Origin of the sequence: Embleya hyalina, assembly GCF_003967355.1 — a bacterium.
GTDB lineage: Bacteria > Actinomycetota > Actinomycetes > Streptomycetales > Streptomycetaceae > Embleya > Embleya hyalina.
Window position 1 is genome coordinate 949529 of the sequence record NZ_BIFH01000013.1, and the last position, 57671, is coordinate 1007199.

50 protein-coding genes and 1 pseudogene (2 of these 51 running past the window's edge) are annotated in these 57671 nt (G+C 71.9%); 31 read left to right on the plus strand and 20 right to left on the minus strand.

Annotated elements, in window-relative coordinates:
• From EMA17_RS04100 to EMA17_RS04110, 3 genes are all read right to left on the minus strand, one after another.
• Window positions 1-64 carry the start of an NAD(P)/FAD-dependent oxidoreductase gene (locus EMA17_RS04100; RefSeq protein ID WP_126635449.1) on the minus strand. 1124 nt of this gene lie to the left of the window's left edge, so only the first 64 of its 1188 coding nucleotides appear in the window; the start codon lies at window positions 62-64; its stop codon lies off the left edge, out of view.
• Window positions 61-258 (minus strand): ferredoxin, encoded by a 198-nt coding sequence (locus EMA17_RS04105; RefSeq protein ID WP_126635450.1) that lies wholly within the window; start codon window positions 256-258, stop codon window positions 61-63. Before EMA17_RS04105 ends, EMA17_RS04100 begins: the two co-directional genes overlap by 4 nt.
• 78 nt (window positions 259-336) lie before the next feature.
• Window positions 337-1314 carry a zinc-binding dehydrogenase gene (locus tag EMA17_RS04110; RefSeq protein WP_126635451.1) on the minus strand — a complete coding sequence of 326 codons (978 nt, stop codon included), beginning with the start codon at window positions 1312-1314 and terminating at the stop codon, window positions 337-339.
• Window positions 1315-1693: 379 nt separating this feature from the next.
• Between EMA17_RS04110 and EMA17_RS04115 the strand changes: the two genes are divergently transcribed.
• Window positions 1694-2788, plus strand: coding sequence for an AraC family transcriptional regulator ligand-binding domain-containing protein (locus tag EMA17_RS04115; RefSeq protein WP_160161309.1), 1095 nt, complete (start codon window positions 1694-1696; stop codon window positions 2786-2788).
• Between the two features lie 299 nt (window positions 2789-3087).
• On the opposite strand, the gene EMA17_RS04120 is transcribed toward EMA17_RS04115, so the two are convergent.
• On the minus strand, window positions 3088-3630 hold the full coding sequence (locus EMA17_RS04120) for a pentapeptide repeat-containing protein (protein WP_126635453.1): 543 nt from the start codon (window positions 3628-3630) through the stop codon (window positions 3088-3090).
• 283 nt (window positions 3631-3913) lie between these two features.
• Window positions 3914-5356, minus strand: coding sequence for an MATE family efflux transporter (locus EMA17_RS04125; RefSeq protein ID WP_126635573.1), 1443 nt, complete (start codon window positions 5354-5356; stop codon window positions 3914-3916).
• Between the two features lie 185 nt (window positions 5357-5541).
• On the opposite strand from EMA17_RS04125, the gene EMA17_RS04130 reads away from it, so the two are divergent.
• Genes EMA17_RS04130 through EMA17_RS04145 form a run of 4 tightly spaced genes read left to right on the plus strand, consistent with a single transcriptional unit; the run spans window position 5542 to window position 10622 of the window.
• Window positions 5542-7086: an ABC transporter substrate-binding protein gene (locus EMA17_RS04130; RefSeq protein ID WP_126635454.1), complete on the plus strand. Its 1545-nt coding sequence runs from the start codon at window positions 5542-5544 to the stop codon at window positions 7084-7086.
• Window positions 7074-8117, plus strand: coding sequence for an ABC transporter permease (locus EMA17_RS04135; protein WP_126635455.1), 1044 nt, complete (start codon window positions 7074-7076; stop codon window positions 8115-8117). The genes EMA17_RS04130 and EMA17_RS04135 overlap by 13 nt, the downstream gene beginning before the upstream one ends.
• Window positions 8114-8947 (plus strand): ABC transporter permease, encoded by an 834-nt coding sequence (locus tag EMA17_RS04140; RefSeq protein WP_126635456.1) that lies wholly within the window; start codon window positions 8114-8116, stop codon window positions 8945-8947. Before EMA17_RS04135 ends, EMA17_RS04140 begins: the two co-directional genes overlap by 4 nt.
• Window positions 8948-8954: 7 nt before the next feature.
• Window positions 8955-10622: an ABC transporter ATP-binding protein gene (locus tag EMA17_RS04145; protein ID WP_174861297.1), complete on the plus strand. Its 1668-nt coding sequence runs from the start codon at window positions 8955-8957 to the stop codon at window positions 10620-10622.
• A 100-nt stretch (window positions 10623-10722) separates the two neighbouring features.
• On the opposite strand, the gene EMA17_RS04150 is transcribed toward EMA17_RS04145, so the two are convergent.
• A complete protein-coding gene (locus tag EMA17_RS04150; RefSeq protein ID WP_126635457.1) occupies window positions 10723-11442 on the minus strand; it encodes a response regulator transcription factor in 720 nt (239 codons plus the stop codon).
• A 406-nt stretch (window positions 11443-11848) separates the two neighbouring features.
• Here EMA17_RS04150 and EMA17_RS04155 point away from each other — a divergent pair, with 406 nt between their 5' ends.
• Both EMA17_RS04155 and EMA17_RS04160 read left to right on the plus strand, forming a co-directional pair.
• Complete coding sequence (locus tag EMA17_RS04155; RefSeq protein ID WP_126635458.1) at window positions 11849-12457, plus strand: phosphatase PAP2 family protein; 609 nt, start codon at window positions 11849-11851, stop codon at window positions 12455-12457.
• 125 nt (window positions 12458-12582) lie between these two features.
• A complete protein-coding gene (locus EMA17_RS04160; protein WP_126635459.1) occupies window positions 12583-14016 on the plus strand; it encodes a sensor histidine kinase in 1434 nt (477 codons plus the stop codon).
• 245 nt (window positions 14017-14261) lie between these two features.
• On the opposite strand, the gene EMA17_RS04165 is transcribed toward EMA17_RS04160, so the two are convergent.
• Entirely contained in the window at window positions 14262-14822 is a 561-nt protein-coding gene (locus EMA17_RS04165) for a TetR/AcrR family transcriptional regulator (RefSeq protein WP_126635460.1), read from the minus strand.
• Window positions 14823-14936: 114 nt separating this feature from the next.
• Here EMA17_RS04165 and EMA17_RS04170 point away from each other — a divergent pair, with 114 nt between their 5' ends.
• The 5 genes from EMA17_RS04170 to EMA17_RS04190 all read left to right on the plus strand — a co-directional run bounded on the left by EMA17_RS04170 (window position 14937) and on the right by EMA17_RS04190 (window position 19922).
• The gene (locus EMA17_RS04170; protein WP_126635461.1) at window positions 14937-15845 is read left to right on the plus strand and encodes an NmrA family NAD(P)-binding protein; all 909 of its coding nucleotides are present in this window, start codon (window positions 14937-14939) and stop codon (window positions 15843-15845) included.
• Window positions 15846-16113: 268 nt separating this feature from the next.
• On the plus strand, window positions 16114-16530 hold the full coding sequence (locus EMA17_RS04175; protein ID WP_126635462.1) for a hypothetical protein: 417 nt from the start codon (window positions 16114-16116) through the stop codon (window positions 16528-16530).
• On the plus strand, window positions 16527-17804 hold the full coding sequence (locus tag EMA17_RS04180; RefSeq protein WP_126635463.1) for an outer membrane protein assembly factor BamB family protein: 1278 nt from the start codon (window positions 16527-16529) through the stop codon (window positions 17802-17804). Before EMA17_RS04175 ends, EMA17_RS04180 begins: the two co-directional genes overlap by 4 nt.
• A gap of 1004 nt (window positions 17805-18808) precedes the next feature.
• Complete coding sequence (locus tag EMA17_RS04185; protein ID WP_126635464.1) at window positions 18809-19345, plus strand: hypothetical protein; 537 nt, start codon at window positions 18809-18811, stop codon at window positions 19343-19345.
• Window positions 19346-19442: 97 nt separating this feature from the next.
• Entirely contained in the window at window positions 19443-19922 is a 480-nt protein-coding gene (locus EMA17_RS04190; RefSeq protein ID WP_126635465.1) for a molybdopterin-dependent oxidoreductase, read from the plus strand.
• 138 nt (window positions 19923-20060) lie between these two features.
• Here the strand turns inward: EMA17_RS04190 and EMA17_RS04195 are convergent, their stop codons facing one another.
• On the minus strand, window positions 20061-21494 hold the full coding sequence (locus EMA17_RS04195; RefSeq protein ID WP_126635466.1) for a PucR family transcriptional regulator: 1434 nt from the start codon (window positions 21492-21494) through the stop codon (window positions 20061-20063).
• A gap of 88 nt (window positions 21495-21582) precedes the next feature.
• On the opposite strand from EMA17_RS04195, the gene EMA17_RS04200 reads away from it, so the two are divergent.
• The 6 genes from EMA17_RS04200 (at window position 21583) to EMA17_RS04225 (ending at window position 29370) form a co-directional block, all read left to right on the plus strand.
• Window positions 21583-22620, plus strand: a complete 1038-nt coding sequence (locus tag EMA17_RS04200) for a DUF917 domain-containing protein (RefSeq protein WP_126635467.1) — start codon at window positions 21583-21585, stop codon at window positions 22618-22620.
• On the plus strand, window positions 22617-23972 hold the full coding sequence (locus EMA17_RS04205) for a hydantoinase/oxoprolinase N-terminal domain-containing protein (protein WP_126635468.1): 1356 nt from the start codon (window positions 22617-22619) through the stop codon (window positions 23970-23972). Before EMA17_RS04200 ends, EMA17_RS04205 begins: the two co-directional genes overlap by 4 nt.
• 150 nt (window positions 23973-24122) lie before the next feature.
• Complete coding sequence (locus tag EMA17_RS04210) at window positions 24123-25493, plus strand: purine-cytosine permease family protein (RefSeq protein WP_126635469.1); 1371 nt, start codon at window positions 24123-24125, stop codon at window positions 25491-25493.
• Window positions 25494-25597: 104 nt separating this feature from the next.
• Complete coding sequence (locus EMA17_RS04215; RefSeq protein WP_126635470.1) at window positions 25598-27211, plus strand: hydantoinase/oxoprolinase N-terminal domain-containing protein; 1614 nt, start codon at window positions 25598-25600, stop codon at window positions 27209-27211.
• Window positions 27204-28262, plus strand: coding sequence for an S-methyl thiohydantoin desulfurase family protein (locus tag EMA17_RS04220; protein WP_126635471.1), 1059 nt, complete (start codon window positions 27204-27206; stop codon window positions 28260-28262). The genes EMA17_RS04215 and EMA17_RS04220 overlap by 8 nt, the downstream gene beginning before the upstream one ends.
• Window positions 28263-28431: 169 nt before the next feature.
• Entirely contained in the window at window positions 28432-29370 is a 939-nt protein-coding gene (locus tag EMA17_RS04225; protein WP_126635472.1) for a MerR family transcriptional regulator, read from the plus strand.
• Between the two features lie 149 nt (window positions 29371-29519).
• Here the strand turns inward: EMA17_RS04225 and EMA17_RS04230 are convergent, their stop codons facing one another.
• Window positions 29520-32204: a non-ribosomal peptide synthetase gene (locus tag EMA17_RS04230; protein ID WP_246126429.1), complete on the minus strand. Its 2685-nt coding sequence runs from the start codon at window positions 32202-32204 to the stop codon at window positions 29520-29522.
• Between the two features lie 40 nt (window positions 32205-32244).
• Complete coding sequence (locus EMA17_RS04235) at window positions 32245-33078, minus strand: SAM-dependent methyltransferase (protein WP_160161310.1); 834 nt, start codon at window positions 33076-33078, stop codon at window positions 32245-32247.
• Between the two features lie 334 nt (window positions 33079-33412).
• Here EMA17_RS04235 and EMA17_RS04240 point away from each other — a divergent pair, with 334 nt between their 5' ends.
• The 3 genes and pseudogenes from EMA17_RS04240 to EMA17_RS04250 all read left to right on the plus strand — a co-directional run.
• Entirely contained in the window at window positions 33413-34396 is a 984-nt protein-coding gene (locus tag EMA17_RS04240; protein WP_281290431.1) for an NAD-dependent epimerase/dehydratase family protein, read from the plus strand.
• A 188-nt stretch (window positions 34397-34584) separates the two neighbouring features.
• Window positions 34585-36318 carry a bifunctional metallophosphatase/5'-nucleotidase gene (locus EMA17_RS04245; RefSeq protein WP_126635475.1) on the plus strand — a complete coding sequence of 578 codons (1734 nt, stop codon included), beginning with the start codon at window positions 34585-34587 and terminating at the stop codon, window positions 36316-36318.
• A 114-nt stretch (window positions 36319-36432) separates the two neighbouring features.
• Window positions 36433-36693, plus strand: a pseudogene (locus EMA17_RS04250) (hydroxymethylbilane synthase); the annotation flags it as partial.
• 180 nt (window positions 36694-36873) lie between these two features.
• On the opposite strand, the gene EMA17_RS04255 reads toward EMA17_RS04250, so the two are convergent.
• Complete coding sequence (locus EMA17_RS04255) at window positions 36874-37656, minus strand: D-alanine--D-alanine ligase family protein (RefSeq protein ID WP_246126430.1); 783 nt, start codon at window positions 37654-37656, stop codon at window positions 36874-36876.
• A gap of 2246 nt (window positions 37657-39902) precedes the next feature.
• On the opposite strand from EMA17_RS04255, the gene EMA17_RS04260 reads away from it, so the two are divergent.
• Together EMA17_RS04260 and EMA17_RS04265 are read left to right on the plus strand one after the other, a co-directional pair.
• Entirely contained in the window at window positions 39903-40376 is a 474-nt protein-coding gene (locus EMA17_RS04260; protein ID WP_126635478.1) for a sigma factor-like helix-turn-helix DNA-binding protein, read from the plus strand.
• Window positions 40377-40618: 242 nt separating this feature from the next.
• Window positions 40619-41434, plus strand: a complete 816-nt coding sequence (locus EMA17_RS04265) for an SAM-dependent methyltransferase (protein WP_126635479.1) — start codon at window positions 40619-40621, stop codon at window positions 41432-41434.
• A gap of 469 nt (window positions 41435-41903) precedes the next feature.
• Here the strand turns inward: EMA17_RS04265 and EMA17_RS04270 are convergent, their stop codons facing one another.
• The 3 genes from EMA17_RS04270 to EMA17_RS04280 form a co-directional block, all read right to left on the minus strand.
• Entirely contained in the window at window positions 41904-42314 is a 411-nt protein-coding gene (locus tag EMA17_RS04270; RefSeq protein WP_126635480.1) for a hypothetical protein, read from the minus strand.
• Window positions 42315-42572: 258 nt separating this feature from the next.
• A complete protein-coding gene (locus EMA17_RS04275) occupies window positions 42573-43499 on the minus strand; it encodes a helix-turn-helix domain-containing protein (protein ID WP_126635481.1) in 927 nt (308 codons plus the stop codon).
• Between the two features lie 109 nt (window positions 43500-43608).
• The gene (locus EMA17_RS04280; RefSeq protein ID WP_126635482.1) at window positions 43609-43860 is read right to left on the minus strand and encodes a DUF397 domain-containing protein; all 252 of its coding nucleotides are present in this window, start codon (window positions 43858-43860) and stop codon (window positions 43609-43611) included.
• Window positions 43861-44340: 480 nt separating this feature from the next.
• Here EMA17_RS04280 and EMA17_RS04285 point away from each other — a divergent pair, with 480 nt between their 5' ends.
• Window positions 44341-44679 (plus strand): cyclic-phosphate processing receiver domain-containing protein, encoded by a 339-nt coding sequence (locus EMA17_RS04285; RefSeq protein ID WP_126635483.1) that lies wholly within the window; start codon window positions 44341-44343, stop codon window positions 44677-44679.
• Window positions 44680-44933: 254 nt separating this feature from the next.
• Here EMA17_RS04285 and EMA17_RS04290 read toward each other — a convergent pair whose 3' ends face one another.
• On the minus strand, window positions 44934-45539 hold the full coding sequence (locus EMA17_RS04290; protein ID WP_126635484.1) for a dihydrofolate reductase family protein: 606 nt from the start codon (window positions 45537-45539) through the stop codon (window positions 44934-44936).
• 572 nt (window positions 45540-46111) lie between these two features.
• On the opposite strand from EMA17_RS04290, the gene EMA17_RS04295 reads away from it, so the two are divergent.
• On the plus strand, window positions 46112-47257 hold the full coding sequence (locus EMA17_RS04295) for a serine hydrolase domain-containing protein (protein ID WP_246126432.1): 1146 nt from the start codon (window positions 46112-46114) through the stop codon (window positions 47255-47257).
• A 4-nt stretch (window positions 47258-47261) separates the two neighbouring features.
• A complete protein-coding gene (locus tag EMA17_RS04300) occupies window positions 47262-48497 on the plus strand; it encodes a serine hydrolase domain-containing protein (RefSeq protein WP_126635485.1) in 1236 nt (411 codons plus the stop codon).
• 102 nt (window positions 48498-48599) lie between these two features.
• Here the strand turns inward: EMA17_RS04300 and EMA17_RS04305 are convergent, their stop codons facing one another.
• The 4 genes from EMA17_RS04305 to EMA17_RS04320 all read right to left on the minus strand — a co-directional run bounded on the left by EMA17_RS04305 (window position 48600) and on the right by EMA17_RS04320 (window position 51758).
• The gene (locus EMA17_RS04305) at window positions 48600-48851 is read right to left on the minus strand and encodes a hypothetical protein (protein ID WP_126635486.1); all 252 of its coding nucleotides are present in this window, start codon (window positions 48849-48851) and stop codon (window positions 48600-48602) included.
• Between the two features lie 3 nt (window positions 48852-48854).
• Window positions 48855-49133 (minus strand): hypothetical protein, encoded by a 279-nt coding sequence (locus tag EMA17_RS04310; protein WP_126635577.1) that lies wholly within the window; start codon window positions 49131-49133, stop codon window positions 48855-48857.
• A 236-nt stretch (window positions 49134-49369) separates the two neighbouring features.
• Complete coding sequence (locus EMA17_RS04315; protein ID WP_246126433.1) at window positions 49370-50758, minus strand: serine/threonine-protein kinase; 1389 nt, start codon at window positions 50756-50758, stop codon at window positions 49370-49372.
• A 241-nt stretch (window positions 50759-50999) separates the two neighbouring features.
• Entirely contained in the window at window positions 51000-51758 is a 759-nt protein-coding gene (locus EMA17_RS04320; RefSeq protein WP_126635487.1) for a TetR/AcrR family transcriptional regulator, read from the minus strand.
• Between the two features lie 76 nt (window positions 51759-51834).
• Here EMA17_RS04320 and EMA17_RS04325 point away from each other — a divergent pair, with 76 nt between their 5' ends.
• The 4 genes from EMA17_RS04325 to EMA17_RS04340 all read left to right on the plus strand — a co-directional run bounded on the left by EMA17_RS04325 (window position 51835) and on the right by EMA17_RS04340 (window position 55009).
• Entirely contained in the window at window positions 51835-52785 is a 951-nt protein-coding gene (locus EMA17_RS04325; protein WP_126635488.1) for an MBL fold metallo-hydrolase, read from the plus strand.
• Between the two features lie 124 nt (window positions 52786-52909).
• On the plus strand, window positions 52910-53356 hold the full coding sequence (locus EMA17_RS04330; RefSeq protein WP_126635489.1) for a carboxymuconolactone decarboxylase family protein: 447 nt from the start codon (window positions 52910-52912) through the stop codon (window positions 53354-53356).
• Between the two features lie 81 nt (window positions 53357-53437).
• Entirely contained in the window at window positions 53438-54229 is a 792-nt protein-coding gene (locus EMA17_RS04335; RefSeq protein ID WP_126635490.1) for a maleylpyruvate isomerase family mycothiol-dependent enzyme, read from the plus strand.
• Window positions 54230-54658: 429 nt separating this feature from the next.
• A complete protein-coding gene (locus EMA17_RS04340) occupies window positions 54659-55009 on the plus strand; it encodes a hypothetical protein (protein ID WP_126635491.1) in 351 nt (116 codons plus the stop codon).
• A 314-nt stretch (window positions 55010-55323) separates the two neighbouring features.
• On the opposite strand, the gene EMA17_RS04345 is transcribed toward EMA17_RS04340, so the two are convergent.
• Window positions 55324-55974 carry a hypothetical protein gene (locus EMA17_RS04345; protein ID WP_126635492.1) on the minus strand — a complete coding sequence of 217 codons (651 nt, stop codon included), beginning with the start codon at window positions 55972-55974 and terminating at the stop codon, window positions 55324-55326.
• A 511-nt stretch (window positions 55975-56485) separates the two neighbouring features.
• Between EMA17_RS04345 and EMA17_RS04350 the strand changes: the two genes are divergently transcribed.
• Window positions 56486-57671: the start of an amino acid adenylation domain-containing protein gene (locus tag EMA17_RS04350; RefSeq protein ID WP_160161312.1), read on the plus strand. The gene runs 1946 nt beyond the window's last position; only the first 1186 of its 3132 coding nucleotides appear in the window; it begins with the start codon at window positions 56486-56488; its stop codon lies beyond the right edge, outside the window.

Below are 57671 nucleotides of genomic sequence, written 5' to 3' on the forward strand. Positions count from 1 at the left end.
CACGCAGCGCCTGTGCGGTCCGCAGACCCGCCAGGGAGGCGCCCACGATCACGACGCGCCTCATGCGCCGTCCTCGGCGATGGTGACGGCGCGGGCCGGGCACATCAAGGCGCCCGTGCGTACGTGCCGGGCCAGGGCGGCGGGAGGTGCCGGCTCGTAGATGAGACGGTCTTCGTCGTCGAAGGCGAACACGTCCGGGGCGGCGAAGACGCATTGACCGTGGCTCTCGCACACCGTCATGTCCACGGTGACGCGCATGGGCGAACTCCCTTGCAGGGTCGGACGAAAGGGGGATTGAAACGCGCGTACCGGCGGGGGCTCCGGCATGGTGACGGCCTACGGTGTGACGACCACGCGGCCGCGGGTCGCGGGCTGTTCGGCGGCTTCGTGAGCCTCGACGATGTCGTCGAGAGCGAAGCTCCGGACCTTCGGGAAGCACAGGTCGCCGGCGCACAGCGCGGCGGTGAGGTCCACCGCGGCAGCGTGGTTGGCGTCGTCCGGGAAGTCGTCGTTGCCCAGGAAATGCACGGTGACGTTCTTGACCGCGAGCGACCGGAACGGCACCGGGGCCCGGCTGCGGCCGTTCGCGTAGGTCGCGATGGTCCCGCCGTACGCGAGAGTCTCCAGCCAGGTCGCGAGGTTGTCGGCGAACGCGCAATCGGCGACGCGGTGCACGCCGCCGGGCGCCAACTCCAGGATCCGCCGGGCGACCCGGCCGGAGGCCAGATCGACGGCGTGATGCGCGCCCGCCGCCAGGGCCCGGGCGACCTGGGCATCCTGCCGCACCGCCGCGATCACCGTGGCCCCCGCACGCCGACCCACGGCCAGGGAACTGCGGCCGACCGAGCCCAGCGCGCCGGTGACCACGACGGTCTGCCCGACCACCGTCCCGTCGCCGAGGATCGCCCGATGCCCCGTGATACCCGGCCTGCCCAGGCCCGCGACCTGGTCGAACGGGACCCCCGCCGGCAGCGCGACGGCCTGCGGGTCGGGAACGACGGTGTACTCGGCGGCGGTGCCGAACGGCCGGTAGGACTGCGCGAGGTAGACCCAGACGCGCTGCCCGAGCCGACGGGCGTCGACACCCCGTCCCACCGCGTCGATCACTCCCGCGCCGTCGTCATGGGGGATGATCCGCGGAAACCGCATGACCGAACCCGACGTCCCCCGCCGCTTGCGGGTATCGCACCGATGGACGGCGGAGACGGCCACCCTGACGCGGACCTCGCCCGGCGCGGGCGACGGCGTCGGCAACTCGCCGACGGTCAGCACGTCGCGGGCCGGACCGTTGCGCTCGTACCAGGCCGCTCGCACGACCGCTCACCGCGCGCCGGTCGCGCGGATCGGGCCGCCGAGCCGGGCCGACGGTGGCGCCGGGTCGGGTGACGCACCGCGCGGACTTCGAGAGGCCGCGGGGGCCTTCGCGATGCGCGTGATGGGGTCGTTGGGGTCGTTGGCGTCGTTGGGGTCGTTCACAACGGGTTCCGTTTCGCTCGGGAAAGTACGCCGCGTGACGTGCCGGGCGACTCGGTTCGAGTCGTCCGCGGTTCGTGGCACTCGTTCCGTGACTCTTCGACCGTATGGACGCCACCGGGACCGGACGAGGGACCCGGCCCGCCGGCGAAGGGACGGCACATGCCAACGAGACGGCCGGCATCGACGCGGCGCCGATCGTGACCTAGCCTCGGAAACCGTGCTCAACGGAACCGTCTCCGCCCGCATGGGGCGCTTCATGGTCGACGCCGCGCGCCGAGCCGGAATGGATCCGGCCAGGCTGGTGCGGCTCCCCGACGTCGGCGACACCGTCCTGGCCGACGAGTTCGCTCGCGTGTCCACACCCACCACGCTCGTGCTCTGGGAGCAGATCGTCACCGGACACCCCGGGGCGCACGCCGGCACGCACGCCGTCGGACTGGCGCCGATGGGCACCTTCGGCGTGTGGGACTACCTGTTCACATCCGGCGAGACACTCGCCGAATCGCTGCGCATCGGCTGCGGACACCTCACCGTCATCGGGGATCCGGGCGCGGAGAAGCTGCATGTGACCGACGACGGCCGGCTGTTCACCGTGACGCACTCCACCGGCCCCGCCGGACCCGATGTGGTCGCCGCCGTCGAGCAGTTCGTCGTGCCGTTGATCAGCCGCCGGGCAACAGAGGGGCTGCGGCGTCCCGTCGTCCCGGTGCGGGTCACCTTCCGGCACCGACCGCCGAGCACCGTGGGCCCGTTGACCGATCTCCTGGGCACCCGCAACATCGACTTCGACGCCCCCGTCAACTCGATCACCTACCTCGCCGAGGACGCGCACGCCCCGATGCCGCAAGCCCAGCCGGGCCTGCAGGACGTCCTGCGCAACCACGCGGACATGATCATCGCGTCGGCCAGACCGGTCCTCGACTGGCACGGCACCTTCCGCGCCACCCTGCGCGCGACCTTTCGCGACCCCGATCTCTCCCTGGCCACGATTGCCCGGCGAATGGACCTGGGCCCGCGGACGCTGCAGCGCCGACTGGGCGAACTCGGCACCACGTGGCGCGACGAAGTGGAAGTGGTACGCGAGGAACTCGCCATGGACCTCATCCGCGACAGCGACCTCCCGATGCGGACGATCGCGGCCCGCGCCCGCTTCAGCGACGCCCGGGCCCTGCGCCGCGCCGTCCACCGCTGGCACGGCACCACGCCGAGCGACCTGCGCCGCCGCCACGCGCCACCGACGCAACCGGGACGCGAGGAGGCATCCCCGGAACGGCCGCTCACCGACCCACCCGGGCGCGGCCCGCACGCGTGATCCACGTCGCGGGTCCGCGTCGGCGGGGGCGCCGGCCGCGTGGACGTTCCCGCCCCGACCGCTCTCGACACCGGACGCGCCGCCGGCGGCGGGCACCGATCGGGCGCGCCACCCGCACGCCGTTGCCGGCCGGGATCCGCGCGGGCTCGCCGCCGGCACGGCGCCGGTCGTGCCCTCCCTGCCGCCGTACGCCCACCCGGGTGGGTCGGCTGCCCCCGGGTGGGTCGTACGTGCGTACGCGGCGACCGGTGGTCCGACGCGGGACCCTTCTCAGCCGCCGCTGATGCGCACCGCGTCGGCTACCAACAGATCGGGTTCGACCAGCAGTCGCGACGAGCCCCGACGAGATTCGCGCCGGTGAAGTCCGAGTAGGGCAAGTTGGCGCGGGTGAGGGTGGAGTCGGAGAGGTTGGCGTTGACGAACTTGGAGTAGAAAATGCCGGAGTCGCTGAGATCGGCCCCGTGAAGGTTGGCGCCGGTGAGATCGGTGAAGAACATGTCCGAATCGCGGAGGTCGGCGCGTTCGAGACGGGTGCCGCTGAGGTTCGCGCTCGAGAGATCCGCCCCGTTGAGGTTCACGCCGTCCAGGTTCAGTCCGGAGAGGTCGCTCTCGACGAATCGGGGATGCGGCAGGCCCTGACTGATTCGGCGGAACTCGTTCCAGCGCTCCACACCCTCCTTCTTCAGCATGTCCCCCCAGGGATCCGGCTTCTTCGCCGCCCGTTCCGCCTTCGCGGGAGCGGCCGGGGCGGCGGAGGCCGCCGTCAGCGGGGGCGCCGACAGGGCGGTGGCGGCGAGGACGATCGCCGCAGAGCGCAGGGTCTTGACACGAAGGGCACGCACGAGAACACCTTTCGAACGAAGGATCACGCATCCGTGATCGTCGACATCGGTCGTTCACGCACCCCGACGCAATGCCCGGCGCCCCCTCGACACCGTGCGACGCGTCGGCCTCGAGGGACTGTCGTGGGTGGCGCTGTGGATCGAGTAGATAATCGTCGCGACCCAACGTCCCGAGGAATCCCCGAAAGATGCGGTTCGCCGCGTCGAAGTTCCGGCAACACGTCAACCAAAGCGGCCGGCGACGCCGACTTGCGACTGCTATGCGTACACCCCGCCCGGACGATTACGCTGCGGCTACGGCCGCCCCACCGGTCCGGCGGTCGAGAGCGGCGGTGAAGGCACGCAGGAGCAGCGCGGCTGTGGCGGCCAGCCCGGTGAGCAGGCCGAGCCACAGGCCGAGGGTGTCGGCACCGAACCCGAACGCGAACAGGCACGACGCGGGCAGGCCGATCGCCCAGTAGCCGACGAGCGTGACGCGGAAGCCCGTCCTGGTGTCGTCGAGGCCGCGCAGGAGCCCGACGCCGATGTTCTGGGCGCAGTCGAAGAACTGCAGGGCTGCGGCGACGATCAGCAGTCGGGTGGCGATCGTCAGGGCGTCCTCGGAGCCGGAGTCCAGGAACGGGGCGAGGACCAGGTGTGGCACCGCCAGGTACACGACACCGACTGCGGCCATGACGCAGGCCGCGCATCCGAGCGCGGTGCGCATCAGGCGGCGGGCTCGGGCGTGGTCGCCGAGCGCGAGTTCGCGGCTGACGTTGATCGACGCGGCGTGGGAGAGCCCGACGGCGACCTGGAAAACGATGTACACCAGTTGGTTGACCGCGGTGTGGGCGGCGAGGGCGGCCGGCCCGAACGATCCGGCCATCAGGGCGGTGACGAAGAAGAACCCGGCCTCGGAGCCGTATGTCGCGGCGATCGGCACGCCCAGTGCGACCAGGCGGCGCACGGTGGCGCGGTCGGCCTTGGTGGGGTTCAGGGCCAGCAGCGGGGCGAGTTCGCGGTCGCGGCGGGCGACGGCGTACAGCGCGATGAACGTCAGCAGATAGACCCCCGACGTCGCGGCGCCGATCCCGACCAGCCCGGCCTCCGGCAGGATCCATGTGCCGTGGACGAGGGTCCAGTTCAGTCCCGCGTTGACGGCGACGGAGGCGACCGTGATGTGCAGGAGCGCCTGGGGACGACGCATGCCGACCGTGAACTGGCGCACGACCTGGAACCACAGGCACGGCAGCAGGCCGGGGGCGAGGGCGGCGAGCATGTGCTGAGCGCGGTGGGCGACCTCGTGGTCCTGGCCGAGCAGGGGGAGCGCCTGGCCGACCGCGAGCAGGAGCACCGCGCCCACCAGGCCGGCGCCGGTGGCCACGGCCATCGCGGCGCGGACGACGCCGCGCACCTCCTCCCGCGCGGCGCCCGCGGCTCCGGATTCGATGCCCCCGGTGTCCGCGGTTCCCGGCGCGGTCGTCGCCGCCTCGTCGGCGGCGCGTTCGGCCCGTGCGGCGGCTGCGGCGACCTGGTTGCCGACGGCGGTCACCAGGCCCACGCCCATGGTGCGCACCTGGTTGAACACGACGATCGCCAGTCCGCCCGCGGCGAGTTCCTCGGTGCCGAGCAGGCCCATCATCACGGTGTCGGTCGTGGTCAGCGCGACCTGGGCGAGCTGGGTGAGGATCAGCGGGACGGCGAGCACCGCCAGGGCGCGGCCGTCGCGTAGGAAGGTCGTGGACATCGTGCGCAGCGGCTCCTCGGGATCGGGCAGGGCACCGTAGCAGCCGGGTTCCACACTGTCCGGACAGGGTCGGGCGAGGACCGGGAGCACGATGCGCCACCGTCGGCGATCTTGCGCAATCGGCCCCCATTAGGGTAGGCAAACCTAATCAAATTGTGGCTGTGGTTCGAGAACGAGGACGCACCGTGTACGTGAACAGGCGCCAACTGCTGATAGCCGGCGGAGGGATCGGGGCCGCCACCCTCGTCGGATGCTCGTCCCAGGGCGGCGACGCCCCCGCACCGCAGACCACGGGCGGTGCCCCGAAGAAGGGCGGCACGCTCCGCGTCGGCGCGCTGGGCCGCGCCGGGGCGATCACCCGCGACCCGCACGGCACGCAGAGCAACGAGAGCGACTATCTGGTCCTGTCGCTCGTGTTCGACACGCTGACGGTGCCCGCCGGCAAGCCCAACACCGCGCCCCGCTTGGCCGCGTCGTGGGAATCCGCTCCCGACCTGAAGACCTGGCGCTTCAAGATCGCCCCCGGCGCCCTCTTCCACGACGGCAGCCCGGTCACCGCGGCCGACGTCGTCTGGTCCCTGCGCCGCCTGCGCAACACCAAGTCGGGTGCCTCGCGCCTGCCCGGCATCCAGGCGGACAACATCACCGCCGACGGTGACGCCACCGTGGTCCTGGTGTCCGACTACCCCAACGCCGAACTGCCGCTGCTGACCCGGCTGAGCAGCTTCGTCCTCAAGAAGGACACCCCGGACGGAGCGCTGGACAAGGCGCCCGGCACCGGTCCCTTCAAACTCGACTGGTACCGCAACGGCAACGCCCGCCTGGTCCGCAACGAGAAGTGGTACGGCGGTGAAGTCCTCCTCGACGCCGTCGAGATCACCATGTTCGAGACCGCGCAGGCGATGTCCAACGCGATCCTCGCCGGTCAGATCGACCTGGCCTCCAACGTCGGCCCGGTGGCCGCGCGCATCGCCGAGACCCGCAAGGACCTGCGGGTCGTGCGCCGCCCGAACGACATGGCCATGCCGATCGTCATGCGCGCCAAGGACGGTCCGTTCGCGGATCCGCGCGTGCGCGAGGCCCTGCGCCTGGTCGTCGACCGCGACGCCATGGTCAAGCAGGTCCTGTCCGGCTACGGCACCGTCGCCAACGACATCATGGGCACCGGCGACCCGCACTACGCCCGCGACATACCCCAGCGCACCCGCAACCTGGCCCGCGCCGGGCAACTCCTCGCCGAGGCGAACTTCGACCTCGGCAGGACGTACGACCTGATCACCACCGAGGACATCGCCGGACTCGCCGAATCCGCCACGCTGTTCGCCAACCACGCCCGCGAAGCCGGCATCAGGATCAACGTCGTCAAGCAGGAGTCCGGAAAGTTCTGGGACGAAACCTGGCAGAAGGGCACCCTCTACACGACGTATTGGGGCACCAACGACTCGGTGCTCTTCCTCGGCTCCAAGCTCATGGTCGGCGACGCCGGCCAGAACGAGGCCCAGTTCGCCGACCCGGCGTTCGACGACGCCTACCGTCGAGCGGTCGGGGCCGCCGACGAGGCCGGCCGCGCCGCCGCCCTCGTCGACGTGCAGAAGATCCAGCACGAGCGCTCCGGCTACCTGCTGTGGGGCATGGCCGACGGCATCGACGTCGCCACCGCCAAGGTCCAAGGTCTGCCCACCCTGGCCGGATACGGCCGCGTGCAACTCCAGAGCACGTGGCTGCGCTGACCTCGGGCGCACCGGCGGCCGGGTCCACCGACCCGGCCCCCGCGGGCCCGCCCGCCCCACCTCGCGTCGGCGCCGACCGGGCGCGCCGGGCGGGGCGGGTCGCGCTGCGCGTGGGCGCCGTCCTGCTGCGCCGCGCCCTGGTGTTGGCCGCGCTGTTGGCGGTCGTGTTCGCCGCCGTCGAGATCCTCCCCGGCGACGCGGCCACAGCCTCCGCGGAACGTGGCGACAGCGCCGCCGCGATCGCGGCCCGGCGTGAACACCTCGGCCTGGACCGGCCGTTGTGGGAGCGCTTCACGGACTGGATGACCGCACTGCCCACCGGCGACCTGGGCACGTCCGCGCGCGGCGAGAAGGTCGCCGACCTGCTGCGCGATCCGTTCCCCAACACCCTGGCCCTGGCGGGCGCGGCGTTCGCCCTCACGATCGCCGCTTCCCTGGCGCTCGGCTGCCTGGCGGCCGCGCGCCCCGGCCGGCGCACCGACCGCGTGATCGGCCACACCGCCACGACCGCGTTCGCCATCCCCGACTTCGTCCTGGCCACCGGCCTGGTCCTGGTCCTGTCCCTGTGGACGGGTTGGCTACCCGCGGTCACCGTCGCCGACGCGTCCGGCAAACCCGCCGAATGGACCATGATGATCATGCCGGTGCTCGCCCTCGCCGTCCCACAGACCGGCTGGAACACCCGCATCGTGCGCGGTGCCCTCGCGGACCAGGCCGGCGCGCCCCATGTCGAAGCCGCCCGCCTGGACGGCCTGTCCACCACCCGCGTCCTGCTGCGCCACGCGCTGCCCGGCGCGCTCCCCGTCATCGCCACCGGCATCGCCACCTCGACCGGCATGCTCCTCGGCGGCGCCGTCGTGGTGGAGACCCTTTTCAACTACCCGGGCATCGGTACCGTCCTGGCCGGCGCGGTCGCCGGTCGCGACACCACCCTGATCGCCGGATCCGTCGCCCTCGCGGGCGCCGCGATCACCCTCGTCCTCCTCGCCGCCGACCTCGTCCGCGCCAAAACCGCGGGAGCCGGCCGATGAGCACCCCCGCCACCTCGACCGACACCGCCGCCGCTCGGCGCCGGTACGCGCGCCGCGCGCTGCCCCTCCTGCCGGCCGCCCTGTTCCTCGGCGCGGCTCTCGCCGGACCCCGGCTCGCACCGCACACCATCGACGCCCCGGTGACCGCCACCTACGCCACAGCCGGCGACGGCGCCCTCCTCGGCGGCGACCAGCTCGGCCGCGACGTGTGGTCCCGACTCCTGCACGGCGGAGGCGAGTTGATCGGCTGCGCCTTCCTCATCGGCGCCGCCGTCACCGCGACCGCGGCCCTGCTCGGCTGCCTCGCGGTGCTGCGCCCACGCGCGGGCCGCGTCCTCGAACGCACCGCCGACGTCGCCATCCTCCTGCCGTCCGTGTTGGGCATCATGCTCGTCGCCCTGGCCTGGCCGGACGGCGGACGCTGGGCAGTGATCACCGCCGCCATCGTCCTGGGCATCCCGTTCGCCGTGCGCGTGGTCGCCGCGGCAGCCGCGCCGCTCGCCGCCGCCGGATACGTCGAAGCCGCCCTGATGCGCGGCGAGTCCAGCCTCTCCATCACCGTGCGCGAACTCCTGCCCAACCTCCGAGGCACCGTGACGGCCCTGTTCGGACTGCGCTTCGTCGAAGCCGTCTACATCATCTCCACGGCCGCGTTCCTCCAGATCGGCCCACAGCCACCCGAAGCCGACTGGGCACTGATGATCCGCGAGAACGCCCCCGGCATCCTCCTCAACCCGTGGGCCGTCCTGGCCCCCAGTGCCGCCGTCGCCCTCCTCGCGATCACCGTCAACCTCGCCACCTCGGCACCGGCCCCCGCACCCAGGCGGTGAGTTCGACATGAACCCGCGAACCCCCACCCGTACCGGACCCGGATCCGGATCCGGACCCGACGACGGCACACGCCACGACACGCGTTCGGACACCGCCGACCGTGCCGCCGATACGGTCGCCGCCACCATCGCCGGATTCGGTATCCGCCTCCCCGGCGGCCCCTACCTGCTGCACCCGGCCGACGCAACCGTGCACGCGGGCCGCGTCACCGCGCTCACCGGCGCGTCCGGCTCCGGAAAGACCACACTCCTCAAAGCCCTGCTCGGCCACCTGCCGCCCGGCGCCACCACCGACGGCACCGCACGTGTCCTCGGCCACGACGTGCTGCGCCTGGACCGCGCCACACTGAACCGGCTGCGCCGCACCGAACTCGCCTACGTCGGCCAGGACCCCGGCTCCGCGCTCAACCCCCGCATGAGCGTGCGCCGCATCGTCGCCGAGACCGCTCACGACCGAACCCGGTCGGCCGTCGAAGCCCTCCTCGCCGAATGCCGCCTGCCCCTCGACGGCGGGTTGCCCGACCGCCGCCCCGGCGCCCTGTCCGGCGGCCAGCAGCGCCGTGTCGCCCTCGCCCGCGCACTGGCCCGCAACCCCCGCCTCCTGCTGCTCGACGAACCCACCGCCGGACTCGACCCCGCACTGCGCGACGAGATCGCCCAACTCCTGCGCCACCTCGCCGACACCCGCGGACTTGCCGTGCTGATGGCCTGCCACGACCCGGAACTGGTCGGGGCGTGCGCCGACGACACCATTGCCCTCACCACTCCCGGCACCCTGGGTACGGCCGGTACGGCAGCGCAGCCGCCCCCCGACCCGAAGCGGGTGCGGACGCGGATACCGGCGGAGGGGATCACACCCGGCGAGCGCACCACCCCCCGGATCGACCCCGTTCACGTGCGCCCGCCCACCGAGTCGATCGCCCCGGCGGTGCCCGCGCAGCACGGACTCGCCGCTCACCAGGTCACCGTCGCCTTCGGTACCGGTCGCGGTCGCCGCCTGGCGCTGGACGGCCTGGACCTCACGCTGCCGGCAGGCGGCGCGGTGTCGATCGTCGGCCCGTCCGGTTCCGGGAAGACCACGCTGCTGCGCGTGCTCGCCGGACTCGCCCTGCCCGCCTCCGGCACCCTCACGCTGGACGGCGCGCCCCTGAGCCCGGCGATCCGCCGCCGCGGACGCGACCGGCAGCGCCGCATCCAACTCATCCCGCAGAACCCGCTCGCCACCCTCAACCCGAGCCGTACCGTCGGGGCGGCCCTCACCCGCCCACTGACACTGCACACCCGACTCACCCGCGGCCCGCGCGCCGAACGTGTCGTCGAACTGCTCGAACTGGTCGGTCTGCCCGCCGCCTTCGCCGATCGCTACCCCGTCGAGCTGTCCGGAGGCCAACGCCAGCGCGTCGCCATCGCGCGGGCCTTGGCCGTGGACCCCGACTACCTGCTGTGCGACGAAATCACCAGCGCCCTCGACCCCGACACCGCCACCGCGATCATGGACCTCCTGAGCGCCGTGTGCGCCGAACGCGGCACAGCCGTCGCCGTGGTCACCCACGACCACCACCTGGCCGCCGACTACACGCAGACCGTGCACGTCCTCACCGACGGCCGCCTCATCGCTCGTGGCGACGCCGCGACCCTCCTGACCCACGACACGGGGGTGGTCCGGAAGCCCTGACCGGTCGGGCGGTTCGGTGCATGGTCGCGTGTCACACGCCGAGCGGTCACGCGCCCCCCGTGACCGGGCCGCCGGCGATGGTCGACTCTTTGACGGTGACTCAGTCGGAAACCACCAGCCGGTATCCGACGCCGCGCACGGTCTCGATCACGGGCACACGTACGGCCGTGCCCGACGGCCCGGCCGTACTCGTGTCCGTGTCGCGACCCTCGCGGCCGATCTTGCGCCTGAGGTAGCCGACGTACACCTCGACCACGTTCGCGGGCCCCTCGTAGTGCGCGTCCCACACGTTCGCCAGGATCTCGGTCTTCGACACCGCGTCGCCCGCACGGCGCATCAGGAACTCCAGCAGCGCGAACTCCCTCGGGGTGAGCTGTACTTCCACACCGTCGACGGCGACCCGGCGGCGCGCGGGGTCCAGGGTGAGAGCGCCCACCTCCAGTACCGCGGGCCGTACCGGCGCTCCCCGGCGCACCAGCGCGCGCAGGCGCGCCACGAGGACCACGAAGCTGAACGGCTTGGTGAGGTAGTCGTCCGCCCCCAGGTCGAACGCGTCCGCCTGGTCGTATTCGCCGTCCTTCGCGGTCAGCATCAACACCGGAGTCCACACGCCCGCCTCGCGCAGCCGCTCGCACACCCGGTAGCCGCTCAGGCCCGGCAGCATGATGTCGAGCACGATCACGTCGTAGGTGTTCTCGGTCGCGGCCCACAGGCCGTCCGGGCCGGTATGGACCACCTCGACGTTGAAGCCCGCGTCCACCAGCCCCTGTCGCACGGTCTCCGCCAACCGCACCTCGTCCTCCACCAGCAGCACCCGCACCCGACACCTCCACCGCCGCGCACCGGCCGCCGAAACCGCCGACCGTGCCGCCAGCACACCATCCCGAACCCAAGAAGACGCTGAGACACGGCAACGCGAGTGGCCGCTCCTCCGCGCGGGACGCGCCACCGCGTACGACTCGGTCGCCGTCCTCAGCGGATTCTCAGGACCCTCCCGGCACGCTCGGGGTGGACAAGGCGGAGCGATGTGCTCCGGGGCGTCCGGACCGGCGCCGGACCGCGGGGAACTCGGCGGGCGCGGTACGGACGCGAGACCACTGGACGGGAGAGGAGGTGCGTGTCGTGTCGTTCGCCGCCGCCGACCCGGCCGTGAAGGTCCCCGACGCGCGCTCGTTGCCGGCATCGCTCGGCGCACCGGGCATCGCCGTGGCAACGGAGGCCGGGGCATGAGCGCCCTCGCGCTCTCGGGCGCGTCCGTCGACGGACCGCTGTACCGGCACGTGACCGACCTCGCCCGCGAGTCGCCCGTGTTCCTCGATCGGGTGGTGACCGACTGGTCGACGTACGGTCTGGCGCTGTTCGCGATGCTGATGCCGATCGTGTGGTGGACGGCCCGCGGCCGCGACGCCGCGGTGATGGCCCGCGCGCTGGCCGCGCCCGCGATCGTGGCCCTGGCGTATCTGCTGGACACCGGGCTCAAATCGATGTTCGCGGAACGCCGCCCGTGCCGGACGATGACCGGAACCTTCACCCTCGAGGCGTGCCCGGGCCCGCACGACTGGTCGTTCCCGAGCAACCACGCCGTCGTGGCTGCCGCCGCCGCCACGGCGCTGTGGCTGGTGGACCGGCGGATCGGTGCGCTCGCCGCCGTTGCCGCGCTCGCGATGGCGGCCTCACGCGTGTGGGTGGGCGTGCACTACCCGCACGACGTGGCCGCCGGCCTGCTGATCGGAGTCCTGGTGGCCTGGCCCCTGAGTCGGGCGGCCGGTCGTGCCGCGCCGTACGTCGACCGGCTCCGGCACTCACGATGGCGGGCGTGCGTGGCGACCCGATGAAGGACCCGGCCCCCGGCGTCCGGCCGCCCGGGCGCACGTGGCGTCGCCTCCCCGAGCCGGCGACACGCGGACCGAGGAAGCGCGAGGCACCCGAGACCGGGCGACGGCTCACTACAGTGACCGACATGTGGGCCCGGCTCGGCGCGTGGTACCGACGGCACGCCGGGGTGCGCGCGCGGTCCGCGCTGGCGGCCGCGGCGGTCGTCGCGGTCGTGGTCGCCGTCGCCGCGGCCGCGTTCCTGTTCCTCTACCACCGCTCCCTGCTCGACTCCCTCGACGGCGACGCCCGTCGCCGCGCCGACGCGGTCGCCGCCGAGTTGACCCGTACCGACCCGACACGCCAGGCGTCCGGGGCGATCCCACCGGAGCGCGGAGACCTGACACCCGTCCAGATCCTCGGCCCGGACGGCGCGGTGGTCGCGTCCTCGCCCTCGGTGCGCGGCCTGCCACCGCTGACACCGCTGCGCCCGCAACCGGGTCGGACGGAGCGTGAGGACCGCCGCCTCGTTCCCGGCCAGAGCGACACCTACCGCGTCGCCGCGCTGGGCGTGGCACGCGCCGACGGCACCTACACCGTCCTGGTCGGCGAGTCCCGCGGGGCCGTCGACGACAGCGTCGAGGACGCCGGCGCGCTCCTGCTGCTCGGCTGCCCCTTCCTGATCGCGGTGGTGGCGGCGGCCACGTACCTGTTCGTCGGACGATCCCTCGCACCTGTGGAGGCCATGCGCCGCAAGGTGTCCGTGGTCACCGCCGACCGGCTCGGCGAACGTGTGCCGGTCCCCGAGGCCCGCGACGAGGTCGCCCGCCTCGCCGAGACCATGAACGCGATGCTCGACCGCCTGCAGACCCAGGTCGACGCCCGGCGCCGCTTCGTCGCCGACGCCGGCCACGAACTGCGCAGCCCCGTCACCACGCTCCGCGGCGGCCTCGACGTCCTCGCGGCGCGGTCGCTCGCCGCCCGTGACGCCGACCTGGTCGACCTGCTCACCGCCGAGGTCGGCCGCCTCGACCATCTCGTCGACGGGCTGCTGTGGCTGGCCCGCGCCGACGAACACGGCCTGCACGTGCGCCACACCGACGTCGACCTGGACGACCTCGTCGACGCCGAACGCCGCCGCCTGGCCGCCCGCCACCCCGGACTGCGGATCACCGCCGACCCGAACCCGACCCGGGTGCACGGCGACGCCGGGCAACTCGCCCGGATCCTGCGCAACCTCGCCGACAACGCCGCGACCCACGCGTCGTCCGCCGTACGCCTGACGGTCGCGCCGTCGGCCGACGGACACACGGCCGTGCTCGGGGTGGCCGACGACGGCCCCGGGGTCCCCCTCGCCGAACGCGACCACATCTTCGAGCGGTTCGTCCGCCTCGATCCGAGCCGCGACCGCGACTCCGGCGGCGTGGGACTGGGTCTCGCCATCGTGCGTCAACTCGTGGCCGCCCACCACGGGAGCGTGGTCGTCGACGAAGCACCGGGCGGAGGAGCGCTGTTCCGAGTCGTCCTGCCGACGAAGCCGAACCGGCCCCCGAACCCGGCACACGACAACACCGACGGCTGACCCCCGAACGCCCGCCGCCGGCCCCGGACACCCCGGCAAGTCGGCGGGCCGGTTGTGGCGGCGCCACGTCGCTCACCGACCCGTGTCCCGGCGCTGTGCCGCACTCGCGGTCCGGGGTTTCCAGGCAGCCCCGATCACTGAACCTCGCCGGGCCCACGTCTTGCCCGGCTGTCGGGGAGCGTTCGGCGCCTGGTCGGACCGGCTTGGCTTCGTGCGGCAGGGAATCCACGCCCGGCCCGGCCCGTTCACGACTGCGGACTGATCCCTCGTACCGTCAGGGTGAGCAGCCGGTTCGCCTCGGCGGCGGGGTTCGGATGATGCTCCGTGGCGAGTGCGAGTCCCGTGACGAGTGTGATCAGGTCGGCGGTGGTCACCTCGGGTGCCACCGCGCCGGCCCGTACGGCACGCCGCAGCAGGGGGTCGACCGCTCCGCCGAGCCGCAGCGAGCACGCGTCGGCGTGGTCCGCGTCGTCCCCTCCGTCCTGGAGCAGCGCATCGGCCATGCCGCGCGCGGAGGTTGCGTACGCGGTGAGCGCGCTCAGCCAGTCCAGCAGTGCCGCCCTGGGATCGTCCGCCTCGGCGAGATCCACGGCACGGGCGCGCAGGTCGTCGATCCGTTTGCCGAACACGGCCGACAGCAGAGCCCGCCGGCTGGGGAAGTGCCGGCGCACGGTGGCGGATCCGACCCCGGCGGTGCGGGCGATCTGCTCCAGGGAGGCGTTGGCGCCGTGCGCGGCGACCTCCTTCTCCGCAACGGCGAGGATCAGTGCGTGGTTGCGCCGCGCATCCGCGCGCTGGACCGTCATGGCGTCGTCTCCGACCTTGCTAAGTGGCGGGGTCCTCCGTATCGTACTCGGAGGTAAACGGCGGGGCCCGCCGTTTACTGTGCCGTCCACCTCCGGGTCGTCCGAGGAGCAGCAATGACCACAGAGTCCGCCCCCGTTCTGGTCATCGGCGCCACCGGTCGGCAGGGGGGTGCCACCGCTCGGGCGCTGCTCGCGGCGGGTATCCCCGTCCGGGCGCTGGTCCGTGACCCCGCGACCGCGGCGGCGAAAGCCGTCGCGCAACTCGGCGCCGATCCGGTCACCGGCGACCTGGACGACCGCGACTCCGTGAGCCGGGCCGCCGTGGGAGCGCGCGCCGTCTTCTCCGTCCAGATGCCCGACATGGACGGCCGAGGGTTCGACGGCGAGGTCGCGCAAGCCGTCAATCTCATCGCGGGCGCGCGGGCCGCGGGTGTCTCGCAGTTCGTGCACACCTCTGTCTCCGGCGCGGGGCAGCACGTGAGCTGGGTCAAGGACCGGTGGGCCTGGCTGGAGCCCTACTACACCGCCAAGGCCGGGATCCAGGACCGGGTCCGTGAGGCGGGCTTCACGCACTGGACGCTGATCAAACCGGGCTTCTTCATGGAGAACTTCCGCCCCTCCGCGCACATCATGTTCCCCCGCGGCCTCCGGGGCGGTCTGGTGAGCCTGCTGAAGCCCGCGACCCGGCTGTCCCTGATCGCCGTCGACGACATCGGCACGGCAGCCGCCGCGGCCATCGCCGCGCCGGAGCGATTCGACCGAGTCGAGCTCGAACTGGCGGGCGACTTCCTGGCGATGACGGACATCGCCGCGATCCTCTCCCGCGCCCTGGGTACCGAGCTGACCGCGCCCGACATGACCGAAGCGGAGGCGACGGCCGCCGGGATGCCCGACATGGGCTTCGCGCAGGCCCACATCAACGAACACCCTCAACCGGCCCGCCCCGAGTTCGCACGGGATCTCGGTCTGCCGCTCACCGGCTTCGAGGCATGGGCGCGAAACCACCTCGGAAGCACCACGTGACGTGCACCCCACGGTTGTTCCGTCCGCCCCGCCCCGCGGGTCGGGGCGGGCGACGGTGACGGGTTCGTCGATGGTGCGAGCCCCGAGGTCGGCCTCGGTACCGCTATTCGACGGCGCTCGACCGCCTTCCGCCGGGTTGCGGTGCGAGCCGACCCGAGTCTCGTAGAGTCGTTCTGCGGTTGTTCGGACAGTCTGTGTGGTTTTCTGGGAGCGTCATGAAGGGCGCGGCCCGTCCGGCGGGGCGCGGGGACGAAGGCCTGGGGGAGGCATGGATCCGATCGTGGTCGCGGCCGGCAGCGCCGTGGTGAGTGCGATGGCAACGGAGGCGTGGGGGCGGGCGAGGTCGGCGGTGACTGGGGCGTGGCGTCGGGTGCGCCCGGATCAGGCCGATGCCGTGGGCACCGATCTCGCGCGGGTGCGCGACCAGGTGCTGGAGGCGCGGCGCGGCGGTGACGAGGACACCGAGCAGGCCCTGATCGGGAACTGGCGGCTGCGACTGCAGGAACTGGTGCGGGAGAACCCGGCGTTCCACGACGAGCTGCGGCGGCTGGTGCAGGACGAGCTGCTCCCGGTGCTGCCGGCCGGCGAGCGGTCTCGGGTCGGGGCGATCTTCATGAGCGCGAAGGCCGAGGGTCACGGCCGGGTGTACCAGGCCGGGCGGGACCAGCACATCACCGAGTCATGACCCCCGAGCCGCACGATCCCTCCGGCGCGCGGATACGCGGCCGGGCGCGCGACGACGGGCAGGTGCACCAGGCCGGGCGGGACATCTACATCACGCAGCACCGGGACGGCATCTCACGCGTGCGACCGGTAACGGCCCTGGCCGGCGTCGCCACCGTGGTCGTCGTGGTGTTGATCGTGCTCGCCTCGGTGAACCACTGGTGGCCCGACGACGCGAGTCCGAAGCCTTCCTCCGGCGCCGGCCCGGTCTCGCCGGCGATCGGGGTCACGCCCGGATCATCCCCATCCACGGCAGCCCTGGTACCCACGGCGACGTTACGCCCCTGGCGGTTCGCTACCGGGAGCACGATCTCCTCGTCGCCGACGGCGACGGACGCGGTGGTGTACGCGGGTACCGCCGACGGCACGGTGTACGCGTTGGACGCTGCCGCCGGCACCAGGAAATGGACCCACCCGACCGGCAGCACGGTCACTTCGTCGCCGACGGTCGTGGACGGGGTGGTGTACGTGGGTGTCGCCGACGGCACGGTGTACGCGCTGGACGCCGCCACCGGTACGAAGAAGTGGACGTACCCGACGGGAAGTTCGGTCACCTCCCCTGCGGTCGTGGACGCGGTGGCATACGTAGGTACCGCCGACGGCACGGTGTACGCGTTGGACGCCGTCACCGGCACCAGGAAGTGGACCCACCCGACCAGCAGCACGGTCACTTCGTCGCCGACGGTCGCGGACGGGGTGGTGTACGTGGGCGTCGCCGACGGCACGGTGTACGCGCTGGACGCCGCCGGCGGTACGAAGAAGTGGATGTACCCGACGGGAAGCGCGGCCTCGTCCCCCGCCGTGGCCGACGCGGTGGCGTACGTGGGCGTCAACGGCGGCACGGTGTACGCCTTGGACGCCGCCACCGGCTCGAAGAGGTGGGCCTACGCGACTGGCAGCACGGTCACTTCGTCGCCGACGGTGGCGGACGCGGCGGTGTACGTCGGTACTACGGACGGCACGGTGCACGTTGTCGACGCCACCGAAGGCACCAGAAAGTGGACCTACCCGACCGGCAGCACGGCTACATCGCCCGTGGTGACCGACGCGAAGGTGTACGTCGGCACCATCGACGGCACGGTGTACGCGCTGGACGCCGCGACGGGCGCCAAACGGTGGACGTACCCGACCGGTAGCGCATCCTCGTCATTCGCCACGGCGAACGGGATGCTCTACGTCGGCACCCACGATGGGACGCTCTACGCGCTGGACGCCGCCACCGGCATCGGGCCGTGACCACAACCGCGATCCGAACGGTCGTGCTGCCGGCGGCGATTCATCACCACGCGCATCACACCGCACCAGAGCATTGATCAGGGCACGTCGGTCGCGCTGTACGAGGTTGGTGGAAGCCAACGCGGGTCGGACTCGCAACAGGCCGAGGTGGCGCGTCGGTGTCGGTGTGGCATCGCGCGTGGGTGGACGGCGGGGCGGACGCATTGCGCTCCGCCGGCCCGCCGGGTGCTCACCGGCGCGTGTCGGACGAGCGGTTCGGAGTACGGTGTGGCCCCGGGTGAAACCATCGCGAGGCGGACCGGTGCGGTGATCGTCTTCGCGGACGAGACCGCGCTGTCGCTGCCGCCTCCGGTCCGCGCGACGTGGTCACCGCGGGGCCGCACCCCTACGCCTCGGGTGCGGATGGGCACTTCGTGTACCAGGAGAAGCCCCCGCGCACATCATCGAGCGCGTCACCCCCCACGGTCCGCGTCCACGCCGTCCCGGCCGGGATGGGCCGTCGCCGCGGCGACGTCAACCGCGACCCCTCCGACGTGCTCCGGACCACCCTGCCGCCGGACGCCCGCGGCTACCACAGCGGCCGGGCCACCCAGCGCGGCGGCAACGAACTCGACTACACGATCGGCAACGTGAACACCGAGGACTGGACGGCCACCGTCCACACCGAACAGGGCGGCGACCACTGGCCGGTCTCGTTCACCCCGGTCCACCGGCGGCCGAGCCGCGCACACCCCGGCCGAGGCCAAGATCGCCGAGCTCATCCCGACACCGCGGGACATTCGGTGACCACGCCTCGCCTCCACGACGGGCCATCGAGTGTCGTGACGGACCGAGCGTTCGAATCGCCCGAACGAGAGCGATACAGACCGCCGGCCGCCGTGCCCGGGACACGGAGGACGAGAGGGCGCTGGTCGGTCGGGGCTGCCGGCTCCTGCCGCCGGATCGCGGGAGCGCGGGAACCGCAGGAGCCACAGGACAGGAGCCACAGGAGAGGAACCTCCGCGATGTCCTCGACAACCCCCGTGCGCCCGGCATGGGCCCGTTGGCGGCGCCGGACCGCGGCCGCCGTCGTGTCGCTGCTCGTGGTGACCGGTCTCGTCGCCGTGACCGCGCCGACCGCCCACGCGGTCGCCTCGACCACGTGCACCGGCACCAGCCAACTCGGCTACAGCCCGGGGCTGACCCTCACGCCGCAGACCGTCACCGTGTCCGCGAGCGACTCCGTTCCGACCTGCACCTCCACCGATCCCACGATCACCGGCGTGATCATGAGCCCGTACTCCTACCCGGTCGCGAACGCCGCCTGCAACAGCGTGCAGGTGGACCCCGGCAACGTCCTCGTCATCCACTGGAACAACGCACAGACCTCCACCGTCACCGGCCTCACCTACACCACGGCCGTCGTCGCCGGCGTCTCGGTGAGCACCGGCACGGGAACCGTCGCCGCCGCGGTCGTCACCTGGCTCTACCCGCTCGTGAACCCCCTTCTGAGGCCGTATATGCAAGGTGAAGTGGCTTCTAAGTACGTATCAGCCAATTGATTCGTCATTTGTATTGGCATTTGCGTTCTTCTTCTCGTCGACCTGGGGCATCCTTGGCGAAGCCGTATCGCGCCGGCGTACCGGGAGGGGACAGCTGATGACCCGAGTGAAGGTGCCGACCGGAACCAAGTGTTTCCACCTGCACGGCAATCTGTCCCGTCCCGCCGTACTCACGGTGGTCGATTTGGCCGCGAACTGGGAGCAGCACCGGGCTGAGGTGACCTTCGACTGCGCGACCAACGGTCCGCAACGGCACGTGTTCGAGGGGCCCTTGCTTCGAGACGTGGTCACCTCGGCAGGCCCGGCTTTCGAGAGCCGACAGCGCAAGGAGCGGTCCCGCTACGTCCTTGCCGTGCACGGCGGCGACGGGCACGGCACGATGCTGTCCTGGGCCGAGATCGACCCGGACTTCGGCAACGCGCCCGTTCTCCTGGCCACCGCGTTGGACGGGCGCCCACTGGACGATCACGGCACGCAACTCGTCGTCCCGACGGACCGCTGCGGTGCACGGTACGTCAGCGCCGTCACCGGTGTCTGGCTCGGCCGGTGCGAGCCGCCCCTGCCGTCGGCGTTCTGAGCGGGCCCAGGCGGTCGGGATCGGCGTGGCGACGCTGCCGGAACTTCGACGTCGACGGCACGCTGTGCGTGCTCCCCCACGGGGACCCGGACTTCGCGGAAGGCATGGTCGACACGGTCCTGTGTCGCCGGTGCGCGGTTACATCAGGTGTGCTCGGCAGGCCAGTTGTACGGCGAGTCGTTGTCGGGGGTCGGTCAGGTCCGCGCCGAGGAGGTCCTCCACCTTGCGGACACGTTTGGTGACGGCGTTGCGGTGGAGGTGGAGTTCGTCCGCGGCGCGGGCCGGGGAGCCCTGGTGGTCGAGGTAGGCCTGGACGGTGCGCAGCAGCGGGACGGCGCGTTGCGGGCCCAACGCGAGTACCGGGGCCAGGAGTTCGCGGACGGCTTCGTGGGCGGCGTCGGAGGAGTACCAGTCGAGGAGCATGCGGTCGAGGCCGGCGGCGTCGTGGGCGGTGACGGGACCGGTGTCGCCGGCGCTCGATCGGGTCAGGGCGGTGTGCGCCTCGCGGGCGGACGTGCGCAGGCCGAGCACGCCGCGGTGGGCGGCGCCGATGCCGCAGCGCAGGTCGGCGTCGGGGTTGCGGTCGCGCAGTGCGGCCAGGACGCGGTCGGCGTCGGCCAGTGTGGTGCGCATGCCGTCGCGGCCGGGGTCGGTGGGGTGGGATCGGGCGAGGATGAGGGCTTCGTCGAGGCGGGCGGCGTTCCAGGTGACGGCGCTGGTGGAGCGGAGCAGGCGCAGCGCCGACGGGGTGGCGGTCTCCAGGAGGCGGTAGCGGTCGGTGCCGGTGAGGGCGACCGGTTCCACGCGGAGCACCACATGCCAGGTGTCGACGGGCAGGCCGAGGGCGCGGCCGCGCCCGGCCAGGCGCAGCGCCTGGGCCTCGGGGACGGCGAGGAGTTCGGCGAGGAGCTGGCCCCGCGAGCGGACGGGGATGTCGTCGGTGGGACCGGCCGCCGCGGCGAGTGCGGCCAGGGCCAGGACGGCGTGGACGGCCTGGCCGGCGGGTCCGGGTCGGTCCGGGGCGCTGAGCCAGGTATCGCCGTCGGGTCCGCGGGCGGACGCGCCGGCCTCGCCGGGTTCCGGGACGCGGTGCGCGACCGGGACGCCGAGGAGGCGGCCGGCGGCTCGGGCGACACGTTCGGGGTCGCCGGCGAGGGGTGGCAGCTCGTGGGCGGCGGCGTGGACCCGGGCGAGGGCGTCGGCCGCACCGCCGCGGACCGCGCGGTCCACGGCGAGGATCAGGGCGGCCAGGTCCCCGTCGGTGTGCAGGATCGCGACCCGGCCGCGATCGGCGAGGCCGAGGGCGGTCGCGGGGACGGGTGCGTCCGGGGTGAGCGTGGTCAGCACGAGGCCCGCGGCGCCGGCGGCGGCGAGGTCGCGGACGGCGACGTCGAGCCGGTAGCCGCCGAGCGGCGTGGCGAGGACGACGAGGCAGCCCGCGGGCGCGTGCGCGAGGCGGTCGGCGCGGGTTTCCAGACGCACGCCGGTGAGCGGGAGGGCGTCGACGGGTCCGGCGATGACGGTGAGGCCGTCGGTATCGGGGCCGTCGAGGAGGTCCGCGAGTACGATCACGGCGCCCAGTGTGCCGGCCGCACATGTTCGGCCCGATCGGGTGCGCGTGGCACACGTCCGATACGCCTGCTGTTCGTACCTTTGACCCATGGAACTCGACGCCGGACTGCTTCCGGACTTCGCGCGCGGCTGCGCCGTCCTGGGCTCGGGCGGCGGCGGCTCGACGGCGGTCACCCTCGCCGGGGCCCGACAGGCGGTGGCCGAGCACGGGCCGGTGCGGGTGCTGCGCCCGGCGGACCTGCCCGCCGACGCGGCCGTGATGACGGTCGGCACGGTGGGTTCGTCGCCGGTGATGGGCGAGCGCCTCGGGGGGCTCGGCGAGGCGCGGCGCATGGTGGATCGGGTGACGGCGGTTCGAGGTCGGGCGCCGGTGGCGCTGATGTCGAGCGAGATCGGCGGCTCGAACGGGTGTGTGGCGGTGACGTGGGCCGCGCGGGTGGGCCTGCCGCTGCTCGACGCGGACAGCATGGGTCGGGCCTTTCCCCGGATGGATCAGAACGTGCTGGAGTTGGCCGCGATCCCGGCCACGCCCGCCGTGCTGGCGGACGAGCGCGGCCGCACGGTGGTCGTCGACCACGCGGACGGGCCCTGGTTGGAGCGGGTGGTGCGGGGCGTGTTGAACGCGTTCGGTGGGCAGGCCGCGTGCGCGGATTATCCGCTGACCGCCGGACAGGTCGCGCGGCACGCGGTGCCGGGGTCGATCCGGCGGGCGCTGGCGGTGGGCGCGGCGTTGGCCGACGGTGTGCCGGAGGATCCGTCGCCGGTGGCGCGCCGGGTGGTCACGGGCAAGATCGCCGCGATCGAGCGGCCGGCGGATCCGGCCACGGGCATCCTGGTCGAGGGCCTGGGCCGGGACGCGGGCCGGCTGCTGCGGATCGAGGCGCAGACGGAGTTCCTGGCCGTGCTGGAGGACGGCCGGCCGGTGGTGGTGACGCCGGACATCATCGCGCTGGTGGACACCCGGACGGGTGAGGCGTTGCAGGTCGAGGCGTTGCGGTACGGGTTGCGGGTGTCGGTGTTGGCCCTCGAGTGCGCGCCGGCGTGGCGTACCGAGGCGGGACTTCGGCTCGGCGGGCCGGCGGCGTTCGGGTTGGATCTGCCCGGATGTACGGAGGCCCGGCGATGAGCGGCGGGGTGCGCACGATCGGTGTGGACGTGGGCCCGACGAACACCGATGGCGCGCTGTTGGCCGGGGACGTGCCGGTGGCCACGGTCAAGGTGCCGTCGGCCGGGGATCCGGTGGAGAGCGTGCGGACCGCGGTGGCCGCGCTGATGCGCGAGGCGCCGCGTGGGCCGAGGGCCGCACACGTGGCGATCGGCCTGCGCACCGCGGCGCACGCGGTGACCCGGCGGGCCGGGTTGACCCGGGTCGGGGTGCTGCGGATCGGCGGTCCGGTGTCGGACGCGGTGCCGCCGCTGGCGCAGTGGCCCGCCGATCTGCGCACGGCCGTGCACGCGGGCAGCGCGATGGTGGACGGCGGCGCGGGGTTGACCCGGGCCGATGCCGTCGCGCTGGATCGGGACGCGGTGGCGCGGTTCGCGGGCGCGCTGGCCGGTCGGTGTGACGCGTTCGCGGTGACCGGGGTGTTCTCCCCGATCGACGACACGCAGGAGCACGAGGCGGCCGAGATCATCCGCCGGGAGGTGGGGACGGACGCGTTCGTGGGCCTGTCCGCCGGGTCCGGTGGGCTGGGTCTGATCGAACGGGAGAACGGTACGGTCCTCGATGCCGCGTTGTCGCGGCACACCCGGGCGCTGGCGGACGCGTTGACCGCCGCGCTCGGCGCGCTGGGGTTGTCGTCGGCGACGGTCCTGGTGGCGCGCGGCGACGGCACGTTGACCTCGCTGGAGTATCTGCGGCTGCATCCGGGTCTGGCCCTGGGCAGCGGCCCGGCGGGTACGCTGCGCGGCGCCGGGTTGTTGACCGGGCTGGCCGACGCGGTGGTCGCCGACGTCGGGGCGCGGCGGATCCGGGTGGGCGTGTTGGCGGGTGGTTTCCCGCAGGAGAGCCGACCCGGCGTGGTCATCGGCGGTGTGCCGGTGAGCTTCCCGATGCCCGATCTGATCCGGGTGCCGGCCGACGATCCGGACGCGTTCGAGGAGGCGGTGGACCGGATGCAGCCCGGTGCGGCGCGCCTGCCGCTGGTCGTGGTCGGCGGTGGCTCGGCGGCGTCGGCGGCCGGCTCGGCGCCGGCCGCGGACATCGTGCTGCCCGAACACGGCCTGGTGGCCGGGGCGTTCGGGGCCGCGCTCAGTCCGGTCGGCGGTGCGTACGAGCAACTGGTGCGCACGGGCGAGGCGGGCGAGGCGCACGCGGTGGACGAGGTCCGCGAGGGTGCGCGGCGCAGCGCGGTGCGCGCGGGGGCGGATCCGCGCCGGGTCGTCGTACTGCCGGTCGAGCGGGTGCCCGTGCCGTACCTTCCCGGCCCCGCGTTCAGTCTGCGGGCGCGAGCGGTGGGCCCGCCGTCACCGCTGTGACCGGGCTTCGCACCGCATTCGCGGGGCCGTACGCGTCCCGGTGACGCGCGCCCCGTTCAGCTTTCACCTTCGCCCTTCACCGTGCCTCGCCCTGGAGGAATGCGCATGACCACGGACAGCAGAACGCCCGCCGTCGCGAAGGAGCCTCGTGTGGGCACATCGGACGCCCTGGACGAGGACTATCCGCTGGAGCGGGTGCCGAGGTCCGCGCGCCACGCGTGGTTCAACGTCGCCGTCCAGCGTTTCGGCCAACTCTCCGACCTGACCCAGTTCCTGCTCGGCGCGACGCTGGGCGCGGGGTTGAGTTTCTGGGGCGCGTTCTGGGCCTTCACGCTCGGTTCGGTGATCCTGGAGGTGGTGTGCGTCTTCGTCGGCGTCGCCGGGATGCGCGAGGGGTTGACCACGTCGGTGCTGGCGCGCTGGACCGGGTTCGGCCGCTACGGGTCCGCCCTGATCGGGCTGGTGATCGCGGTGAGCCTGTTCGGTTGGTTCGGGGTGCAGACCGCGGTGTTCGCCGCCGGGTTGCACTCGTTGGCGTCGGGTGTGCCGCTGTGGGGGTGGTGTCTGATCACCGGTCTGGGGGTGACGCTCCTGGTGTTGCGCGGGTTCCGGGCGATGGGGTGGACGGCGTTCGTGACGGTGCCCGCGTTCCTGGGGCTGGCCGGGTGGGCGATGACGGTGGAGATCTCCCGGCACGACATGGGCGATCTGCTCGCGTCCCCGCCGTTCGGCGAGCACATATCGATCGCGACCGGCGCGACGATCGTGGCCGGTTCGTACATCGTGGGCGCGGTCACCACGCCCGACATGACGCGCTTCAACCGGTCGACGGGGGACGTGGTCAAGCAGACGCTGGTCGGGATCTCGCTGGGCGAGTACGTGTTGGGCCTGGCCGGGGTGTTGTTGGCGTACGCGGTGAAGTCGTCCGACGTGATCGCCATCATCACCGCGTCCTCGGGCGTGGTGGGGGTGCTGATCCTGGTGTCGGCCACCGTGAAGATCAACAACTGGAATCTGTATTCCGCCTCGCTCGGCCTGATCAGCGCCGTCGAGTCGACGATCGGGGTGCGGTTGAACCGTACGGCCGTGACGATCGTCTTCGGCGTGCTGGGCAGCCTCGCGGCGGCGGCCGGCATCCTCGACCGGTTCACCGACTTCCTGACCGTGCTCGGTGTGGTGACCCCGCCGATCGCGGGCATCATGGTCGCCGAGTACTTCGTGACCAAACGCTGGCGCCCGCAACTGGACGCCTCCCGGGCGATCGGCCGGCTCCCGGAGACCGAACCCTCGTGGGTGCCCGCCACGATCGTGGTGTGGAGCGCGGCCTCGGTGGTCGGCTGGTTGTGCGACCACTACCAGTGGTGGGGCGTGCCGGCGCTGAACTCCCTGCTGCTGGCCGGGTTCGGGTACATCGTCGCCGGCCGGCTGAACCTGGTGCACCCGCACCGCGAACTCCCGGTCGAGCAACCGGCCCACCCGGCGGCGGCCCGTGAGATCGAGGCGGCCGCGACGGCGATCTGAATCCATCGGCCCTTCGGTCGTTCGCCACATCGCCACATCGGCACATCGCCACGCCGGCACACCGGCACACCGCACTCTCGCACTTCGGCAAGAGGAATCACCACATGCGCATCGGAATCGACGTCGGAGGCACCAACACCGACGCCGCCCTGCTCGGCGACGACAACCGCGTCGTCGCCGGCACCAAGTCCCCCACCACCGCCGACGTCACCTCCGGTGTCGCCGCAGCCGTCGCCGCGCTGCTCGCCGCCCCCGGTGCGGACGGACGGCCCACCGATCCGGCCGCCGTGGACGCGGTGATGATCGGCACCACCCACTTCCTGAACGCGCTGATCGAGGGCGAACGCCTCGCCGAGGTCGCGGCCGTACGGCTCGGGCTGCCCGCGACCGAGGCGCTGCCGCCGATGGTCGACTGGCCCGAACGGCTGCGCGACGTGATCCGCGGCGGCACCTGGCTGTGTCACGGCGGGCGCGAGTACGACGGCCGGATGATCTCGCCGCTCGACCCGGCGGAACTGCGACGCGTGGCGGCCGACATCCGGGCCCGGGGGCTGCGGTCGATCGCGATCAGCTCGGTGTTCTCGCCGGCCGCGGCCGAGGACGAGATCCGCGCGGCCGAGATCCTGACCGCCGAACTCGGCGACGTGCACGTGTCGTTGTCGCACGAGATCGGCCGGGTCGGCCTGTTGGCGCGCGAGAACGCCACCATCGTCAACGCGTCGCTGCGCGAGTTGGCCGAGCACATCGTGGACGCGTTCGGCGCGGCGCTGACCGGCGCCGGGATCACCGCGCCGTTCTTCATATCGCAAAACGACGGCACGCTGATGGACATCGCCCACGCCCGCCGCTACCCGGTGGCCACGTTCGCCTCCGGGCCGACCAACTCGATGCGCGGGGCGGCGTTCCTGTCCGGGCTCACCGACTGCGCGGTCGTCGACGTCGGCGGCACCACGGCGGACGTGGGCATTCTCGTCGGCGGCTTCCCGCGCGAGGCGGCCGGCGAGTCGGAGGCGGCGGGGGTGCGTACCAACTTCCGCATCCCGGACGTGCTTTCCCTCGGCATCGGCGGCGGCTCGCTGGTCGCCGCCGACGGCGAGGTCGGGCCGCGCAGCGTGGGCTACCGGCTCACCGAACAGGCCCTGGTCTTCGGCGGCGACACGCTCACCGCCACCGACCTGGCGGTGGCCGCCGGCGCCGCCGACATCGGCGACAAGGGCGCGGTGGCGGAGGTGGATCGCGCGTTCGCCGAACGCGGACTGGCCCGGATCGCCGAACGGCTGGCCGAGACGGTGGACCGGATGCGTACCTCGGCCGCGCCGCTGCCCGTGGTCGCCGTCGGCGGCGGCAGCGTGCTGATCCCGGGCGGCCTGCCCGGCTTCCCCGACGTACGCAGGCCGGCCCACTTCGACGTGGCCAACGCCGTCGGCGCGGCCATCGCCCAGGTCGGCGGCGAGGTCGACCGTGTCCACAAGGTCCCCGAGGGCAAGCGCGACCAGGTGCTCGCGGGTGCCCGGGCCGAGGCGATCCGGCGTGCCGAGGACTCCGGCGCCCGGCCCGGCACGGTCCGCGTCGTCGACGTCGAGGAGGTGCCGCTGGCATACCTGCCCGGCGGCGCGACCCGCATCCGCATCAAGGCCGTCGGCGACCTGGACCTGGACCGACTCGGCGCGGCGAGCACCGGGTCCGACGAGAAGAACGGATTCCCCACCCATGCGTGAGATCGGCATCGAACAACTGGCGGACATCGCGCGCGGCGCGGGCATCCTGGGCACCGGCGGCGGCGGTGACCCGTACGTGGGCCTGCTGCTCGCCCGCGAGGCGGTGCGCCGGCACGGCCCGGTGACCGTGGTCGACATCGACGAGGTACCGGCCGACGCGACGGTCGTGCCGATCTCGTCGATGGGCGCGCCCACCGTGCTCCTGGAGAAACTGCCCTCGGGCCGCGAGGAGATCAACGCGCTGCGTGCCCTGGAGGCGGTGCTCGGCCGCCCGGCCACCCACCTGGTGCCGATCGAGATCGGCGGCGTGAACTCGATGATCCCGCTGGCCGCGGCCGCGCAGACCGGGCTGCCGATCGTCGACGGCGACGCGATGGGCCGCGCGTTCCCGGAAGCGCAGATGGTGCTGCCCGGCCTGATCGGGGTGTCGAACTCGCCGATGGCGCTGGCCGACGACAAGGGCAACACGATCGTGGTGCGGGCGGTGGACAACACCGAGGCGGAGCGCATCGCCCGCGCGGTGTGCGTCGAGCGCGGCTGCCAGATCTCCTGCGCGGACACCGTCCTGCGCGGCGACCAGCTCCGCGACGGTCTGGTCCCGGCCACGTTGACCCTGGCCGAGAACCTGGGCCGGGTGGTCCGCGAGGCCCACGCGGCGCACCGCGACCCGGTCGCCGAGGCCCGCGAACTCCTGGGCGGCGTACACCTGTCGGCGGGCAAGGTGGTCGACGTCGAACGCCGCACCGAGGGTGGCTTCGCCCGCGGCCGGGCCCGCCTGGAGGGCGAAGGCGCCGTCCTGGAACTCGACTTCCAGAACGAGCACCTCCTCGCCCGCCGCGACGGCCGCGTGGTCGCCACCACCCCGGACCTGATCTGCGTCCTGGACACCGAGACGGGCGAGCCGGTCACCACCGAGGGCCTGCGCTACGGCCTACGCGTCACCGTCCTGGCCGCGCCGTGCGACCCCCGCTGGCTGAGCCCGGCCGGCCTGGCCCTCACCGGCCCGCGCTACTTCGGATACGACCTGGACCACCACCCCCTGAGCGGCTGAACCCCCGGGTGCCTCGACGGTGTTCCCCGCCGAGGCACCCGGCCGACCGCCGAAAACGGAGCCGCTCGTCCTGAGGTGGTGCGCCCGGTGACTCGGATCACTGCCTTGCGACGGCCCTTGGACTCCGTGGGCTTGAGTCTCCGGTAGGGGGAGACGAGAGGGTGGGGGCATGAACGGCGACACGCTCTACTCGATCGGCGATCTGGCCCGGCGGACCGGACTGACGGTCAAGGCCATTCGGTTCTACTCCGACCGCGGGATCGTGCCGCCGACCGAGCGTAGCCCGGCCGGCTACCGCCTCTACGGCATCGAAGCCGTCGCACGCCTGGACCTCGTGCGGACGCTGCGGGACCTGGGACTGGATCTGCCCACGATCCGAAGGGTCGTGGACCGGGAGATCCCGCTTGCCGAGGTCGCCGCGGCGCACGCGGAGGCGCTGGCGGCGCAGATCGGCACGCTGCGCCTGCGGCGCGCGGTGCTGACGGCGGTGGCCAGGCGCGGGTCCACCCCCGAGGAGATGGATCTCATGCACAAGCTGGCCAAGCTCTCCGAGGACGAACGCCGACGTCTCGTCGGCGATTTCCTCGACGCCGCCTTCGGCGACTTGGGCGCCGGTCCCGAGTTTGTGGGGATCGTGCGATCGATGACCCCCGAGCTGCCCGAAGACCCCGAGACCGAGCAGGTCGAGGCATGGGTGGAGTTGGCCGAGTTGTCCCGGGACCCGGACTTTCGCGCCGTCGTGCGGCGCATGGCCGGGCACCATGTGGCCGATCGTGCCCGGGGCGGTGCCGCGGGCCTGCGCCGCGATCCCGTGGCAACGGTCCGCGACCAGGTCGGTCCGGCGATGGTGGCCGGGATCGACCCGGCCTCGCCCCGGGCGGATCCGGTCGTCGCGGCGATCACGGCTCGGTACGCGCACGCGTTGCGAAGCCCCGACGACCTCGCTCTTCGGCGTCGGTTGTCCACCCGGCTGGAAACCGCGAACGACCCTCGCCGGGAGCGGTACCTCCGGTTGCTCGCGGTGATCAACGGCTGGCCCGCCCCGGAAAGCCCGACACGCGAACTCGACTGGTGCATCAGCGCCCTGCAAGCCCGAATGGCGGCCTAACAAACCACCCGCACCCCACCCCCCGAGCCCCGCCCAACAGGTACCACCCACCACGCAACCACGTCCGCCCAAGCCCCACGGCCACCGCACTCCGGCAGAGGTCCACTCCGGGGAAGGGCCGCAGTCTCCTGCCCCGTCGCGTGTTGGGGTCAGGTCGGGGAGGTGTCGCCCAGGCATCGGTCGATCTCCCGGCGCAGCCGGGCCTGGAGCGTGACCACGTGTGGTCGCGTGGTGAGCATGTGGTGCTCGCCGGGGACCTGGACGTAGCGGACGGGCCGGTCGGAGAACCTGTCCCAGTCGTGCAGGAGTTCGAGCCATAGCGCCCTGGCCTCGACGGGGGGCATGTCGTCGAACATCGGCAGCGGCGGAGGCTCCGCGCCGTGGAAGACGGCGATCTGCGGAACGGTCCCGCTCGGGTCGTATTCGGCCCGGACCGCCTTCAGGGACTCGGCGAGCGTCATCCAGTCCGTGAACTTCGCCAGGTCCATGTCCAGTTCCTGCAGCCGCCGCTCCGACGCCGAGCCGATCACCTCGGCGAGTTGTTCCCCGGCCGGCCGGCCGCGCAGCTTGGCGGGCAGCGTCCGTGACTGCTCCGGCGTGATCAGGCCGAGGAAAAGGGCCAGTACCGAGATCGTCACGGAGAAGTCGAGGCCGGTCAGGAGCGGGCGCAGCAGTGGCGGAAAGTCGATGGAGCCGAGGAACGCCACCTGTTCGCCGCGCGATTGCAACTCCTGCGCGATGGCGAACGCGACGATGCTGCCGGACGAGTAGCCGGCGAGCGCGTACGGGCCGTGCGGCTGCCGCGCCTGGATCGCGTCGGTGTACGCGGCGAGCATGTCGGTGTGCGTCGCGAACGGCGCCTCGCCCTCGTTGAAGCCCCGGGCACGCAGCGCGTGGAAGGGCCGGTCGCCGGTGAAGTACCGGCTCAGGTCCAAAAGCGCGAGCACTTCACCCGCGCCGGGGTGCACGCAGAAGAGCGGTGCCTTGTCGCCGTCGTCACGCATCGGCACGACGGGGTCGTAGGCCCGTGCTTCGCCGGTGATGCGTTCGGCGAGCGCGCGTACGGTGGGCGCGATCAGCAGCGTGCTGGTCTCCACGTCCGGCACGTCGAGACGAGAGCCGACGGCGCGGCGCAGCCGGAGCAGGTCCAGCGAGGTGCCGCCGAGGTCGAAGAAGTCGGCGGTGGCGCTGATTTCGTCCGGCTTCATGTCGAACAGGTCGGCGTAGATCTCGACGAGGGCTTCCTCGGTCGGCGTGCACGGCGGCGAGTATTCGCCCTGGTGGCGCCGCACCAGGTCCGAGGTGCGCGTGATGGCGCCGGCGAACTCGCCGGCCTCCAGTTTGGTGCGCAGGGTCGACCGGGAGATCTTGCCGAGGCTGTTCTTGGCGAACTCCTCGCGGGGCAGGGGGATCACGAGCGCGGGCCGGAACGCCCAGTGCATGACGACGGTGCTGCGGACGGCGGTCAGCACGCCGAACAGCGCCCGATCGTCGTCGGTGGTCGGATGGAAGGCGATGACGAGTTGCTCCGTGTCGCTGCCCGGTGGCCTGGTCGGGAACGCGGCGACGTGCGACGGGGCGACGCCGTCCAACTGGTGCAGCGCCGTTTCGATGTCATGGCTGTAGTAGTTGACGCCGTTGACGATGATGCTGTCCTTGTTCCGGCCGATCAGCGTGAGGCGGCCGTCGTCGATCCGACCGATGTCGCCGGTGCGCAGCCACCCGTCTTCCGTGAACGCCGCGCGTGTGGCCTCCTCGTTCCGGTAGTAGCCGGGGGTGATCATGGGCCCGTGGAGCTGCAGTTCGCCCGCGTCGGAGATCCGCATGTCCAGGTTCTCCACGGGACGGCCCACCGCGGCGAACTCCTGCTCCCGGTCCGCGTCGGGGAAGTCGAGGGAGTACACGCTTCCCGCGCAGGTCTCGGTCATGCCGAACGCGGGCCACAGCACGCCGTCGGCCAATCCGAACTTCGCCAGGAACGCGGTTCCGGTCGCGCAGGGCACGGCTTCGCCGCCGCTGACGATGTGCCGCAGGCAGGAGAGGTCCACCTCCGCGGAGAGCCGGTACCGGTCCGAATTGAGCAGACCGAGCAGGAAGTTCGGGGTGAACGTGACGGTCACCCGGTGCCGGGCGATCAGACGCAGGAAGTCGAGCGGTTCGTCGAGGATCGCCGCCGGCGACGCGTGCACCTGCGAGGCCCCGGCGAAGACGGGCAGCAGATGGCATTCCAGGAGTGCGGCGACGTGGTCGAAGCCGACCCAGTTGAGCGTGACGTCCGCGGGCGTCAGGCGGTGGAACCCGTTCTTGGCGGGCATCGACGCCAAGAGGTTGCCGTGGGTGAGCATCACCGCCTTGGGCAGGCCGGTCGATCCGGAGGTCGCCATCAGGACGGCGACGTCGTCCGGACCGGAGTCGTACGTGTCGCTCGCCGGTTCGTGGCGCGCCAACTCCTCGAACGTGGCGATTCGCACGCCCGGCAGGTGGAGCCGCTCACCGGCCACGAGCAGGGGCCGGCCCAGGAGTTCGTGCATGTGCCTGTGCTGGTCGCGGTCGGCGTCCTTGGTGCCCGGCGGGAGCGGGCACGGGACGAAACCGCCGAACACGCATGCCCAGAAGGTCGGAAGGAACGATCGAGCTTCATCCAGGAGGATCAGGACATTGTCGCCGGGTCGCAGACCCTGCCGGCGGAGGCCGGTCAGCACGCGGAGCGCTTCGTCCAGCAGTTCCGCGTAGTCGCTCTGCCGCACGCCCGTTTCGGAGCAGTAGTGGAGCGTGGAAGTCGGGTGGGCCTGCGCCGCGCGTGTCAGCAGTCGGCCGATGTTCGGCATCTCCATGATTCCCCGTTTCGTCCTTGCCGGTTCGCTCGCGTGGGCCTTACGCCAGGTGCGCGGTGAAGAAGGTGACCGGGTGGTTTTGCTGCGGACGGCCGTAGCGCTCACCCAGTTCGTCCACGGTGGACTCCGTCACCGACCAGCCGAGCGACGCCAGGTGCGTCCGGGCGTCGCGGCGTGGCTCGGTGTTCGTGATCCCGTTGATGTCGATCCCGAAGTCGGTGATCGTCGAACGTACGGTCGCGTCGGCGCCGCGGATGTCCGCCGCCATCGCCCATACCGCGATCGTGCTGCCGGCTGCCGACAGTTCGTGCATCCCGTCGAGCAGACGCTCCTCGGCGGTCGGCGGCAGGAACGGAAACAGGCCCTCCGCCAGCCACGCCGTGGGCAGCTTCGGATCGAACCCGGCTCGATCGAGCGCGCTGCCCCAGTCCGTCCGCAGGTCGATCGACACCGGGCGCCGATCACACCTCGCGCGCGCGTCGGCCTGGTCGAGCACGTTCTGCTTGAAGTCGAGCATCGGGCCGTGATCGAGTTCGAACACGGTGCACCCCGCGGGCCACGCGAGCCGGAACGCCCGGGTGTCCAGCCCCGCCGCCAGGATCACCACCTGGTTCAGCGCGAACTCGGCGAAGTAGTCGTCCAGGAACCGGGTGCGCAACGCGGTGATGCCGACGAGCGCCCGCAGGTTCTCGGCGTTGTCGCGTTGCCCGATCTGTGCGTGGCTGACCGGGAAAACCTCGGACATACCCGCGGCACGGACGAAGTCCGCGGCGAACTCGTCCTGGAACAGCGGACGGTCGCCGCCGGTCTCGACGGCCCGCGTGGCGGCCACGATCACAGCCGTCACGTCCATCCGTGCTTCCGATGTCGCCATGCCTTCCTCCGCGTGTGTGACCTCGGGGCCCGTGCCGGGTCCGGCCGTGGGCCGCGGGGTTCGCGGCGGGCGGTCCGGCCCGTGTCCGGGCGTTCGGAATTCCATCACCACCCGAACGCTCCGGTTGGGTGGCGCGGGCCTACTCTGGCACGCCGGATGGGCCCGCAGCCCAGGGTCGGGCCGGCAAGCATCCGAACGGCGGAGCGCACGCCCCCGGCGCGCAGGTCGATCGCGGTCCGGCAGCCGGGCCACACCGGGCAGGGGTCACCCGCGCGGCCTCATCTCGGAGGCTAAATCGTGCGAATGACTCAATTAGTAACTATTGTAACTTTCTGTGCTTAATACCTATGACACGGTCCTCGTTTCCGGTGGTCTCGGTTTCATCGGAACGCACATGACCCATGCCCTCCTGGCCCTCGGGAAGAAGGTAAGGATCGTCGATACCGGTCGCACCTCGCTCTCGGACGACCCGCCGCCGGGGGTCACGTTGTTCCCGGTGGACATCCGCGAGACGGAGAAGATCGCCGAGCTGGCGGCCGGGGTGGACCTCGCCTTCCACATCGCCGCCAACGCCAACGGGACGTTGTCGATCACCGAGCCGCGCCTGGACTTCGAGATCAACGCGCTCGGCACGTTCTCGTTCGCCGAGGCGATGCTGGCCGCCGGGGTGCGCAGGGTCGTGTACGTGTCGTCCGCGTCCACGTACGGCACACCACGGAAGTTCCCCATGGACGAGGAGCATCCGAACCGACCCTTCGTCCCCTACGGCGCGTCCAAACTCGGCGGGGAGGTGTCCTGCCTGGCCCTGCATCACGCGTGTGGGCTGCCGGTGGTGGTGGGTCGGCCGTTCTGCGTCTACGGCCCGGGCGAGAACCCGCGGGAGGCGATGGTCGAGGTGGGCCGGTTCCTGCGCTGGCACCTCAACGGCGCGCCGATTCAGATCGTCGGCGACATCGACGGCAAGACCCGCGATTTCGTGCACGTCACCGACCTTGTCGCGGGGCTGCTGACGCTCGCCGACCGGGGACGACTGGGGGAGGTGTACAACATCGGTTCGGGCACCGAGACCTCGATGCGTGGACTCGTCGACGTGATCGGCGAGGTCACGGGACGCAAGCCCGCGGTCGACGCGATCACGGAGATCGAGGACGACACCTACCGTCTCGTCGCGGACATCGCCAAGATCGAGGCGCTCGGATACCGCCCCGCGGTGTCCCTGCACGATGGGGTGCGCGACCTGGCGCGGGCGCTGGGCCCCGCACCGGAACTGCCCGGAGCCCCCACCATCTTCGCCCGGGGACAGCACGCCGAACGGTGACCCGAGCGCTCCGGGAGGCCGACGGGCCCAACGGCCTCGACGCCGGTCTCCCTCACGGTTCGCGCGCGGGGCCGGTCGGAATGCGAGCGGTGGCGGCTGGGCCGGACGGGCAGTCGCCGTGAGCCGTTCGGTGGTATCCGGCGTGGCGGTCGGTCCCCCGGGGATCGGCCGGTTGTCGGCTTCGGCGCATGCGACGTCCCCGTGCTCTCGTCCTGGCGAGGATCGCCGCCGCGGCTCCGGCTCCGACCGCCGAACTTCCCGCGGCGCCCATCGCCGTACAACTACCGGCCCTCAACGACCTCCACGGCAACCTGCGTCCCGTGGACGGACCGGCGGGTGCCATCACGCGACGAAAGCCCGACGGAACCCTGGAGAGTGTCCAGGCCGGCGGTGTCCCGCAATTGGCCGCACTCCTCGACAGGGCTCGCGACGGGCAGAGCGACACGCTGACCGTCGGGGCCGGGGACATGATCGGCGGCAGCCCGCTGCTGTCCGCCGCCTACCACGACGAACCGACCGTCGACGCCCTCGACGCCCTCGGCCTCGACGTGACCTCCGTCGGCAACCACGAGTTCGACGAGGGTCCCGCGGAGCTGCTGCGGATGGCCCACGGCGGGTGCCACCCCGAAGACGGCTGCTCGATCCCCGAACACCCCTACGCCGGAGCCCACTTCCCTTACCTCGCCGGCAATGTGACGTACAAGGGACACGACGAGCCGATCCTTCCACCCTATTGGATCACCCGGTTGCCCAGCGGCCCCAGGATCGGATTCATCGGGCTCACCACCCGGGACACCCCGCAGGCCGTGCCGGCGCCGTACGTTCGTGACCTGTCCTTCGAGGACGAGGTGCCCCGGGTCGACCGGTACGCCGACGAACTCGACCGACAAGGCGTGAAGGCCATCGTGGTACTCGTCCACGAAGGCAGCCCGCCTCCGGGACCGGCGTACGACGACGATTGCGACACCAAGGGACCGGCGTCCGAACTGCGCGGACGCATCAGGTCCATCGCCGCGCAGGCATCCCCCAAGGTCGACCTGTTCGTCACCGGCCACTCGCACGAGGCGTACGTCTGCCACGTGCGCGGACCGGCCGGCCGGGAACGGCTGGTCACCCAGGCCGCGTCCTTCGGCCGTACCTATACCGACGTGCGATTCACCGTGGACCCCGCGACGGAGGACGTCGTGGTCGACTCCGCACGGGCCCGCAACCACGTCGTGGATCGGGCCGGTCCAGAGGACCCCGAGGTCGGCAAGGTCGTCGCGGACTGGGAGGAGCGGTCCAAGGCCCTCGCCGACAAGCCCGTCGGCTACATCGCCGGGGACCTGCTCGGGCGCGGTTCCACCAGGCCGGAGACACCGTTGGGCGATCCGGTCACCGACGGGCAGGTGGAGGCCACTCGCGGAGACGGGGCGCAACTGGCCCTGCTCAACCCCGGTGGCATGCGGGCCGACCTGATCTACAAGGCATCGGGCAACGAGGGCGACGGTGTCGTCACCTACGCGGAGGCCTTCCGGGTGCTGCCGTTCCACAACGGCCTGATCACCATGACCCTGACCGGCGATCAGTTGTTGGAAGCGCTGCGCCAGCAGTTCTCCGGTATCAACGAGACCGAGACCAGGGTGCTGCAACTGTCCTCGGCGCTGCGCTATTCGGTCGACATGAAGCGGGCGGGCGCCGATCGGCTGCTCGCCGACACCGTGCGTGTCGACGGCAAACCGGTCATGGCCGGCGACAACTTCCGCGTCACCGTCAACAGCTTCCTTGCCGACGGCGGCAACGGCTTCACCGTCTTCGCCGCCGGCACCGACCGAAGCGGTGAGACGACCGACACGGCGTCCTTCGCCGAGTACCTCCAGGCATACTCCACGCCCACCACGCCGTTCGCGGTTCCGCCGGCCGACCGGGTCACGTTCCTGTAGAAGACCCTCTCGATACACGTCCGTTCCCGAAGGCGTCCGGACCGATTCCCGCCCGGAAGGACCCCGGGCGGGAATCGGTTGCCGCCGCTCGACGTCCTCGCCGCACCCGACCACCCTGACACCGCCCGTCAGGCCACCGCCGAGCGCGCCCTGCTGCACACCCTCCGCGGTCACTGCGACAGCCCCGTCGCCGGTTATGCCGGCACTCACCCCACGGGCGAACTCTCCTTGCGCGCCGCCGTGTTCACCCCCGACGGCAAAACCGTCCTCAACGCCCACGAATGGGCCGGCCCCCTCGACCCCGCCGGCCTCGGCGCCTCCGTCGCCCTCCTGCGCCCAGGGGCCCGCGAACTCATCGACACCATCCCCCACTGACCCACCGCACGACACGGTCCCGTACCGGTGACCCGGGTGATCCCTCGGCGCGGGCCCGGATCGTCGTCCGCGTTCCGGTGGGACGCCCGGAGCCGTCGCACCCTCAGCGGCGTGGGGCGAAAGCGCCGAGGAGGATCCGCTCGACCAGGTCCTCGTATTCGATGCCCACCGCGGCGGCCATCAACGGGAGTGGGCCGTGCGGCGCAGGGCCGGCAGGGTGTTGAGTTCGAGCCAGTGGAAACGCCCGTCCGGCGCGATCACGAAGTCGCTGCGCGAGTGGGACGAACAGCCGAGAGCGAGGTGCGCTCGCCGGGCCGCTTCCCCGATCTCGAGCGCCGTCACGTCCGGCAGGTCGGCCGGACACCCGAAGGAGTGCAGATCCGGGCCGGCCTTCGCCGTGCGGTCGTAGAAGTCGCCGACGACGAAGACCTCCGTGGCGGGCAGGGACGACGGAACGAGGTCCGTCTCCAGAACGCCGACCGTCACCATCCTGCCCTCGACGAACGGTTCGACGAACAGCGCGTGGCCGGCGCCGCGCAGGTCCTCCAGCGCCTGCACGAGCCGCATCCGGTCGCGTGCCACGGCCGGGCCGACGGAGCTGCCCTCGTCGCGCGCCTTGACGATGACGGGCACGCCCAGGCGCGCGAGGATGCCTTCGTCGGCCGCCGTGTCGGCGGCTTCCGTGTCCGATACGAGGACATCGGCCAGAACCGGCACACCCGCGGCGCCGGCCACCGTCTTGGCGGTCGGCTTGTCCATGGCGAGCGCACTGGCTCGGACACCGGAGCCCGTGTACGGGATGCCCATCGTCTCCAGGAAGCCCTGTAGTGTCCCGTCCTCCGCCCGCCGCCCGGCCAGTGCCAGTAACGCCACGTCGACCGTGCGCACCTTCTCCACGAATGCGGGATCGACGGTGTCGAGCACGCGGGCCCGGTATCCGAGGGCGATCAGTGCGCGCGCCACGTCGGCACCTGTTTTCAGGGAGCGTTCACGTTCGTGGCTCGCTCCTCCCGTGAGGACGCCGACGACGCCGGCGGCATGCCGGATCGGGGCGGTGACGCTCGCACTACGAGGCATGGCGCTCCCCATCGGTGGGACGGTGCAGGGCAGGTCGAGCAAGCAGGGCCACGAGGCGGCCCGCCATGGGGGCGCCCGGTTCGGCACGCGTTACGTGAGCCTTGTCGTTTGCTTGCGAGAACCCGCGGCGTGGCCTTGGTGTCGCGGGGAGACGGGAGCAACCCGCTGAGCCCGCGCGGTGCGCCGTCCGCGGACCACCGCCCCGACCTCGTCTGCCGTCGCGCCTGCGGTCCTGTCGTTCGGCGCCGGACGCGTGGTGGGCTCCGTGGTGGTGTCGGTGGCGCGGATTAGGGTGGGCCGAGCTGCGCGTGGTGTGTGTCGGTTCCGGCCGGTTCGAGTTCGCGCGTCGACGCGACGTCCGGGCGACCTTGAACGGCGGTCGTTGCATCTGCATTTGCGCGTTCCCTCGAACGGGTGACATTTCCTTCGGGGTGTCCGAGGCCCCGCAAAACACCGGAGAACGAATTCGACCGTCGATCTCGATCTCCGCTCCTGATTCGGCGTCGGGCGATCGAATGCGATCGGGACCGATTGCAGTCGCGACCGGATTCATTGTCGGGGTCACGAAGTCGTGGGGATGTTCGACGAGTTAACGTCGGTATGTCCCGGTGCACGGCGTTGCGCCGAATGCGTGGCGAGCGTCCTGTGGGGCCTGATTCAATGTCCGAGTCAATCCAGGAAAAGGCCCCGGGTGCGATCGAGGCGCGCCCAGGGCCGGAAACTTCGAACGGGTATGCAGATGATCGAATCATTGCGCCGCCGATTTTGTCGGGTGAGTCGCGGCGCCGCTCGAATGTAGCATTCCGTGCCGCCTCGGCCCGGAAACCCGCGGGATCGACGCGTGGGACGTGGACCTGCGCTTCGCGTCGTGGTGGGCCGCGACACCCGACCGCGCGACGCGTCCGGGCGCGGCGGGGATCGTTCCGGCGGACCCGGCGTTCGGTGGGGCGTTCCATCGCCCGGTGGGTACGCATCCGCGTCCACTGAACCCCTCCGGGTGCCGCCGCGCGGCGGTACCCGGCCCTCTCGACTCGCCGCCCGTCCCCACGCATGCCCCCCGTTCGCGGAGCGCGCGCGGGGTCCTCCAGATTCGGACGGAGAAGCCATGTCCGCCCCCTCGCCTGCGGTGACCTGTCCGACCTGCCGGTGGAAGCTCGACCCGCCCCAGGGCACCGCGGGCCGCCCCGGGAAGCACCGCACCGAGCGCTGCCGGATCTCGACGGCCAACGAGCGTTGCCGGGCCGGGCGCCGCGCCCGCCGCTCCCGCGTCACCGACGAACCCACCCCGGCCGACGGCCTCCCGACGCTCGCCGGTTCCGTCGTCGACGCACACCGGCGGGGCCGTACCTCCCCGCAACTCGTCCATTTATACGGGCAGTTGCGCCGGGAGGCCCGTCGCCTGGCCGACGGCGTCGCCGGCCCCCGCACCTCCACCCCCGACACCGCCGCGCCGCCGTCCGGGCCCGCGCCGGTGCCGCGCGTGCCCACCGACCTCGGCGTCGTGCCGGCTCAGCCGCCCGACACCTGCGCCGCCGTCGCCCCGGCGGTGTCCGCGCCCCGGTCGGCCGACGCCTCGCGGCGGTGCCGCGCGTCCTGTACCGCGGCGGTCGTGCCGGGCCGCGCGACCTCGCCCGCGTCACGCGTATGGGGAGGAGCGCGGCGAGGCGGTCCTGGACGGCAGCCACCGCCCGCCCTGGACGACGACCGGGGTCGTTGCCGAGGAACTCGGGCGCGATCTTCACAAGTTGCCCTCGCCATGGGACCGGTCACGCCGGGCGGCCCCGACACTCCCGCGACTGCCTCGCTGCGGCCGACGCCCTGGCCTGCCACCCGCGCGGCCTGTGGCTCGCCGTCGAACGTCGCGCCCCTTCCCCGCTTCGCCCACCACCCCCCCGGCCGTCACCGCAGCCGCCCTGGAGCGCACCTTGGTTCCCGACCGGCCCCGAGCCCAGGCCCTCACTCTCGTCTCGGACGACGACCCCGAATGGACCCGCCGCCACCGGAACGGCGTCGACTACGCCGTCCCGACGACCCACCTGGAGGCCGCATCCCCGAGCCCGGCCTGGCCCGGAATCCGCTCGTCTCCCGCGAGGACCCCACCCCCGCCCCATGACGCCCCGCACGGAGCCGCCATGACCACGCCACCCCCACCCCCCGACGCCGCCGCCGCTCCCGCCCGCCCGGCCACCTCCGCGTTCGCCGCGTTCCGCCGACGCCACCACGACCCCTACCGGCGCTACGCCCGCACCCGCGTCGAGGACCGCCGTGCCGATACCGCCGTCGACGACGCGTTCGCCGAACTCGCCGCCCGCTGGGACGAGATCCTGCGCTCCGCCAACCCGGCCGGGCACGCCTGGTGCGTCCTGCACGCCGCGGTCGACGCCGCCGACACCCCCGACACCGTCCGCGACGCGCTGCACCGGGCCCTGCCCCCCGACCAGGCCGACGCCGTCGTGTTGCACTACCGCCTGGGCATGACCTTGACCACCACCGCGAACCTGATGGGCCTGGACGTGTCCGCCGTCGCAATGCGGTTGGTCATGGCCGAACGCGCCCTGCCCGCCGCCACCATCCGCGACCTCGAACGCACCCACCACCACGCCTGACCCACCGTTCGACGGACGGCCGCGCCGACCACCGCGGCCGTCCCCACCGACGGCCCCGGCCCAGGACGTCACCGCGCGCCGCGCCGCGTGCCTCCGTGCGCCCGAATCCGCGCCGGTGCCGCACGAACGGGCCCCGAAACCCGCGTTCACCCACAGGAGTTGCCCACCACCGGATCCTCGATTCCCTAGCATGGGGACGTGTCACCCTGGCGGGGGAGTGGCGCGGACGTCGAGGGGACACCATGGACGAGGACACCGGTTCCGGCCCGCCCCCGATCGATACGAGAACACCCAGCGTCGCGCGCATGCACGACTATCTCCTCGGCGGCACCGACAACTACCCGGCCGACCGCCGTGCCTGCGGGAAGCTTCTGCGCGTGGCCCCCGATGTCCGCGCCCTGGCGCTGAACAACCGGGCGTTCCTGCGGCGCGCGGTGCGCGTTTTGGCGCGCGAGCACGGGATCCGGCAGTTCCTCGACCACGGTTCCGGGCTGCCGACGCGCGACAACGTGCACCAGGTCGCCCAGGCCGTCCACCCCGACTGCCGCGTCGTCTACGTCGACAACGACCCCACCGCGCTGGCCCACGGCCGTATCCTCCTCGACGAGGACGACGGATCCACGATCTTCCTGCGCGCGGACCTGCGCGAGCCCGACGCCATCCTCGACCACCCCGACCTCCGGGCCACCCTCGACCTGGAGCGGCCGGTCGCCGCCCTGTTCGTGTCCGTGCTCCACTGCATCCCCGAACGCGACGACCCGAAGGCGATCGTGCGCCGCGTCGCGGAGCGCCTGTGTCCGGGCAGCTTCGTGCTGGTGTGCCAACTCGTCAGCCACGACCCCCACGCCCGCGACGCCGTCACCCGCTGCATGGACGAGGCCACCGGCGGCCGATGGGGCGCTGTGCGATCCCCGACGACCGTCGACGGCTTCCTCGAGGGCCTGGACGTCGAACCCCCCGGCCTGACCGAGATCACCGACTGGCACCCCGACACCGAACCGCGCATCCTGCAAGGCGGCGAGTTCATCGAGTACGGCGGCCTCGCCCGCATCCCGTGACCCCGCATCCCGTGACCCCGCATCCCGTGACCCCGCATCCCCCGACCCCGGATCCCCGCTCCGGTCGCCACGCCCGCCGGGTCGCGAGCCGTTCGGGAAAGCGACGATCATTGTTCAAGGAAGCCACGTACCTCGGGCGGTCCGCGGCCCGGCCGTTGGGCCATGCCGGTCGGCTCCGTCGTGGGCGGGTGTCAGATCTGCGGCGTCAACTCCCATGTGCCTCGCCGTAGGTCGAGGGTCGCCGTGCGGTCGACCCTCTCGGGAGGTTTGCGACCCGGATGCCAAGGCCGCGGCAACACGGACAGACGGACGACCGCGGTGCCGTCGTCCGTGTGGCCGGGATCCGCAGGGACACCGATCCAGTACGCGCTTTCGCGAATCAGGTCCCGCATCGCCGCGGCATCCGGTTCCGGTATCGCCCTCGGCGACCGGCCCGCGTCCCCGGCCGGCGCGGAGCCGGCCGACAAAGTCAACAATCGACCCAACACCCGGGCGGGCATGGACGGATCGGCGTGCCGTGCTCTGCGGTTCCCACCGCGAGGACCACGTCGTCGAGCTGCGCGGAGGTCGGTCGCGCCGGAACTTCCACGATCGACAACTCGTACGGCGACCACGTGCCGTCCAGGAGACGGGGCAGATCGTCGCGGCGCAGCACCGGAAGTTCCTCGCCGAGCCCCGGGGTGCCCGCGGCCCACGACCCGACCCTGTGCACGGCGCACTCGACCTTCTGCTCGGCGGCGATCCGCGACGGCCGCCACAGCGAGAAGTCCGCGTCCGGGAAACTCGTCGTCTCGAGACCGAGAACGACCACGGTCTCGCCCGCCGACCGCGCCGGCAGATCCACCAACTCGCCCGCTTCGGCCGCCGTCGCGTGAACCATCCACGAACCGTCGCCCTCACGAACGCCGAACGTCAGCGGGAACACGCCCCGGTTCGGCCCCGTACCGTCGATACCGACGGTTGTGTCGCCGCCAACCTCGACCATCGCCGCACCTTCGAGAGTCGTACACCGTTCCCACCCGCCGGCGACGATGATCCACCACCGGCCGACACACCGCACCCGCAGGGCTGCCGACGCGACCTCGCGCCCGACGAGGACCGCCGCGACGGCGGGCACATCGTCGTCGTCCCGGAGATGTCAGGCCGCACGGGCACGGTAGTGGTCGTGGGCGGCGACGATCATCTCCTTGCTCCGGGTTCGGGACTCCGCCGCGAGGTAGAGCCGTTCGAGCAGCGCGCGGTAGCGTTCGACGTCGCGGGCGCGGCTGATGTAGGTGGCGGCCTCCACGTGTTCGAGGTAGACCATCTCCTGCGGGCCGCCGTGCGGAAACCGCAGCAGCGTCATCGACGACGGCGGCGTCAGATCCGTGGCGCTGGCGAACCGTACGATCCGCACCTGCACCCGCCGGCGTTCGATCGCCTCGAGCAGGAACCGCATCTGATCGGCCATCACCGCCGCCCCACCCACCGGCCGCTCCAGCACACTCTCGTCCAACAACGCGATCAGCATCTCGGTGCGCTGCCCGTTGCCCAGGACCTCCTGCCGCCCCCGGCGCAGCGCGACGCGTTGGTCGATCTCGTGGGGTTCGGCGTCGGGCAGGCCGCCGGCGATGACGGCGCGGGCGTAGGCGGGGGTCTGGAGGAGGCCGGGGACGACGTGGACCTCCCAGGTGCTGATCCGTGTCGCGGATTCCTCCAGGCTGATCAGGCGGCGCAGCCAGCCGGGGGTGACGTCGGCGTAGCGGTGCCACCAGGGTTTCTCGTCGGTCTTGCGCAGCAGGTCGTCGACGGTGGCCAGCGTGGCCGGTTCGCGTACGCCGTACGCGCGCAACAGGTCCATCACGTCGTGGTGTTTGGGCGGGCTCTCGCCACGCTCCAGGCGGGAGATCTTCGACCGGGATCCGCGTACCACCTGCGCCGCGGCCTGGAGCCCCACGCCCCGCTCCGTGCGCAGGTCCCGCAGCATCGACCCGAGGACCTTCATCGCGGCCGACGGCCGATCGGGCACCGGATGCGGCCCGTCCCCGAAGGGCACGGACTCGACAGCGTCGGGGGACAACGTCACGCGGCGACTCCACAGGAAATGAGGAAAGAACGGGGATGCGCGCCAGTATTCCCCCCGCACGCACCCCCGTCCGCCCGATCACACCATCACACCGCATTCTTTACGTGAACTATTCGATCAGGGCGTCGAATTCCCCGCCCTTGGCGCCCGCCACGAACATCGCGATCTCCGTTTTCGTGTACACCAGCGCCGGCCCGTGCGGGTCCCGCGAATTGCGCACCGCGACCGCACCCTCCGACGTCACGCCCAGCTCCACGCACTGCCCCGTGGCCGAACTCGCCGCGCTCCGAACCCACTTGGACACGCCCAGACTCCCCGCCGGCGCACCGTTCCCGCATTCCCGCACGTCCACCACCACCATCGCTCTCCCGCCCGATCCGCACGCCCGAGGCAGCCGCGCGGCCGCCCGTGCAAAGCCATTTGCATTTGCGCGAGCCGATTTCCTCATGCTAGACGGCCGGCCGGGACAGCGAAGTCCCTCGAACGAGTGACGGATTCGAGCCGACCCCACCACCTCCCTCGCGATACGCCGTCCGAGGAAAGCCGCACGACGGCGGATGATCGGTTCCACGATCCCGCCCGGGGATCCCCTCCCCGACAACTCGGGCTGCGTGACGCACGGTTCCATGCCGCAGCGCCGAACCGGCGACCCCGCCCCATCGGCGTGAGTGGTCCGCCACCCGCGCGACATCCCAGAACCGCTTTGGACGGGGCCGGTCCACTCATCACGGATCAACAGGAGCCTGTGGCCCACCTTGTTGTGCGCACCGGCGGGGCGGCCCGGCCGCCAGAGCCTCAATACCCCGTGGTCGTTCCGCCCGCCCACGGTGACAATAATCCGATGAAGGAAGCCTCCACCGCGCCGACGCCGGTCGTCCTCGGCATCGACGACCTCCGACCGCTCCCCATGGCCACGCGGATTGCCCGCACCAGCCGCGAAGGCATCCAGCTCCTGGAAGAGCACCGCGACACCTTCATCGACGAGCTGTGGCTCGACCATGATCTCGGCGGGGACGACACCATCATGCCGGTGGTGACCCTCATGGAAGAAGCCGCCTTCGACGGACGCCCCTTTCGGATCGGAGCGATCTTCGTCCACAGCGCCAACCCCACCGGCGCCGAAACCGTCGTCCGCTCACTCACCCGCTGGAACTACCGTGTCCGGCGGGCGACGGCTTAGGAGGTCCGGCCGCCGGCCGACACACGGCGGGAACCCGGTTCGTCCCCAGTCTCCGGTGCCGGATCGGAATGCTCGTCTGCGCATTGCCGATGGCATCGGAAGGCTACTGCGCGAGGGGGCTGCTTGGCTGATCCAATCCCTCCACACGACGCGGAACGGGCCTTTCGACGTGGGTCGTTCGCCTTCCGTCGGGTTCTGCTTCGCGTTTGCCGACTGCCGGTCCGGTGCCGTCCGGACCGGCGGTCGGGGTGATGTCAGGCGGGGACGCCGAGCGGTGGGTGCTCGAGCACGCGGGGCTTGTACTCGACCAGTTGGATGCGTCCGTCGAAGGTGCGGTGTTCGATCATCTCGAGGGCCACGTCCGGGTAGCCGTCGTAGATGCGTTCCTCGCCCGTGGCACCGGTGATCACCGGGAACATCACGACCCGGAAGCGGTCGACGAGTCCGGCTCGCAGCAGGGACCGGGACAGGTCGAGGCTGCCGATCGTGCTGAGGAGTCCCGAGCCGCTCGACTTCATGGCGCGGACCGTCTCGACGGCGTCGTCGCGGACGAGCGTGGAGTTGGCCCACGTCAGCGGGTCCTCGAGCGAGGAGGAGAACACCACCTTGGACGCTTGCGTGAGCTCGTCGACGGACGCCTCTTCCTCGGGCCTGAATTCGTCCTGGCCGCTCGGGATCTCACCTGCGGCGAAGCCCGACATCAGGCGGTAGGTGTTCGCTCCCATCAGGTAGGTGGCCCCGGGCTGCTCGCCGAGCCACGCGAGGTATTCCGGGCCCTCGAGGCCCCAGAACCCGGGCCATCCCTCTCCCGATGCATAGCCGTCGAGGGACGTGATGAAGTCGACCAGAAGCTCCGACACGGCGGTGTCCTTTCGTGGGGTGTCACGAGCTTGGACCGGTCGGGAGCCACAAACTCATCGGCCGCGCCGTGGAGCAACGAGAAAACCCATGACGCCGCAGCCGATCAGACCGGCGGAGCCGGTCAGGTCGATCAACCGCTCGTCCGGGCGCCGTTCGCGTCCGGCGCGAGCCGTCGTTCGATGCGCACGCCGTTCCGGATGGTGCCCGGTGGTGCGGTGAGGTGTCCGTGGTGGCCTGTCCGGCGTCCGGGGATCGCCGAGCCGTTGTCCCAGGTGGCGTCGGGGTGGTTTCGGATCGTGCCGAGACTGGTGGGGGCCTCACATGGACGAACGGCCGGGCAGGGGTTCGGCCGGCCGGCGTTGCGCCTTTGTGGGCTGCGGTTTCCTGACCCGTGTGGCGGGTGGATCGTTTCCGGGGTGTCGCCCGTTCGGGTGGGAGTGCGCTTGGGGTGGTGCTCGGGTGGAACGACGCGGAGGGCGGTGTATTCGTAGGCCGGTGAGGCCGATTGCGGTCGGAGCGAGGAGCGGTGATGGTACGGCTGCGACGTGGGTCGAGGACCGTTCGGGCGGCCGTGACGGCGATCGCGACGGTTGCGGTCGCCACGGGTTCGAGTCCGCACGGGGGTGGTTCCGGCGCGGGCGGTGGGGTCGGTTCGCGGAGCACTCTGCAGCGCGACGTCGACCGGGTGCGCGACGCGGGGGCGATCGGGGTGCTGGCCGAGGTTCGCGATGTCGACGGGCGCCGGGTATCGGCGCGTTCCGGCGTCGCGGAACTGGGGACGTCGCGGCCGATCCCGACCGACGCGCACGTGCGGATCGGCAGCGCGACCAAGGCGTTCGTCGCCGTGGTCGTACTGCAACTGGTGGGCGAAGGAAGGCTGCGTCTCGACGACACCGTGGAGCGATGGCTGCCCGGCGTCGTGGCGGGCAACGGCAACGACGGCAGCCGGATCACCGTTCGCCAACTGCTCCAGCACACCAGCGGACTCCCACAGGTGTTCGACCTGCCGGGCGGCGAGAGCGCGGCGGACTTTCGACGGTACCGTCTCGACTCGCACTCGCCCGAGTACATCGTCCGACTCGCGATGGCCCACCCACCGGTGGCCGAACCGGGCACCACCTGGGTCTACTCCAACACGAACTATGTCCTCGCCGGAATGCTCGTCCGCGCCGTCACCGGAAAGACATGGGACCACGAGACGATGCGGCGCATCACCGTGCCGCTCGGGCTCGACGACACCATGGTCCCGCGCGAGAACCCCCTCCTCCCACACCCGCACTCCCACACCTACCGGCAGTTCGCTCCCGGCGAGCCCTGGACCGACACCACGATCGTCAACATGGAGGACTCGGGCGCCGAAGGCTCGATCGTGAGCACGACACGCGACCTCGGCGAGTTCCTGCGGGCCCTGGTCACCGGGGGACTGCTCGCTCCGGCGGAACTCGCGGAGATGCAACGCACGGTACCGGTACCGGAGTTCGCCGAATTCGGGATGCGCTACGGGCTCGGCCTGATGTGGTTCGACCTCGGCTGCGGCGGCGGATACTGGACCCACTGGGGTGACACTCTCGGAGCGAGCACCCGCGGCGGGATCACCGCCGACGGACGCCGGAGCGTCGTGGTCTCGGTGAGCGGCAACGGCGACCACCTCGGCCTTCCGCTGGAACGCCTGGCCCTGCACCCGCTCGTCGACAACGCGCTGTGCCGGGGACGCTGACCCGATGCCCCGTCCCTCGCGCCGCCTGTACCCGTCCGGGCTTCTCGCCACCGCAGTCGCCGCCCTCGCCCTCGTCACCGCCGTCCTCGTGACGACCGCGGCCGGCACCGCGTCCCCGTACGACGCGGCGCGGGCGCGGGCGACCGTCGGGGCGGAGCACGAGACGCTGCAACGTGACACCGACGCCGTCCTGGCCGCCGGCACCGTCGGCGTCCTCGCCCGCGCCCGAAGCGCCGCCGGCACCACCACCGCGCACGCCGGCACGGCACGGCTCGACCGCAGCCTGCCGATTCCCCACGGGTCGCGGTGGCGTATCGGCAGCACCACCAAGACCTTCGTCGCCACGGTCGTCCTGCAACTCGTCGGAGAGGGCCGGCTCCACCTCGACGACACCGTGGAACACCTGCTGCCCGGCGTCGTCACCGGAAACGGCAACGACGGCGGCCGCATCACCGTCCGCCATCTCCTCCAGCACACCAGCGGATTGTTCGACCACTACGGGGACGCCGACGCATGGCCCCAGTTCACCGACGCGGCCGCCTGGCGCGCCCACCGCTTCCGGACCTACACCGCGGCCGAGATGGTCTCCGTCGCACTGCGCCACCCGCCCGACTTCGCGCCCGGCGGAGGCTGGGGATACTCGAACACCAACTACGAACTCCTGGCCATGATCATCCACCGGACGACCGGGCGCACCTGGCAGACCGAGGTCACCACCCGGATCATCCGACGCCTCGACCTGCGCGACACCACCGCACCGACCACGAATCCCTCGATCCCCCGTCCCCACCCGCACGCCTACCGGGCGTTCCCCGACGAGCCCGCCCCCGTGGACGTCACCTTCTTCGACCCCAGCAACAGCGACAGCGCGGGCGCGATGATCGCCTCCGCGCACGACCTCGACCACTTCCTCACCGCCCTGCTCACCGGTCGGCTCCTGGCGCCGCCCCAACTGGCCGAAATGACACGCACCGTCCCCACCGCCGGGGACGTCCAGGCCGGCTGGCCGGGCTCACGGTACGGACTGGGCCTGATGTGGTTCCCCACCTCCTGCGGCGGCTACTGGGGACACGCCGGCGACACCTTCGGCTTCGTCACCCGCACCGGCGTCACCGCCGACACCGCCCGCGGCTTCACGGTCATGACCACCACCACGGCCACCGAGCGCACCGACGCCGCCATCACCACCCTGGCCGAGCACACCCTGTGCCCACACCGGACCCCACCACCCCGCCGGTGACCACCCGCCGACCCCACTGCTCGCGTTATCCCCGGCCGCACCAAACACGTCCCGGGCGGCCACGGATGCCAAGGGCATCGCCAACGCCGACCCGTTGCGGCGTCAGCCGAAGGGCGCGACCAGGCGTAGGACCGTGACGATCAGGACGCCGGAGCTGACTTCGTAACGCAGGACGGCTCCGGCGACGGAGACCTCGCGGCGGTCGCGGTTGCCCCGTACGGGTGCGGATCCGCAGCCGTACGGGTCGCGGCCGATGGAGCGGTCGATTCCGGAGCGGACCTCGCGCTGCCGCGCGGCGCTCAGCTTGGTCAACTCCGCCTCGGCTGTGCTCGCGTACTGCACGAGATAGGCCATCGTTCAATCCCCCAGATCGCGTGGCTTTCCCTCGTGGTCGAAGAACCCGAACCTCTCGCCCGCCCGGGCCCGCGCGGCGGCCTCGTCGTCCTCGGCGTCCGCCTCCGGCGGCAACGCCCACCCCAACAGGGCCCGCGCCTGGATCTGATCGAGCGGGATGGAGTACATCTCCTCGTCGAACGCGGCACGTCGGTCCTCCGGCAGCGCGGCGCGGATCTTGCCGAGCGTGTTCGGCAGTTCGACGCGTTCTCCGCGGACCACGGTGGTGTACCCCTCGGCCATCGACACCCTCTCGTTCCTCGCCACGACCCGACAACCCCAGCGTGACATCCCACCGGAGTTGATCGGTACCCGTGGCACGCGACGAGACCCGTTTGCGCGTCGCCGATCGAGGACGACCTTCGGGCACTTGCCGGTCACGTGGTGGGAATGCCCTGGCCGATGGGACGAGACGCACCACCACGTCGGTGCGGGTGCCTGCGGCGATTCGGCGTCCGTCGGGAGGCAGCGGCCGGCGGCTATCGGCCCACGTCGACCCGGAGGGAGAGTCGGTTGTTCTTCGTCTGGAGTGCGGCGCCTTGAAGGGTCGGGTCCTCGTACGACGGCACCCGCACGATCAGGATGGGGCAGCCGTACTCGTCGTCGAGGCAGCCGCCGAGTTCGGCCCCGAGGGCGTCGATCCGGGCCACGCCCGGCTGCCGCGCCATCCACTCCGTGGCCAGGCGGACCTGGTCGGCGCAGTGGTCGATGCACGGGGCAGGCCACGTGTACGTCACCTGTGCCCGGTTCGGGCGGACGCGCGTCGTGGTCGGTCGGGAGAAGCCCGCCGGGACGGTCAGGGCTTCGGCCACCTTCCGGTTGGCCTCGTAGCGGCTGTCGTCGCCGGCTCCCTGGGAGATGATGTACCCGGCGCCTGCCGCCATCGCGAGCACCAGTGTCGCCACGCCCAGTTTGGCCCGTCGTGGAAACGGTCGGTGTGGTGCGGGCTCCGGCTCGGGGGTGGGCCTCGGCGCAGTCTGCCGTACGGTGGGGCTCCACGCCGGCATCGTGGGAGGTACCAACGTATCGGGGCCTGCCGCCGGGGGAGTTGGTGCCGCGACGCTGTTCAGCACGGCTTGCAGCCGGTCCATGGTCGGGCGCGCGGCCGGATCCTTGTGCAGCAGCCCGTCGAGTACGGGGCCGAGCGCTCCCGCCCGCGCGGCCGGGATGGGCGGTTCGGTCGCGACGGCGACCAGGACCGCGCTCGGGGTCGTCCCGGCGAACGGGGCGCGGCCCTCCACGGCGGCGTACAGCGTCGCGCCCAGGGACCACAGGTCGGACTCGGCCGTCGCGGGCAGGCCCCGGACCTGCTCGGGCGCCATGAACGCGGGCGTGCCCATGATCATGCCGGTGGCGGTGAGGGTGGCGTCTCCCTCGAGGGCGGCGATCCCGAAGTCGGTCAGGACGACCCGCTCCTCTTCGAGGAGGATGTTCGCGGGCTTGATGTCGCGGTGGGTGATCCCCATCCGGTGCGCGGCATCGAGCGCGGCGGCGACCTGCCGTCCGACGTCGGCGGTTCGCTCGGGCGTGAGCGCGCCTTGTGCCTGGATGAGGTCGGCCAGGGACCCGCCGTCCACCAACTCCATGATGATCCAGGGCCGTCCGTCGGGGCCGGATATGCGGTCGTGAACGGTGATGATCCCCGGATGCTTCAGTCGCGCTGCGGCACGGGCCTCGCGGTCGAGCCGGGCGATCCGGTTCTGCCGCTCGGGCTCCTCCAGATGCGAGGGGAGCCGCAACTCCTTGATGGCGACGTCCCGTCCCAACCGCTCGTCGTGGGCCCGCCAGACGGCGCCCATGCCACCTTGGCCGAGCAGTCGGCTCAACCGGTAGCGGCCCGACAGGAGTTGCCCGTGATCGTCGTCCACGCATGGAATATAGCCGGGCCGCCCGCGCCGGATCCCCGGCGCGGGTGTGGCCGGAGCGTCGAGGCGAAGGCTCCTACCCGGGTTCGCATTCTCCGCGGACCCGAGTGGTACCGGCCTCGCCCGGCTCGCAGACAGGTTCCACGAAGGGTCGGTTCCCCGCCATCGAGGTTCCCCGCCATGGCGGTTCCCCGGGCTCTCGCCGCCGACCTCGGCGATTTCCTCGCCGAGGCCCGCAGCCGCCTCACCGACCGATGCCGCCCCGCGCCGAGGAGCCGCCGGCCCGCCGTTCGGCCAGGCGTTCCGTGTGGGCGGAGCGTGCGGTCGGCCACGTCGGGGATACGGCCGTTTCCTGCGTCAGGCCGCCGAGGACGGCTCGCACGACGCGCTCCGCCTCCCGGTCGACGGCCTGTGGGCCGTCGAGGCTGACCAGCCCGTCGGCGAGCAGGGTGGCGAGTCCGTGTACGGCCGCCCAGACGACGAATTCGGCCCCCGGGCGTGCCGAGACGCCCAGGCAGCCGGCGTCCACCAGCCGGTCGAGTTCCGCGTCGAGTACGTCGTGGGGGTGCGGTGAGATCGAGGTGTCGGGGTCGGTGGCGCCGGCGCCGAAGGCCAGGCGGGCGACCGCCGGTTCCTCCAGAGCCCATCGAACGTAGCTGCGGCCGACGGCGACCAGGCGCTCCTGGGGGTCGGAATCCGGTTCGGCGTCCGGTTCGGAATCGGATTCCGAATCGGGTTCGGAACCTCGTTCGGGTTCGTGCCCGGCGGCGGCGCTCATACGTTCCCCGAGCCGGGCGAGTACCCGCTCGGACAGTGCGCGGACCAGTGCGTCTCGTGAGGCGAAGTGGTGGTAGGCGGCGCTCGGGCTGACTCCCACCCGGGCCGAGGCCTCCCGCAGTGACCAGCCCTCCACTCCGCGTTCGTGGACCAGTGTCTCCGCGGCGTCCAGCAGCGCGTCGCGCAGTTCTCCGTGGTGGTAGTTCCGGTGGTTCCCCTTGGCCATGCGTGAATCTTAACATCGCTCAGATTGGTGTTATGGTCGACGTGCATCTGAACGCTGATTAGATTGGAGTCGGGCCATGTGCCCCACCGAACCTTCATCCGGTGCGGCGAGCGCCGAGCCGACCGCCCAGGGCGCGCCCGACGTGAGCGACGCGCCGGCGCCGATCGTGACCGGCGAGCCGGTCGAGGTCTTCGACGGCGTCTTCGTGATCCCCGACCGGCGCGTGGAGCTCGTCCCGAACGTCGGCATCGTCGTGGGGGAGAAGGCCGCGCTGGTCATCGACACCGGCATCGGCCCCCGCAACGGCGCATACGTCCTGGAGCAGGCCCGACGCCTGGCCGGTCGGCGGCACCTGTACCTGACCGTCACGCACTTCCACCCCGAGCACGGCTTCGGCGCGCAGGCCTTCAAGGGCGCCGCGACGATCCTCTACAACCGGGGACAGCGCGACGAACTGCACCGCAAGGGCTCCGCATACCTCGACATGTTCAAGGGGCTGGGCCCACACATCGCGGCCGAACTCGACGGCGTCGACCTCGTCGACCCCGACGTCACCTACGACGACCGGGCCGAGATCGACCTCGGTGGCCGCACGGCGGTGCTGCGCACCGTCGGCCCGGCGCACACCGCCTCCGACCAGATCGTGCTCGTCGACGACCGCGTGCTGTTCGGCGGGGACCTGTTCGAGACCCGCATCTTCCCGATCACGCCGTACTTCCCGCCGTACGACGCCGACGTCGACGGCGGGCGTTGGATCACCGTGCTCGACCAACTCGCCGCCCTCGACCCCGAGATCGTCGTGCCCGGCCACGGCGAGGTGACGGATGTGTCGGTGATCCGCGATGTCCGCGACTACTTCGTCCACGTCCGGGACGAAGCCGCCCGCCTGCGAGCGGCCGGCGCCTCCGTCGACGAGGCGGCGGCGGCGATCGACAAGGACGCCCGCGTCCGCTGGAACACCTGGGAGCGGCCCGAGTGGATCGGCTTTGCCGCCCGGACCTTCTACGAGGCCGCGGCAACGGGCTGAACCACGCACGGCACATCCGTACCGACCCGCGACGTGCCGACCCGCGACGTGCCGGCCCGCGAGGGTCGGGACGCGGTTCGCGCCCGCGCCGAGCCCGCAGTGTGAACGGAAGGGAAAACGCATCATGAGCACACGCACCACCGAACCCGGTGCGGCCGGTCCCGAGACCCCGGAATCCGACCGCCGCCGAGAGCGCGGTGTCTCGGCCTACGCCAGGATCTTCGACGTACCCGAGCAGGAGGTACCCGCGGCCTTCTCCGCCCGAGTCGGGCCGCCCTTCGCCGAGGAGGCCCTACAGGCCGCCGGCGGAGCCGCGTGGTCGCACCCCGCGCTCGACGGACGGGACCGCAGCATCGCCGTCATCACCGCCCTGGCCGCCCAGGGCGTCGCCGGAGACCGCCTGGACACCCACCTGCAACTGGCCCGGCGGCACGGCCTCGACGAAGACGCCCTCACCGCCCTCATGACGCTCCTGGCCGGCTACATTGGATACCCCCGGGCCTCCCTCGCCATGGAGACCGTCCACGGGGCATTCGCCCCGACCGGCCGGAACGACAGCGCCCACCGGTAGACCGATCCGGTCCTCGGCGACACATCCCTCCCTCCCCGATCCGCCCACACCCGCTCACGGGTCGAACCCCCTGGACGACACATGACAAGCCCCGACGCGGTGATCGCCGCGTTCCGCACCGAACACGACATCCTCGCCGAAGTCGTGTCCTCGTTCGGCGAGGACGACCCGGCCCGGCCCTCGGGCGCTGCCCGATGGGACGTCTCGGAGGTCCTGAGCCATCTGGGCAGCGGCGCCGAGATCACGCAGGCCACCGTCCGAGCCGCCCTCGACGGCACGCCGATTCCCGGCCGCGACGTCCTCGAGACCGTCTGGGACAAGTGGAACGCCATGACCCGCAGGCAACGGGTCGACGGGTTCCTCCGGGCGAACCGCACGCTGATCGCACTCTACGCATCGCCGGCCGTGCACACCCGAGAGTCCCTGCGCATCGACATGGGCTTCCTGCCCGAGCCGGTCGACCTGGCCACGGCCGTGCGGATGCGACTCTCCGAGCTCGCCCTGCACTCGTGGGACGTGCGCGTGGCCTTCGACGAACACGCCGCGCTGACCCCGAGCGCGACGCGGCAACTCCTGCACGGAGCACCCGATCTCATCGGCTGGATCGGCAAATCCGAACCGCTCGACGGCAGGCACAACGTCATCCACGTCACCACGAGCGGACCCGCGACGGTCTTCGCGCTGCGCCTGCAGTCTCGGATCAGTGTGGACTTCGACGTCGCGGACACGCCCGACGGCACGCTCACACTGCCCGCCGAATCCTGGCTACGACTCGTGGCCGGCCGCCTCGCCCCACGTCACACACCAAGTGGCATCACCACCACCGGCGCCGCCGACATCGACCTGCTACGAAGGGTCTTCCCCGGTTACTGAGGCGGCGGACACGGCTCGCGTACCGCGGCGCGAGCCGGTGCCAGGACCCGACAGCTCCGGCCAACAGCCGACCGGCGCGACCGTCGACCGTGGGTAGGGCTGTGACTGCCGATGGTCGGTGCGGTGGTAATCGGTCAACCTGTGCTTCGGGGCGGGTGTGACGGGCGCGGGGTGCGGGCCTGTGTACCTGGGGAAGGGCGGTGGTCCGGAGTCGGTCACCGATGAGCGTTGGCGTCGTGGCCGGTGGGCGGTCGTTCGCGGTGCGGCCGATTACGAGCGCTGCGGCTCGTGGTGCCCTTGTCCGCGGGCGGCTTCGTCGTGAGACTTCCATCGTGTGCGCACTGCGGCGCCGGGGCGAGGAATGGAACCCGGTTCCGGCGCCGGCCATCGGTTCCGTCCCATCGGACGAACATCCGGGAGCGCAATCCCATGTCTCGATCGAAACTCCGGTCCGTGCTGCTCGGTCTGGGCACCGCGGCCGCCATGCTCGGCACCACTCAGGCAACCGCCGTGACAACCGGGACCCCTGCTTCGGCAGAGGTGTCCCCGGCCACGAGCTATTCCTGCACGGTCCCACCCGGCTACACCTACACCGCGGCCACGCTCGTGTCGTTCTGTGGGGGTACCGGTCTCAGTCCGTACTACACGATCGAACTTCCCAGCACGGGATTGTGGGCCTGTCTGGTCCCGCCGGGCTTCACCTACACCCAGACCACGAGGGTCACGTGGTGCGACCCACATGGCTCGATGACCAATCAGTACCGTCTCCTGAAGCTCTGACCGGACGCTGCCGGCCGACGAGAGGGCCCGGTTCACGGTCGAGATCGCGAAACGCGTTACGGAGTCCCCTCTCGAAGGGGCGGGATCCCCGACCACAGGGCGACCACGGGCTCGACGAGTCCGTGGTCGCCCCGACGGTTGTCCCGGCGAACGGCCGCATGCCGTCCGGCCTGTTCCGGATTCGGGTCCTGGGGTGGTCGCGGCGTCGGCGACGTTGTCGGCGGCGTCGGCGAACCCGGCGAGCGGCCCGCGAACGCTCCGCGATCGCACGCCGCGCCGCGATCGTGACGTGACCCGGGCGGTGTCGTCCGAGGTCACTCGCCGTCCACGAAACCCCAGTAGTCGGCGACGATCGAGTCGAGTTGGCGGGCCGCCTCGAGGATGTCCTCGGGGGACTCGCCGTGCTCCAGTCCGTAGGCGATCGTCTCGGCGGACTTGTCGACGAACTCCGCGGAGGGTTCGTTTCCCCACCACTCCATGTACTCGATGAGCGGTGTCGGTATGTCGCCCGACTTGCGGGCCGCGGAGGCGATCCGGCCGTAGAGCGGGCACCAGACGGCGAGGTCGCTGTGCACGTACAGGGCCACGCCACCGGGCTTGCCGAGCATGCCCGGCGCGATCAGACTGCCGACGGCGCGGGCCAGGCGTCCGCTGGTGGCGACGGAGAATTCCTCGGGCCGCAGGTCGACCGACCGGGCCGCCTCGGCCAGCAACAGGCGTGCCCGCGCCAGGGTCTGCACGACGAGGGCGAAGAGGTTCAGGGGCGCGCCGTCGTGGTGACGCGCGACCAGGAGTCCGTAGGTGACCAGTTCGGCCTCCTGGCAGTTGAACTCCGCGATCACCAGGCGCTGCAGCAGTTCCCGGTCCACGTCTCCGGCGCGTACGCGTGCGACGGTCTCGTTGCCCTCGATGCAGCGTTCGACATCGGGTCGCATGGTTTCGATCAGCTGCTCGACACTCATCATGGTCCTTTCTCGGGCCGGTGTCCGGCGGTGATCCCGCTTCGGGAATCTCGAATATCGAAAGGAGCCGCCGGAACCGGTCCGCGGATCGGTCCGCACACGGCGATCTCCTTCGCCGGGGCGGCTACCCGGCCGCACCTGTACCAATCGAACCCCGGACACCCGAGTGCCGGAAATTCGATACCAATAGCACGCGTTCCGCTTTCACCCCGACGCGACACCGCCCGTGGCGGACCCCGTGTGTTCCGCGCATCACGACCGGACCGAAACCCGCACGTCGGTGCGTTGATCGACAACCGATCACATATTCGTCGAAGCGTCTCGCCGGCTTGATTCCGATGATCGAATCCGGGAAATGCGACACGCAGGTGAAGGAAGTGTCCTGAGAATCACCAGAGTCGGTCCCACGGATGAATCCCAAGAATTTCCGGACAACATGCGCCGAAAATGCATCGGGTCACGGAAGACGGTGAAGACGTTTCAGCGAACGTTCACCAACAGACGGGAATCCCCCATGTCAGCCCCCGACCGGGACGACACCTCGCGCGGGCGCCATCTGGCCGCCGTGCGCGAGATCAATGACGTGCACACCGACTATCCGCGCGAGGCGACCGTGCACGAACTGTTCGCGCGCCAGGCGGAGCACACCCCGGACGCGCCCGCGATGGTGCGCGGCGACCGTCGCCTGACCTATCGCGAACTGCGCGAGGACGTGGAGCGATTGTCCGACCGGCTGGTCGCCGAGGGCGTACGGCCGGGCGATGTGGTGGCGGTCGTGTTGCCGCGGTCGATCGAGTGCGTCACCGCGGTCCTGGGCGTGCTGAGCGCCGGCGCGGCCTACCTGCCCCTGGACCCGGACTACCCCGAACGCCGCCTGACCCAGACCCTCACCGACGCCGGGGTGCGGCTCGCGATCACCGACGAGCGCCACCGCGCGTCGCTGGACGACCTGGTCGAGAGCCCGGCCGTGGTGGACGTGCACGACCTGCCGGAGCCCACGGGCGCCGCGCGTGCGGTCCGGGTCGGGCCCGACGACCCCGCCTATGTCATCTACACGTCCGGCTCCACCGGTGCGCCCAAGGGTGTGGTCGTCTCGCACCGGGGGCAGGTGCGGCTGGTGCGCGAGGGCGACCCGCGCCTGCGCCTGTCGTCGCGCGACGTGCTGTTGGCCACCACCAATCCGACGTTCGACGTCTCCTGCTTCGAGATGTTCGCCGCCCTGCTCAACGGGGCGTGCCTGGTCCTGGCGGAAGTCGACGCGCTTCTCGCGGCCGACTCGCTGGCGGAGGTGCTGCGCGCGGAGCACGTGACGGTCATGTGGCTGAGCGCGGGGCTGTTCCATCAGATGGCCATGGTGCGTCCGGCGATGTTCGCCGGTCTGCGCACGCTGATCGCGGGCGGCGACGCGCTCTCGCCGGAAGCGGTGCGCCGGGTCCTGGCGGAGGATCCTCCCGGAGCGCTGCTCAACGGCTACGGGCCCACCGAGAACGCGTCGCTGTCCACCGTGCACGTGATCACCGAACTCGCCCCGGACGCCCGGACGGTGCCGATCGGCACGCCGGTCGCCAACTCCACCGCGTACGTGCTCACGGCCGACGGCGAACTCGCCGACGCGGGCGAGAGCGGCGAACTGTGGGTCGGCGGCGACGGCGTGGCCCTGGAATACCTCGGCAGGCCGAAGGCGACCGAGGACCACTTCG

Excerpts from the sequence above, each read along its gene's own strand:
- EMA17_RS04105 (WP_126635450.1), bottom strand. The coding sequence starts at position 258 with ATGCGCGTCACCGTGGACATGACGGTGTGCGAGAGCCACGGTCAATGC.
- EMA17_RS04125 (WP_126635573.1), bottom strand. The coding sequence starts at position 5,356 with ATGTCCACGACCTTCCTACGCGACGGCCGCGCCCTGGCGGTGCTCGCC.
- EMA17_RS04140 (WP_126635456.1), top strand. The coding sequence starts at position 8,114 with ATGAGCACCCCCGCCACCTCGACCGACACCGCCGCCGCTCGGCGCCGG.
- EMA17_RS04145 (WP_174861297.1), top strand. The coding sequence starts at position 8,955 with ATGAACCCGCGAACCCCCACCCGTACCGGACCCGGATCCGGATCCGGA.
- EMA17_RS04155 (WP_126635458.1), top strand. The coding sequence starts at position 11,849 with ATGAGCGCCCTCGCGCTCTCGGGCGCGTCCGTCGACGGACCGCTGTAC.
- EMA17_RS04160 (WP_126635459.1), top strand. The coding sequence starts at position 12,583 with ATGTGGGCCCGGCTCGGCGCGTGGTACCGACGGCACGCCGGGGTGCGC.
- EMA17_RS04165 (WP_126635460.1), bottom strand. The coding sequence starts at position 14,822 with ATGACGGTCCAGCGCGCGGATGCGCGGCGCAACCACGCACTGATCCTC.
- EMA17_RS04170 (WP_126635461.1), top strand. The coding sequence starts at position 14,937 with ATGACCACAGAGTCCGCCCCCGTTCTGGTCATCGGCGCCACCGGTCGG.
- EMA17_RS04175 (WP_126635462.1), top strand. The coding sequence starts at position 16,114 with ATGGATCCGATCGTGGTCGCGGCCGGCAGCGCCGTGGTGAGTGCGATG.
- EMA17_RS04180 (WP_126635463.1), top strand. The coding sequence starts at position 16,527 with ATGACCCCCGAGCCGCACGATCCCTCCGGCGCGCGGATACGCGGCCGG.
- EMA17_RS04185 (WP_126635464.1), top strand. The coding sequence starts at position 18,809 with ATGTCCTCGACAACCCCCGTGCGCCCGGCATGGGCCCGTTGGCGGCGC.
- EMA17_RS04190 (WP_126635465.1), top strand. The coding sequence starts at position 19,443 with ATGACCCGAGTGAAGGTGCCGACCGGAACCAAGTGTTTCCACCTGCAC.
- EMA17_RS04200 (WP_126635467.1), top strand. The coding sequence starts at position 21,583 with ATGGAACTCGACGCCGGACTGCTTCCGGACTTCGCGCGCGGCTGCGCC.
- EMA17_RS04205 (WP_126635468.1), top strand. The coding sequence starts at position 22,617 with ATGAGCGGCGGGGTGCGCACGATCGGTGTGGACGTGGGCCCGACGAAC.
- EMA17_RS04215 (WP_126635470.1), top strand. The coding sequence starts at position 25,598 with ATGCGCATCGGAATCGACGTCGGAGGCACCAACACCGACGCCGCCCTG.
- EMA17_RS04220 (WP_126635471.1), top strand. The coding sequence starts at position 27,204 with ATGCGTGAGATCGGCATCGAACAACTGGCGGACATCGCGCGCGGCGCG.
- EMA17_RS04225 (WP_126635472.1), top strand. The coding sequence starts at position 28,432 with ATGAACGGCGACACGCTCTACTCGATCGGCGATCTGGCCCGGCGGACC.
- EMA17_RS04230 (WP_246126429.1), bottom strand. The coding sequence starts at position 32,204 with ATGGAGATGCCGAACATCGGCCGACTGCTGACACGCGCGGCGCAGGCC.
- EMA17_RS04235 (WP_160161310.1), bottom strand. The coding sequence starts at position 33,078 with ATGGCGACATCGGAAGCACGGATGGACGTGACGGCTGTGATCGTGGCC.
- EMA17_RS04245 (WP_126635475.1), top strand. The coding sequence starts at position 34,585 with ATGCGACGTCCCCGTGCTCTCGTCCTGGCGAGGATCGCCGCCGCGGCT.
- EMA17_RS04260 (WP_126635478.1), top strand. The coding sequence starts at position 39,903 with ATGACCACGCCACCCCCACCCCCCGACGCCGCCGCCGCTCCCGCCCGC.
- EMA17_RS04265 (WP_126635479.1), top strand. The coding sequence starts at position 40,619 with ATGGACGAGGACACCGGTTCCGGCCCGCCCCCGATCGATACGAGAACA.
- EMA17_RS04270 (WP_126635480.1), bottom strand. The coding sequence starts at position 42,314 with ATGGTTCACGCGACGGCGGCCGAAGCGGGCGAGTTGGTGGATCTGCCG.
- EMA17_RS04280 (WP_126635482.1), bottom strand. The coding sequence starts at position 43,860 with ATGGTGGTGGTGGACGTGCGGGAATGCGGGAACGGTGCGCCGGCGGGG.
- EMA17_RS04285 (WP_126635483.1), top strand. The coding sequence starts at position 44,341 with ATGAAGGAAGCCTCCACCGCGCCGACGCCGGTCGTCCTCGGCATCGAC.
- EMA17_RS04300 (WP_126635485.1), top strand. The coding sequence starts at position 47,262 with ATGCCCCGTCCCTCGCGCCGCCTGTACCCGTCCGGGCTTCTCGCCACC.
- EMA17_RS04305 (WP_126635486.1), bottom strand. The coding sequence starts at position 48,851 with ATGGCCTATCTCGTGCAGTACGCGAGCACAGCCGAGGCGGAGTTGACC.
- EMA17_RS04310 (WP_126635577.1), bottom strand. The coding sequence starts at position 49,133 with ATGGCCGAGGGGTACACCACCGTGGTCCGCGGAGAACGCGTCGAACTG.
- EMA17_RS04320 (WP_126635487.1), bottom strand. The coding sequence starts at position 51,758 with ATGGCCAAGGGGAACCACCGGAACTACCACCACGGAGAACTGCGCGAC.
- EMA17_RS04325 (WP_126635488.1), top strand. The coding sequence starts at position 51,835 with ATGTGCCCCACCGAACCTTCATCCGGTGCGGCGAGCGCCGAGCCGACC.
- EMA17_RS04330 (WP_126635489.1), top strand. The coding sequence starts at position 52,910 with ATGAGCACACGCACCACCGAACCCGGTGCGGCCGGTCCCGAGACCCCG.
- EMA17_RS04335 (WP_126635490.1), top strand. The coding sequence starts at position 53,438 with ATGACAAGCCCCGACGCGGTGATCGCCGCGTTCCGCACCGAACACGAC.
- EMA17_RS04340 (WP_126635491.1), top strand. The coding sequence starts at position 54,659 with ATGTCTCGATCGAAACTCCGGTCCGTGCTGCTCGGTCTGGGCACCGCG.
- EMA17_RS04345 (WP_126635492.1), bottom strand. The coding sequence starts at position 55,974 with ATGATGAGTGTCGAGCAGCTGATCGAAACCATGCGACCCGATGTCGAA.